This is a genomic window from Paenibacillus sp. UNC499MF, assembly GCF_900107975.1.
Classification (GTDB): domain Bacteria; phylum Bacillota; class Bacilli; order Paenibacillales; family NBRC-103111; genus Paenibacillus_F.
Genome location: NZ_FNVF01000017.1, coordinates 57,672 through 105,089, shown reverse-complemented (window position 1 = coordinate 105,089; position 47,418 = coordinate 57,672). Strand labels below are relative to the sequence as shown.

Sequence of the window (47,418 nt, the reverse complement as noted above, 5' to 3'; positions counted from 1 at the left end):
TTTTCCAATGTCCATTCTAAGGGGTGCACTTCAGAGCTTATGTTCGGGATGACAGGCTTTTTTTAAGATAAGGACCGCTTGAAATGGAGACAGCGTCCAATAAAAATCCGCACAAGGAACCGTTCAAAGTTCCTTGATGAAGCTTTGATGTAGTGCGGGTGAGCCGCCGATCAAATACAAATCGGCTACGAACGAATCGTGAATCCACCAGAAAGCGCCGTGGACCACGAATCGAACCCCACAAACCACGCCAGATCACGAACCTTCCCCACCAAAACTGTTAAGTCTAATCAAACCTGCAAGCAAGGCTATTCCCGCATTTCCGCCCTCGATCAGTTTGCCGTCTGATCGCGGTCCGCCGTGACCGCAAACTCACGGACCATGACCCACTCGGTCTGGGGCGCCCTGCTTTTCAGCCGGATAAAGTGAGCGCGTAAGGGGGCTGCTGGAACGAAATCAATCTCCCGCTGCTCTGAGAACTCCGCCAGCTTCGTCCAGCTGAGGCCATTCAGCGAAGCTTCCAGAGAAGCGCTGCGGATGAGGTCGCCTGCCTGCGGAGCGGCGGGGTCGGGGTGGCCCAGACTGATGCGGACCTGTCGTACCTCCGCCGTCTGTCCCAGGTTTACGCCCACGTAATCTCCGGATTGCGGAGCTCTCCCGCTCCAGAAATACGTGTCCCCTCTGCCGTCCGTCATGTTAGCGAGCACGTTGCCCTCCCAGGCCGGAAGTGTGCTGATCGGATCGGTGAATCCGCGGTTCTCACGCCACCGGACATACATCTCGTAGGCCGCCGTGACCCGCTGCAGGAACGGCTCCATAACTCCGTCGGCCGAAACCTTTTTGTTGGGGACCGGGTAGATTCCCTTTTCGACCGAGATGGTTACGCTCCCGTCACGGATGTCCACTTTCGCGCCTACTATCGTCATGTTTTTCAGCCATTCTCTGTCTTGACCCGAGTGAAGGCTGAGTACATAGCCGTCGGCGGGGATGACCGAGTTGTTGCCGCCCTCCCGGACGATGCGTCCGTTCACGACCGTCACCTCGTAACCCCACTCGTTCGTCCCGGTTGTCGCCCCATAGTCCGCTGTATACCGGATAAGCTCGGATTCACCCCGCTCGCGATTCTCACCGTCGATACGGCGCGAGCCTGTTCTTGGCTCCGCCACCTCGATGTCGACGGTATCCTGCGTGAGAACGGCGGCGTAGGCGGAGTACCGGGCATCAGCTTCTTCATCGCTGCCCCGCATCATCGCTAGGAGAAGGGAGAGAGCGGATTCTCCGGCTTTACCGTAAAAGCCGGTCTTTTTCAGCCAGTCCGCCGTTTCCCTTACGAAATCGGGATTGGGCAACTGACTCAAACGTACCGCTGCCCTGCGCATAGAGCCGAAGTATGCGGCCAAACGGGCTGCGGCTTTCTCCGGTGTGCCCTTCTCGAAATTTTCCCAGAAGTCCGCAAGAAGAGCTGTGAGCTTCGGAGATTCACCGGTATGAACGGCGGAGGATAGATGATTTTCCGCAAAAATCCGCAGTTCCTTATAGAGCGGACCTCCGAATTCCTTAAGCGATCTTTCCCAGGATTCCCAGGGCTGATAAGCTTCGGGCTTCCAGGCATATTCGGCTGATGTAAACAAAGCGAGCAGAGAGGCCTGCAAGTGTTCCATCGGATTGGATAAGTAACCGAACTGGCCGTGCTTGTGCAAGTCGGCGGCCCGGCCCTCCAGAGGCCCGAGAAAGAGCTTCTCACGGACATAATCCGTCACCGGGTAGTTATCCCACAAGAGCATATCATGATTGAACACCGCACGGATCCGCTCGGATTCTTCGGAAGTGACAACGGCCGGAGCGATGCCGATCCCCGTCCAGCAGACGAGTATGCCGGGATTTACCAATTCGGCGAAGCGTTTCCGGTAAGGGCTGATGCCGTCCTGGTAATATTCCGTCGGCGCCGTTATAAGCCTTGACGCTCCGGGATGCGCCCCTATGAACTCGCGGTTGAAGCGGTTCAGCAGATAAGCCTGGGCCGCGGCAGCGGGACTCTCGTCCCCGCCGAACTTCTGCACATCGTCCGCACAGTTGGGATTTTGGAAAATATCGTCCATCAACAGAGAAAAATGGCGGACTCCGAGCGTCCACATCTGGCTGGCTTTGGCAGTCAGCTTTTGAAATTCCTCGTTCGACGAGAAACAGATGTCGAGCCCGGGGGAGAGCGCGTAAACGAAGCGGACGCCGGCTTTCTCGGCAGCGTCCACGTACCTGCGGATATGACGGAGCTCCTCCTCCGGGTACGGCTCCCGCCAGCGGTCGCGTAGGTAAGGATCATCTTTCGGAGCGTAGAGGTACGTGTTCATTTTATGATCGCCAAGGAAAGCGATAAGATTAACCCGGTCGTCCGGAGTCCACGGGCCGCCGTAGAAGCCTTCCACAACGCCTCTGACGGGGAACGAGGGAAAGTCCCGGATCGTGACGGCCGGCACCGCGGCCATCATCGGGCCTTTGCGGATGAGCTGCTTGAGCGTGCGTACCGCATAGAGCGTGCCCGTATGATCCGCGCCCGCCAGCACGATCATGCTGCCGCCGCGTTTGCCGCGGCGTGCCGCAAGGGTGTAGCCCTCCTCGGGAATTCCTAGCGGATCGCCGCTGCGCCGGCTGCGAAATTCCCGCTGGACGGCCGGATCGGCCGGCAGCTTGCCGATATAGACGGCCAGAGGCATTTTGGCGGCGGAATGCCAGTCTTTGCAGGGAACGATGCGCTTGACGCCGGACCGGATAAGAAGACTCCGCAGCTCCAGCAGAGCTTCGGGGGACGTATCCGCGCCCGCCAGGATTCCGGCGGTGGAGTACAACGGAACCGTATACCCGCTGTATTCCATCTGCTGCGGAGGCGGGGTCGGAAGGGGAGTTTTCGGATGATGTGACATGCCATCTCACTCCTTTTTTGAAGGGGAAAAGGCTTTCCCCGGATCGTCTCTCTTTCTATCATAAGATATTCATAGAGACGGTAGAGATGACAACCTTGCGGATTATTCCGCTTTTATTTCGGAAATCTGGGCGGCTGCCCATACCGCAGCTGGGCGAATGCCATATGGTATTGCAGAGCGACACCATTACCGGTTACAAGGAGGAAGCGCATTGTACCCTGAAGTCCGCATGTACCACCCCTTCGTGGGGCCGTTTGATCCCTGTCCGCCGAAGCTTGTCAAAACGTACGTAACTCCGCCGAACCTGTTTATCCAGTTCCAGCCCATGTGCCTGCCGCAGTTCAGTCCTTATGAGGCTTTGAAGCTCGGTACCCTTTGGCCGGAGCTATACAGCAACTACGAACCCAAGTGCTAAGCCGGTCGGAAAGCGAAAGAGAGGGGAGCGACACCACTATGCAAAAACAGCTGGATGACAATTATTACCGGCTTCTGCACGATCTGCAGGCGGCCGATTTCGTACTGGTCGAACTGACCCTGTACCTGGACACTCATCCCGAAGATATAAACGCTTTGCAGCAGTTCAATGAATTTTCCCGAAAACGGAAGCAAATCGCGCTGGAATATGAGCGTTTGTATGGACCGCTTCTTCAATACGGGCAAAATGCCCTGCCGCAGCAAACCTGGGAATGGGCCGAAGCTCCGTGGCCGTGGCAAGTGTAACGTGTGCGGAGGGAACTGTCGGTATGGCCTGGCCGGAAGATCAAGCACGGATGTGCTCAAGGAGATGAGGGATTCCAATGTGGATTTACGAGAAGAAATTGCAGTATCCGGTTCGTGTAAGCAAATGCGATCCGCACATGGCCAAACTTCTGATCGAGCAGTACGGGGGTGCGGACGGGGAGCTTGCTGCCGCGCTGCGCTACTTGAACCAGCGTTACACCATTCCGGACAAAGTGATCGGAGTATTGAATGACATCGGGACCGAAGAATTCGCTCACCTTGAGATGATTGCCACGATGATTTACAAGCTGACGAAAGATGCGACTCCCGAACAGCTTAAAGCCGCAGGGCTGGGCGATTATTACGTTAATCACGACTCGGCTTTGTTTTATCAAAATGCGGCCGGCGTGCCGTGGACGGCGGCTTACATTCAAGCCAAAGGCGATCCTATCGCCGACCTGTACGAAGATATCGCGGCGGAAGAAAAGGCCCGCGCCACGTATCAGTGGCTCATTGATCTGACGGACGACGTTGATCTTCAGGATGGCCTTAAGTTCCTGCGCGAACGTGAAATCGTCCATTCGATGAGATTCCGCGAAGCGGTGGAAATACTTAAAGACGAAAGGGCCGCCCAGAAAATTTTCTAGCGGACCGGACAAAAAGACGGGGAAACCCGTCTTTTTTCAGGGATTTTAAGGGGGAGCGAAACGCAAGTTTTCGAGGGATATGGAAAAATTGAATAAGATTACTAAATTTACCGGAACATTTCCCCTTCTGAAGGTGTCTTACTTATATATAAGTGACATGTAAATCGAACTTTTTTAAACGCGAGACTATACAGAGCTAGTTATTAGAAGAAGAATATAGGCAAGAATTATGTCGTACTTATGAAAAATCGTAAAAAAATCGTCTGTTTTGCCGAATAAAATACCACATTTTACCTATAAGTATGATAAACTGGAATAAGTTTCTTAGTAATTAGGGATCAAACCTATATTTTGGAATTAAAAGGAGGCTGCTATTATGGGGATCACTTTAAGTCTGCTGATCGGCATGTTAGTTCTATTAGCGGCATCATTAGGACTGCGAAAACCGAAAGAATTCGACCGCTCCGACAATGTCCCGTTTCGTCCTTTCGATGATATTTACGAAGGGAAGAGGAGTCCGACTGTGGAATCGGCACAGAGCAAAGCAGTCATAAAAATAGAAGAAAAACCGAGAGAAAACAAACGGATCGCCAAATAAAGGTTTCCTCCCGTGGGATGAATTACCTGTCAATATGGTGAATAAACGTAGTCTTTTCTGAGAAACAAATGAGAATTACATAAGGGTATAGTGAGTGATACGTTAATTTTGCTCTCTTCGTTGTTAGGCGTACAAAAGGAAAAAAGTTACCGATAGGCTTGCTAGACCAGCTTATTGCTCCCGATTCATCGACGGATTAAAAAAATGAAAAGCATGTTTATTGCCAATTTGTGTGTGTTTGTTTCTAAAGATGTATGTGATAGCTTGTGTAGAGAGCCGAAACTTCTTCCTTTTCCCGGATTTTCCAGGAGGGGGATGAGGTGCGGGGGATGATTCATTTCGGAACCGTACTTGTATGGCGGCGTCCGATAGGGGTGAATCGCTGGCAGCAGCGTGGGCGACTTCTCAGTCCAAACCCGACAACTAACCTCGTAGGCAATACCGAGAAGGAGCGTACATCAACTATGGCTTTAAAGCATCATTGGAAAAAAACCTGCGCCACTCTGCTGTTGGGTGCAGTGGTGGCGGCCTCTTCCGCATTCCAGTCCCAGGCGGCTGAAACGGAAGCGGCTAAAAACGATGGCCTGGTTTATTGGAAACTGGCCAAATCTTATCAGGAGATCGCAATCGGTCTTACCGATACCGGCGGACAAGCAGCCGATCAGGAGCTTGCCCAATCCTTCCTGACACCGGAAAATCAAATTCTTGTATTATCCGAGCCGAATTCCATGTGGAATTTCGCTTCCCAAATGAGTATGGACGTTCTTGATCTGTTATCGTTGAATCCTGATGCGGACCCCCTGAGTCTGCCGGCAGGCAGCGAGCTGAAAATTGCGGGAGAAGCCGCGCCCGAGCAGCTTAAAGCTCTAAAAGCGACGGTAAAAATCCCGGTTCGAGCTCAGCTTGCATTGGCCGCGCCAAGCCAGACGGACGCCATAAAACCTTCGGAGGCACTTCAGAAGAACGGCAAGCCGCAGGCTTCCGAGCCGAAGAAAACCACGGAGAAGAAGGCCGTTAAGAAACCGGCCGCCAAACCCGCATCGGCTGCCGCAAAGTCCGGCCAGAAGCTGACAACGGCCGCGGGCAAACAGGTTCAATACAAAAAAGTGCTGAATATCAAGGCATCCGCTTATTCCGCGGACCCGAGCGAGAACGGCGGATATGCCGGAATCGATTACTACGGCAACAAACTGACCGTCGGTACGATCGCGGTCGATCCGAAAGTGATTCCGCTGGGCTCCACCGTCTATGTGACGGGTTACGCTTTCCCGGGTCTTCCGGCCAAGGGAATGATCGCCAAAGCGACGGACATCGGCGGCGCGATCAAAGGCAACCGGATCGATATTTTCGTTCCGGGCTCCAAAGAGAAAGTAAACAACTTTGGATACCAAAGTGTGAAAGTATACATTCTTAAATAATTGAGCCGAAAAGAAGGCGGGAGCGGATGCTCCCGTCTTTTGCGCGTTAAAGACCTTTCGATATTCCCATCAGCTCCGGAACCGTGACCAGTTTATAGCCGCTTGATTTCAAGGAACGGATCAGATCGGGGAGGGCGGAGACCGTACCGCTGAGATCGTGCTTGTCGTTCCCTCCCGCGCTGTGCTGCAGAATGATCGAACCGGCCCGGGCATTATCTATGATGTTATGGTACACCTGCTTGCCCGACAATCCCTTCCAGTCCAGGGAATCCACGTCCCAGTTTATTACCAGCAGGCGGTGGTCGGACATCCAGCGCACCTGCTCTTCATTGATGGCTCCGTAAGGAGGCCGCACCAGCCGCGGCGTATATCCGGCCAGCTGTTTGATAATGTCTTGGGTGCGCATAATTTGCGAAGAGAACTCCGATGCGGACAGTTTGGGCATAAAAGGGTGACTGTACGAGTGGTTTCCCACAACATGTCCTTCTCGTACCATCCGTCCGATCATCTCGGGGTGTGCCCGGGCACGGCTCCCGATTACAAAGAAGGTAGCTTTTACTTGATGCTTTTTCAAAATATCGAGCACTTGCGGCGTATATTTGAGATCGGGCCCGTCATCGAACGTGAGCGCGATTTTTTTTCCTTTGGAAGTTCCTCTCATCCGGAAAACCGCCGGGTATTTATGATGAATGTCGGCTAAACTCAGCTTGCGCTGCTCCGATTTCTGTAGAGCGTTGGCCTGATGATGTTTTTGGACGGGTACGTCTTTCTTTTTCGGCTCCGGTTTGGGAGCGGCTGTTTTTTTAGCTTTTTTAGCCGGCAAAGAAGGTAAAGGGGGCGGAACGGCAGGTAAGGCCGATGGTGTGGCAGCGCTTTTTCCCTTGATCGCCGGAGCTTTAACAGACGGGATTTTGGCAGATCGGGGTATGGATGAGGCCGCCGGTTCTTCGCTTAGAGAGTGCGGGATAAAACGGTTCTCGTCCAGCCGTGAAGAGGCGGAGCCCTCGCTGGGCACCTTTTCCGGAGAGCATGCGGAGACGAAGGCCAGCAAAATGGCGGCTGAGGCAGCCAAGGCAGCACGTTTCATGGGAACCCTCCTCTAATGGCGTTTTTCATTAGTTTTGTTTAGAGGGAGGAATTTTATCCGGGATTTGTTACAAAATAGACACAACAAAAAGGGTTGTCCGATTATGTAAATTATGTTAACCTTTCTAGGAGTGTCTTTGACACAATTTATACAAAAGCCGAATCCGGTGAATCAAAGCACCTGTACGGGGGACTTATTTCTGGGGTGAATGCCTGTCGTTTTGCAAGCTAGGGAACCTCTTTCCCGAACCCGTCAACTAACCTCGGAGGCCCAAGGAGGAAAATCGTTTTGAAGATTTGGGTACAAAGCGTTGTCGTTTCATGCGCCGTACTGACGGCCGGTTTATTCGCGGCTTCTGATGCTCATGCCAATGCCGCTCGTTCCGCTAAAGTGCAGGTCAACGATCAACTGGTGAATACCGAAGGTACCGCACCTTTTATCGATTCCAGCAATAACCTGATGATTCCGCTTCGTCCTGTTGCAGAGAAATTGGGAACACAAATCGGATGGGAACGTGCAGGGGCTCAAATGAGTATCTCGGTGACCGGGAACGGCCACAAGATTACGTTTACTACGGGGGAGAATCAAGCTCTCGTGGACGGCAAGAAGATCGACTTGCCAAGCAAAGCGCAGTTTTTGAACAATACGGTCTATGTTCCGATGAGATTTCTGGCAGATTCACTGGCTATCCGTGTACAATGGGATAATGTGAATACGATTGCAATTTTCGATGCCGACGGACAGTATCATTCCCCGGCTTGGTATGCAACCGTGCCTCAGAAATCGCAGAAGGAAAATACGATTGTAGCCACGGCCAACAAATATAAAGGCGTTCGTTACGTGTATGGCGGTACTACGCCATCTGGATTTGACTGCTCCGGGTTTGTGCAATACGTGTACGATAAGAACGGGGTAGACCTGCCTAGATCTTCTGCAAGTATGTATGCCAGCGCAGGGGTTAAAGTTTCCAACCCTCAGCCGGGCGATCTTGTATTCTTCGCAAGCAATTCCAAAATGCAGCATGTGGGTATTTACGTAGGGGCTGACAAATTCATTTCCGCGACAGATGATGGAGTGAAAGTGGACAGCTTGGGCAGCGCTTACTGGGGCTCTCGTTATGTTGGAGCCAAACGCGTCATGTAATCATACAAATGTAAATTTTTTGCCGTCCGGGTGCCACCGGGCGGTTTTTATTTATTTGTAAGCACTAGCCAAGTGTCGTTCCTTTCTACTGCCCGTTTCATAGAATGGTAGAGAAAGGAGGGATTAAGATGAACCAAACGATTCTTGGAAGCTTGACGGCTTTCGGCGCCACGCTCGTTACGTATGCGTTTGGAGGGTGGTCTGAATTGCTGGGCTTTTTCCTCGTAGCTGTCGCAATCGATTATGTAACCGGGGTTGCGGCCTCTTTGAAAGAAAAGTCCGGGTTGAACAGCAATATCGGCTTCTGGGGCCTCGCCAAGAAAGGGCTTATGCTGCTCATCATTTTGTTGGGTCACCGGATGGACATGCTCATTGGGGGCAGCGTTGTGATGAACGCCGCTATTTATTTCTATCTGGTCAATGAGTTGATTTCCATTACGGAAAATTATGGCCGGCTCGGTCTTCCCCTTCCCGAGAAAATCAAGGAAGTTATCACCCAACTGAAAAATTCGAAGCATGATAAGAATTAATACCCGCTCCACAGAGCTGTGAAACTCTTCCATTAGAAAAAGTTTCCGTTTTTTTATATCAATTAATCGGACAAGGCTCTCGCTCAGGCGGGAGTTTTTTTTATGACTTGGTCCTAATTCCCATTGTATGCGTTCATGAGGAAAGAAGGGTAACAAATTGATGACAAAATGAAACATTTGTAATTTTATCGAAATATATAGTAACTTGAAATTAGTAAGTTATTTGTGTATGATACATGTAGAATAAAGAATGTATGCAAGAATGTATGCAAGGATAAGATCAGACTTTCGTAATCTGGCGAAATAGGACTCTCCACACAGGAATTCCCGACAGCCGTATCCCCGAGGCTTGGAAATCCCAAAGCCGGCTTAGCTATCATTTTGAAAGGTTGTGTTAATCATGATAAAAGTTTTTCCCGCATCATCCCGGTATTCTACGGATCACGGCTGGCTGGTCAGCCACTTCAGTTTCTCGTTCGCGGATTACTATGATCCGGACAATACCCGTTTCGGTCCCATGAGAGTGCTCAATGACGACACGGTGCAGGGCGGACGGGGATTCGGGGCGCATCCTCACCGTGAGATGGAAATCGTGACTATCGTTCTGGAAGGGCGGCTTCAGCATGAAGACAGCTCCGGCCACCGGGCCGTCACGACCTACGGAGGCGTTCAGCGGATGACCGCGGGTACCGGCATTATTCATTCGGAAATGAATCCGGGACAAGAGGATGTTACGCTTTTGCAGATGTGGTTCGATCCTGAAGAGCGCGGTCTGGAGCCTTCCTATGAAACGACCGAGTTCCGGGTGGAAGCGCTGAAAAATAGCCTGCTGCCGGTTGTGTCCAAATCAAAGGCCGGTCCCGGGGTCGCCGGCATCCATCAGGATATGAGTATCTACTTATCCGAATTGGACGAAGGGAAAGCGGTCACGTTCGAACAACCGGAGGGCAGACGGATTTTCTTCATGGTCCTGGACGGCGAGGCTGCGCTTAACAGCGGGACGATTTTGGGTAAAAGAGATTCGGCGCGGATTACGGAAACTCCGTCGCTCACGATCAGCAGCGCGGCAGGCGCGCGCTTTATGCTGATTGATCTGCCTTGATACGCGGCAAAGAGGGGGAATACCTATGAGTGAGGCTCACCGTTTATACGTGAAGCACGCAGTTGGCAGCAGGATGCTGCTGGATACGAAAGAACTTGACGGTTTTCTGCATCTGTCCGAAGTTCCGGGAGGCTGGCGTTTTGAGATAAGCGCAGTCGATCTGGACGCGGCACGTGAAATCGCGGATTTCAGGGAGGAGCTTAACCTCTTTTACCTGGAGGAAGGCGAAGGGGAAGAGCGCCAAAAATGGTGGTATTACGGGCAAACAACTCCGGAGATCGAGTACGAGGCCAACGGCCGGGTTCTCCATATTACCGTGGATACGCGAAAGGCTTACAGCAACCGGCACGTCTGAGGACGTCCGGTTTTTTGCTGTAAAATTTTCGGGATTGGCAAAAGAAGGGTGATTGCATTTTTGCTTTCCGGGAATTATAATAGGAACAAACGTTCTTATTTTTGTTCGGAAATATGCGATAACTCAGAAGGAGGCTGGCCGTTTATGTCCACGCTGGAGCGATACCTGGGAAGGAAAGTAGAGATTATTTATATGGACCGGAAGGGAGCGATCAGCCAGCGCGACATTCGGCCGCTAGCCATAACAGGCGATAAAGTCAAAGCTTATTGTTACGCGCAGCAGGCGCTCCGCTTTTTTCGCAGCGCCCATATTCTGGCATGGGTTCCGCAGCCCGAGGAAGAAGCTGGAGGCAGACCGGAATTTTATCCCCGCAGAAAAAAAACGCCGGGCAATCCTCTACTTTATGGTTGACATGACAAAAGAGACAGTTTAACATTTAAATCAAAGTGAATATGAATTCACTTTTTTGTTTGCTTAATTAGTTTTTCCGCTGGAATAATTAATTCTCAGGAGGACTTACTCATGAAAGTATCAGTAGGCGGATTTTCTTTTAACCAGGCTTTTCTGAACGGAACGATGGATGTATTCGGCTATCTGGAAACCGTCCGGTACCGTTACGGGCTTACCACAGTCGACTTATGGAACGGACAATTTGCGGACCGCTCGCATCCGCTGCTTAAGCTGCCGGACCGGGACTATTTAAAGAAGATTCGTCAGGCGATGGATGAGAAAGAAATGACGCTCGTGAATATTGCCATTGACGGAGCTCATTTGTGGGACCCCGATGCCGATAAAAGGGAAGCGCTTCACAAAAACGCGCTGGAATACCTGGACGCCTCCATTTTGCTGGGAGCGAAAACGGTCCGGATCGATACGGGCGGCCGCGGTCAATCGGCTTTCTCCGAGGAGGAGCTGGATTATGTGGCGGGACGCTACCGCGAATATTGTCAAATCGCGCAGGAAAACGGATTTACGATAGGTCCCGAGAATCATATGGGCCCGTCTCTCGTGCCGGGTGAAATGAAACGCCTTGCCGAAGCCGTGAATCATCGTTCCTACGGATTTTTGCTTCATATGCACCGCTGGGATCAAGACCGGGAGCAGGGGGACGCTATCGTGGCTCCGTGGACCGTACATACTCATTTCGACCCTCAGACGGCCGAGGCGGACGACGCGGTTGAAACTATCCGCATGCTCAAAAAGAGCGGCTACGACGGCTACTGGGGCGTTGAGCACCATGCTCACAAACAGCCATATCTGGAAGTCGAATGGCTTCTGACCACGGTCAAGCACCTGCTGCTTATGAGCGAAGACGACAACAACGGGGAGGAACAGGCTTAACATGAACCCAATTCGGATCGGCATTATCGGAGTCGGACAAATCGGCAAAATTCATCTCGATCAATATAAATTAATTCCGGACGCGGAAATCGTGGCCGTCTGTGACGTGAACGAGGCGGAAGCGCGCCGTGTGGCGGAGATCTATGGTATTCCCGACGTATACACGGACTACAACGAGCTGTTAAAGCGTGACGACGTGGATGCAGTGGATGTCTGCCTGCATAACAACTTCCACGCCCCTATTTCGATTGCCGCTATGAAGGCAGGCAAGCACGTGTACTGCGAGAAACCGATCGCGGGTACCTACGCGGACGGCAAAGCGATGGTAGACGCTTCCCGCGAATTCGGGAAGATGCTGCACATCCAGCTCGGGACGCTCTACCGCAAGGAAACCAAAGCGGCGAAAGCGCTGATCGAAGGCGGCGAGCTGGGCCGTGTATTCCACGCGCGTTCCACAGGCTACCGCAGACGGAACCGCCCTTTCGTGGACGGCTACGGCACCCCGGCTTTCACGCGTAAAGAGACGGCTGCGGGCGGCGCGCTTTTCGATATGGGCGTGTATCACATTTCGCAGATGCTGTACCTGCTGGATTTGCCTAAAGTCGAGCGGATTTCCGGGAAGCTCTACCAGGAGACAGACATGGACCCGGGCCGCCGGGAATCCAGCGGTTTCGATGTGGAAGAGCTGGCGATCGGTCTGGTGCGTTTCGAGAAAGGCATCACGATGGATATCATCGAATCCTGGGCCGTGCATATGAATCCGTTCGAAGGAAGCTCCGTTCTTGGGTCCAAAGGCGGATTGCGCCTGCCGGTCGGAGGGCCGGACGGCAATAAGCTGACGCATTACTCGACAAGATGCGACATGGATATGGACACGACAATCGACCTGGATGCGGCGGATTTGCGCTGGCACCGGCTGCGCGCCGACGAAGAAGCCTACGACTCTTCCCAGCATCACTGGATCGCCGCTCTTCAGGGCAGAGTCAAACTGCTTCCGACGGCGGAAATCGCTCTGCAGACGATGCTGATCAGCGAAGGCATGTACCTTTCCGACGCTCAGGGCCGCGAGGTTTCCGCAGAGGAAGTGGAGAACGGGCTTAAAGCTTAAGCGAAGCGGGAAGCGTACTTTCCGGCCTGTCACATAACGGCCGGCCGCATTAGAACGGCGCCGTCTGGAAACCGGCGTACGCCGCTTCCAAGACGGAAAGCCGAAGCTTGCGGGTGAGGGGATACGGCGGTAGCCATAGGGAAGCAACCGCGCTTCCGCATATCGCCGTTATCTGCCGCCTGGCGGAAGGCATGCCTGTTCGCCTGCAACCGAATCGCAAAGGAGTTAGCCCATCATGACAACCGGAGCCGCCGAACGGCGCTCATTTACGATGTTTAAGCTGTATATTCTTTTTTTGTACGGTGCTTTTTCGCTTTTGTTCACCTATGTGCCGCTCCTGTTTCTGGAACACGGCTTAACCCGGTTTCAGATCGGCATGCTCATGGCCGGAGGCCCTTTCGTCTCCATTCTGGCCAACCCGTTCTGGGGTTATTGGAGCGACCGGATGCAGAATGTGCGGCGTACGCTGATTATTTTGGTCATTTGCAACCTTATCGTGGTTCAGCCTGTTTTTCACCTGCATTCGTTCACTTGGCTTTACCTGGTTCTGCTGCTTTACTTTTTCTTTCAAAGCCCTACCTTTTCCCAGAGCAACAGTCTCATTCTCAGCACAATTGAAAATACTCCTTACAAGTTCGGCACGTTCCGTCTTTGGGGTTCGCTCGGCTGGGCTATTGCCGCCGTTGCGGCGGGACCCGTTCTGACTGCGGTTGGCATAGAACAGCTTTGGTGGCTGTACAGCGGTATTCTGATGATCTCGCTTTTGTTCGTTTTCAGCATTCCCCAGCCGAAACCCGCTGCGGCGGCCGATACGCTGCCGGGAGGGGGATTGAGGCAGCTTCTGGGCAACCGCCCGTTTTTGATGCTGCTTTTGCTGGGGGTCCTGATTTCGGTCCCGAATTCCATTAACTCGACCTTCGTGTCCATTTACCTTACGGATATGGGGGGATCCGCGACGTGGATCGGATGGGCCGCTTTTCTTTCTTCCGTTTTTGAAGCACCCGTATTTCTTCTGCTGGACCGCTATCTGAAACGGGATTCCAGAACGATGTTTATTTGTCTGGCTCTCGTCAGCCTGCTGTTCAGCATCCGCTGGCTGCTCATGATGCTGGTGAACAGCCCCATGCAGCTGATCTTTATTCAGCTTCTGCACTGTATCACGTATGGAGGCTACTACTACATCGGAACGAACCTGACGGGTCATTTGATTCCGGCCCGTATGCGGGCGTCCGGCCAAGCGGCATTTGCGCTTACGTGGGGCGGGGTTTCCGGTATTTTCGCGGGATTCGCGGGAGGCTGGATGTACGATACGCTCGGAGCCGCTAAAATGTACGGTATCGGAGCGGGGGTATCTTTGATCGGAATGATAGGATTTCTGCTGATCTGGCGCGGTATGCGGCAAACGGCGGCTGGACGTGGAACGGATACGGCTGCAGGCGTTTGACAGATCCGGAAGCATTTTGACATGAGTGAGCCTGACCGGCATTCTTTAAGGGTAACGGCGGGGTTCCGGCATTGCGGGAAATCTGATGCCCGTGGCACAATGATAGTGGATGAAATAAGGCTTGCAGGGAGTAGAGGAATATGAATCAGATTGGGAATCAACAAATGCTGCGGGAGATTAACAAATCTCTGCTGCTGAACAATATTTATGAGCAGGGACCGATCTCCAGAGTGGATTTGGCCCGGAAAACAAGACTAAGCCCCACGACGGTTTCCGTTCTGATGGAAGAAGCGATCCGGGAAGGGCTGGTGCGCGAAACAGGCACGGCCGGCTCGGGTGTCGGCAGGCGCATGACGCTTCTGGACATCAACGCGGCCGGCGGCTGCGTGCTTGGCGTAGACCTGTCCAACGCCCCGGCCCGCTGCGTTCTGCTCGACCTGCGGGGCAATTTGCTAGCTTCGCAGCCTCTGCAGCCCGCACAGCCCCTTTTCGGGCCGATCGCGATGCGCAGCGAGCTTCCCCAGCTCATCCGGGCCTTCCTGGAGGAGCAGGAGACGCCGCTTTCCACCATCCGGTGGATGGGCGTATCGATTCCGGGGCGGATTGACGAGAAGCGCGAGAACGTGGTCAATTCGACTGTGCTGGGCCTGGAGAACTTCCCGCTGAGAACGCAGCTTTACGAGGAGTTCAACATTCCGATGCATCTGGTGAACGATCTGGACGCGGCGGGCTTCGCGGAGCGTTTTAACGGAACGGCCAAAGGTCTCCAGACGATCGTCTACATCCTCATCGATTACGGAATCGGGGCGGGCCTTGTGCTGAACAACCAGATCTACCGCGGCCGCCATGATCGTGCGGGACGTATCCGTGAGTTCAGCCGGTTCAGCACGGCGAATCTGTCCAAGCGTCTGCTGGAGACGTATCCGGACACTTTCGGGGATGTGAAAGACGAAGAACCGCTTGTCGTCCGCCGTTTCGTGGACCTGGGCATGCAGGGAGCGGAGCCCTTCGCGGGAGAGCTGGAGGAGATCATCGAGACGATCGCCTCTTACTGCGGGCATGTCCTTCAGCTGCTCAGTCCCGAGCAGCTTATTCTGGGCGGCTGGATAGGCGAGAGCGAGCCGTTCTTCGCACGTCTTGCGGAGCGCATCCAAAGCCGCGAACAGGCGATCGTGCCGACGCCGGTCCATTCGCCCCGGTGGAAGGAGTACGGCGCCTCGATCGGCGCCGCTACGATCGGCCTCCACCGGATGTTCAAATCGCGGACCATGAGCTGACCGCGACGGGCATAAAAAAACCTCGTACGGAACGTTACAGTAACGTTCATGTACGAGGTTTTTTTGCCGTTTAAAGGACGGAAGGCTTAGCCTTAAGCTTCCGTCACGAGGGAAAGCTCGCGTCCGAGCACCCAGGCGCGTTCGAGATCCAGCGAAGGGCTGACGAGCAGGAAGTCCGCCTGCTTGCCGCGTGCGAGGGACCCCATCCGGTCCGCAACGCCCATCTGCCGTGCGGGGTTGCCGCTGGCGTATTCGCTGGCCTGCTGCACGCTGACGCCGATCTTGTTGACCATGAATTTGAAGGCGTCGATCATGGTCAGCGTGCTTCCGGCGAGACTTCCGCCTTCTTTCAAACGGCAGATGCCGTCCTTCATGATCACGTCGAGTCCGCCCAGCTTATAATCGCCGTCTTCCAGACCCGCGGCGGAAATCGCATCGGTGATCATGATCAGGTTGTGCTGCTTCTTCGTCTGCGTCAGAAGCTGGACGCCGGCCGGATGCACATGAACGCCGTCGGCGATGATTTCGGCATGAATCCGCGGGTCGGTCAGTACCGCGCCGACCGTGCCGGGATTCCGGTGATGCAGGGGAGTCATGGCGTTAAACGTATGAACGGCATGACTTAACCCATGTTCAACCGCGCGTTCGATCGTCTCGTAGTCGGCATCCGTATGCCCTGCGGCCGCGACGATTCCGTGATCGCTGAGCCACTGGATGACCTCCATCGCGCCTTCCCGTTCCGGCGCGAGCGTCATCATTTTGACCAGGCCGGGGAAGCGGGCATGCCAGTCTTCAAGCCATTCGGATGTCGGCAGGGAGATGAATTCCGGGTTCTGGGCGCCGCTCCATTTCGGAGAAATGAACGGGCCTTCCAGATGCACCCCGATCAGCTGGGCATACGGCATTCCGCCGCGGATGTAAGCGTCTGTGGCGGTGATAACCGCATCCAGCGCTTCGCGGGACGCCGTAACGGACGTGGCCAGCATGGCCGTCGTGCCTTTGGTGCCGTGGAAACGGGTGATCGTCTCCAGAGAATCGGCGGAAGCGTCCATAAAGTCGGCTCCGAAGCCCCCGTGCACGTGAACGTCGATAAAACCGGGCAGCAGCCAGCTGCCCTGCGCGTCCACGGCTCCGGCCAAATCAAGCTCCCCGAGTTCGTGAGCCTTGTAGATGCGTTCGATGCGGCCGTCCACGGCAAGCAGCGCGCCGTTTTCGACGATCGTATTTTCCGTCACGATCTTGGCGTTAACGATTAAAATGCGCTCCTGCGCGGAAGCGGAGGTACTCATACGAAGTTCCTCCCTGCTTCGGAATCGAGAAGAACGATCAGATGCGGGTGCGTCTGCAGCAGGCTTGCCGGACATTGGGTCGTAATCGGTCCGGTCAGGGCACGGTGCACGATATCCGCTTTATCGGCGCCGCGGACGACGAGAAGAATCGTTTTTGCTTTAAGAATCGTTCCTACGCCCATTGTCAGAGCATGTGTCGGAACGTCATTAATGGAAGGGAAGAAGCGCGCGTTGGCTTCACGCGTTTTGTGGTCGAGCTCGACCAGGTGAGTGCCGCCATGAAGCTCGTCCGCCGGCTCGTTAAAGCCGATGTGACCGTTGTGGCCGAGACCGAGAATCTGCAGGTCCACTTGCTTGATCTCATCCAGCTCGCGGTTATAGCGTGCGCATTCCTCCTGAAGGTCGGCAGCGTTTCCGTCCGGAATGCGGGTGCTCTCCGATTGCACATCGATATGACGGAACAGATGCCCGTTCATGTAAGTGCGGTAGCTTTCGGCATGTCCGTCAGGAAGTCCCACATACTCGTCGAGATTGTACGTGCGCACGTTTTTAAAGCTCACGCGTCCTTTGTTGTACGCTTTTACGATTTCTTCGTAAATGCCGATCGGCGTGCTTCCCGTTGCCAGACCGAGAACCGCGTCGGGCTTCGTCTGTACAAGCGCGGTAATAATCCCTGCGCCCGCCTCGTTTAATTCCTGCTGATTGTCAAACTTGTGAATAATCATCGTTTACTCTCTCCCTTTGCTCCGGTATTTGCGGACCATCTGATAGGTCCGTTCCAAACGGGTGACATGCTCGTCGAACCGGTCGCTGACCAGGCTCGTAAACAAAATGTCTATCACATGAAGCTGTGCGATCCGGGACGCCATATCTCCGCGGCGCATGCCTTCCTCCAGCGTAGAGGCGAACAGCTTGATGTCCGAAAGATCCGCCAGGGGGTTGGAGCCGTATTTGGTAAGGCTGATCGTCGTGGCCCCCCGTTCCTTGGCGCAAAGCAGAGCCTGAATCGTTTCAGGCGTATCGCCGGAGTAGGAAACCGCGAAGGCGACGTCACCCGGCTGCAGGTTGGAAGCCGACGTAATCTGCATGTGGGGATCCGACCATGCGGTCGCATACCTTCCGATCCGCACCAGCTTCTGGTGAAAATCGAGCGCTACGACTCCCGAAGTGGCAACGCCGTAGAGATCGATCTGCCTGGCGCTCTGAAGCGCGTCGACCGCGGCCTGTACCTGCTTAAGATCAAGCAGACGCGTCGTATCCGCGATAGAGCGCATATGATTGGCTTCCATGGCGGACACGATTTTCTCCAGCGGATTCCCGGCGACGATATCCTGATAAGACTGGCCGGCCGGCTGCGTAGCGAGCTCCGCGCCGAGCTGGAATTTGAAATCGGTGTATCCCTGGAAATGAAACGTTTTGCAAAAGCGGGAAATCGTAGCGGGACTCGTCTTCGACTGTTCCGCCAATTCCGTAATTCCCATGCGTACCACTTGACTGGAATGCTCGAGAATATAAGTGGCGAGAACCTGTTCCTGGCGGTTCAGCCCGTGCTTCCGTTCTTCAATGGCCCGAAGAATGCTGGACATAAGAATCCGCACCTTTTTTGAAAAAAATTTTAGCGAAACAGTAGTTTAACAAGAAAAACATTTTCATATTCATTCTAAAATATTTCGTCCTTAACATCAATAGGAAGTCCTTCGGAAAAGCGGACGGGCCGCGGTAAAATATTCTGTGGGCCAAGTTGACAAGCCGGGTACGGTTTGCCATTCTTAAAAGAAAACCATTAGGATGTGGAGTCCAGCTATGAATCAGTCCCGTATACCGCAAGCGATGCTTTTTGATTTGGATGGAACGCTCTTCAAAACGGAAACGCTTCTTCTGCCGGCCTATCATGCGGCTTTTGACGCTCTTCGCCGGGAAGGAGTCTACGAAGGACCGACGCCGTCTGACGAACGTATACTCGGAGGACTCGGCATGCTTCTCGAAGAGATCTGGGAGCGGGTTCTGCCCGATGTTCCGGCTGCGGTCCGCAGCCGTGCGGACGAGCTTCTGCTTGCCGAACAGATGGACCGGCTGCTTCGGGGAGAAGGCATGCTTTACGATGGGGTCGAGGAGACGCTGCAGGCGCTTCATGCGCGCGGAATCCGCCTTTTCGTCGCCAGCAACGGTCTGGAGGACTATGTCCGCGGAGTGATCCGGATGAAGGGGCTGTCGCCTCTCTTTACCGGGCTGTACAGCGCGGGCGAATACGCAACGAAATCCAAGGTGGATCTTGTGAAACTGCTCCTGGAGCAGCACGGCTTACAGAGCGCCTGGATGGTCGGGGACCGTTCTTCCGATGTGGAAGCGGGACACCGGAACGGGCTTAAGGTGATCGGCTGCGATTATGCGGGGTTCCGTTCCGAGGGCGAACTCGACGAAGCCGATGTCCGGATAACGGCGTTTCCGGAGCTGCTGGGTCTTCTTCCCGGCGAGGAAAACTGATCGTACGCCGTCTTTTATACGCAATCAAATAAAGGAAATCCCCGGCGGGACAAGTATTTATCCACCCGCCGGGGATTTTTGTTTCTAGGCGGAAATTAATCGGTATATATAGGGTAGGCCGTACGTCGGGACGATATGATTTTTACGTACAATTGACCGGATGCCGCATGGCCGTTGACGTTTCCCGGGTATGCTTGTACAGCGGGGAGCGCAGCGGCGCTTTAAGCTCAATTCTTATGATTACTTAAGAAATGAAACCTTTTGAATCTCATCCGCGTTAAAGGGGCAGGAAGAATAAGGGAAAAGAAGGGGGAGAAGAGCGTGGCTGCATCCCGGTTGTGGAAAAAAATGCTGATCGTGCTCATTCTGGCTTTAGCGCTCGGCCTGCGGCTTGTCTATGTGCTGGGAGAACAATACGAGCCCGTGGAGTACGATCAGAAGAACTATACGGCCATGGCGGTACAAATGCTTGAAAAAGGGATCTACGGCTATAACGAAGCCCAATCCAATACGTTAGTGACCCCGGGCTTTCCGGTGTTTCTGGCTGCGATACTGGCCGTATTCGGATACGCGGATATAGAGCGTACGTTTATGGTCGTTCGCGTGCTCCAGGTTTTTATATCGCTCGGCGCCATCTGGTATATTTACCGGATCGGGATGAGGCTTTTCAACCGGACGACCGGGCTGGTCGCGGCATTTTTCGCATCGGTTTACGGAACCTTCATTGTAATCAATTCCCTGATCCTGACGGAGGTCATATTTCTTACCTCGTTTATGGCGCTCATTTATTATCAGGTCAAAATCGTACAGGAAAACCGTGTCAAGGATCATCTCATTGCCGGTCTTCTGCTTGCCTTGGCGGTTCTGATCCGGCCGAACACGCTGGTAGTCGCGCCGGTTCCTTATATTTTTCTGTGGATTCAGCACAAAAAACCTTATTTTAAAGAAATCGGCTTCGGGGTCCTCGCTTTTGCGCTGGGGATGCTTCCCTGGTGGCTACGCAATGCGATCACCTTTCACGAATTGATTTTCATTTCCAAAGGGGGAGCGGGAAATCCGCTGCTTGGCGGAACCGATCCTTATTACCGGGGAACGCTGGACTGGAGCAAAGTCGATTTCAGCAACCAGCAGGGAGAGGCGATTAAACGAATAAAAGAAGGGCTCCAGACCGACCCGGCACTCTGGATCCGCTGGTTTACGGTGGGCAAAATGAAAGAAATGTTTCTGAACAAGCTGTACATAGGAGATTACGGCACCTCGGTGCCTGCCTGGTATGCGCCCTGGATTCCAAGGTTTCACAAGCTTCTCGTTTATGCGGGAATGGGTGGATCCCTGATCGCCTTCTTTATCCATAAAAGCTACCGGTACCTGATTACCGTATTTCTTATACTGCTGGGGACACAGCTTCTGTTTATCCCGGAAGCACGGTATACGATCGGCATGATGCCGTTTCTTATGCTGATTATATCCGCGCTGCTGGTTCAGGCGGTTTCCTGGGCGGCGGGGCTTATCCGCAGCCGTAACCAGGTTGAAAGCGGGGTCCGGACAGAGATCCGTTCGGAATCCGAAGGAAGCAAAGCCGTCTAAAGCCTTCACGCTTCAGGAATATACTTTGTCTTGCGAAAAAGACCGGTGTACGGGGTCAGGGGCATTGCGGACCGCGCCGTCTGCCTGAAAAAAAGAAAAAGCACCCGCGTGGGAGTGCTTCTCTTTTCCTGGCAGGGAGGCTGTGCTCCTCCCATCGGATTGCTTGCGGCCGGTCAGCCGATCGAGGCGATCAGGCGGTTCCGGGTTCGTCTTCCTTGGCGGCGGCGATGGCCCCTGCTGCGGATGCGGGCTCCAGCTCCGCGGTAAGGGGAGCCGGCTTCGCTGCCGGCTTGGCGCTTCTTGTCGTCAAGCCTTTGATAAGCCCCTCGACGTCGATTCCGGAGACGTTCTTGAGCATCTCCGGCGCAGTGGCCATCAGCGAGGTCACGTAATTGCTGATGCGCGCGGCGCCTTCGCCGTGGCCCGTATCGACAACAGTCAGCTTGTCGATGCCTTTGATCGGCTCGGCCACCTTGCCGGCCAGCTCCGGAAGCATCTTGACGATGATGTCCAGCACGGCCGCTTCGCCGAACTTCTCGAACGCTTCGGCGAGCCGCTGCTTCGCCTCGGCCTCGGCGAGACCGCGCAGCCGGATGACGTCGGCTTCGGCCGTACCGCGGGCCCGGTCGGCGTCGGCAATGGCCAGACCGTCAAGCCGCTTCTGCTCGGCCATCGCCTTGGCCTCCGCTTCGATGCGGAACTGAAGCGCTTCCGCTTCGAGCATTTTGCGCGACTTCTCGGCTTCGGCTGCTTGAACGACCGAATACCGGTCCGCGTCGGCTTTCTTCTTCACCTCGGCGTCGTACTGCTTCTCGCGGCGCAAAATCTCTTTGGATTCGAGGTCAATTTCGCGCTCTTTACGGACGAGTTCCACGCGCATCTGCTCCTCGACTACGCTTTGCTTGGAGCGCGCTTCCTGGATGTGATAAGCCTGGTCGGCTTCGGCCTTGGCCATATCCTGGTCTTTCTTGAAGGCAGCGATCTTCAATTCCTTCTCCTTGCCGGCCTCGGCGATGTTCGTATCCCGTAGAAGCTCGGCTTTCTGCCCTTCTTCCTCGGCCTTCGCCTTCTGGATACGGGAGTCCCGTATAGCTTCGGCTTCGGCGATGTCCGCATCGCGCTTCACGGCCGCGATTCTCGGTTTGCCGAGCGCATCGAGGTAGCCGTGCTTGTCGCGGACGTCCTTGATCGTGAAGGAGACGATCTGCAGGCCCATTTTTTTGAGGTCACGCGCTGCTACGCCTTGAACTTCCTGGGCAAAACGGTCCCGGTTGCGGTATACTTCCTCGACAGTCATGGAACCGAGAATCGCCCGCAGGTGCCCTTCGAGAACTTCCTGGGCTTCGCTTTTCAGCGCTTCGGTCGGCTTGCCGAGAAATTGCTCGGCCGCGGTCGCCACATCTTCGACGGAGCCGCCGATTTTAATGATGGCAACGGCATCCGTCATAACCGGCACTCCCTGCTCGGTGTATACTTCCGGCGTCATGACGTCCAGCTTGTGGGAAAGCAGGGAAAGGAACTGGGACTGCTGGAAAATCGGCAGAATAAACGCGCCGCCGCCGCGCACGATTTTCATTTTGCGTCCGGAATCGTCGATGCTGACGTTTTTGCTTCCCAGAAATGAGCCTGTAACGATCATTGCCTCATCGGGACTGACCGTTTTGTAGCGGGCCCAGAAGGCGATACCGAGAATGAGAATAACGCCGACTACGATACCGGGGATGAGAAGTACATCTGTGTTCATCATGGGCAAAACTCCTTTGCTTGTTTAATTAAGAGGATCGGAATCCAGCGGGGAGACGAGCAGTACGCTGTTCTTTACCTCCACGACGACGACACGAAGGTGGCTTGGAATGCTCCGTCCGTCGAAGCTTTCCGCGATCTGGTTAGTCACTCCGCCGCCGGTCCGCACCATGACTTCGCCGAAACCCGAGGCGGGCACGGGCACGGTGACTTCACCGATTTTGCCGACCAGCTCCTGCAGCGAGAAAGCGACCGAATTTTCGCTGTTCTCCATCGGCTTGACGTAGACGAGATACACCAGGACGGATAATACGGCGGCGATCAGCAGAGAAAGCCCTCCGCTCTGCCAGTCAGTCAGTTCCGTGTACCTGGAGAGCAGAATTCCGGCTCCGCCGAAGGTGGTAATTCCCCCGACGAGAACAGCCGGCTGCAGGAATGGCAGATGGTGTCCGTAAGCGGAGTCAAGCATACCTGAGAGATGGCCGAGAATTTCGCCGAAAATGAGGGTAGCCAAGGCGAAAAGAATGCCGGCTGTAAAAAGGCCCCAATACCAGACTTCCATGTGGTCCCTCCCTTATCAAATACTGGATATTGGTATGGGATACTATACGGGCAAGGCTTAGAAGGGTTTCGGCATGGAATTAACGGGGGTAATGATTCGGGAGTTGTCCTTTCCAGCGCGAGGGATATCCTATATACTAGTTAAAGCTGATTTGAAACAAGTAATACAAAGTTCTTACTAAAGAATAAAGAGAGTTGCCGCCAAGCGCCTGTACAACTTGATTGACACAACCGGACAAGGTGATTGAAAAGCAATGAAGGAGGAAGGACGAAGTAATGTCCAGACAAAGTGATGTACTCATTATTATTCCGGCTTATAATGAAGAAGACGCCATCGAACAGACCGTCGATCATTTGCGGAAACACGTTGAGTACGATTATCTGATCGTGGATGACGGCTCCAAAGACCGCACGGCGGCGATCATCCGCGAACGGGGTTATAACGGAGTGCGTCTGCCCGTCAATCTCGGCATCGGCGGAGCCATGCAGACCGGCTATCGCTATGCCGCGAGACACGGCTATAAATATGCGATCCAGCTCGACGCGGACGGTCAGCATGACGCCCGGGACATCGATAAGCTGGTGCGGGAAATCCGGGAGTCCGGCGCCGATATGGTGATCGGTTCACGCTTTGTCGAGAAGAGTTCCTACAAAAGCAGCCTACCCAGACGGATAGGCATCTATTATTTCTACATGCTGATCCGCCTTCTTACGGGAAACCGGATCTTCGACCCTACTTCGGGATACCGGATCGTCAACAGTAAGATCATCGGGGAGTTTGCGACCTATTATCCGGTTGATTATCCGGAAGTGGAAATTCTCGTTTCCATGGCCCGCAGCAAATACCGGATCAAAGAAATCAGCGTGGAGATGAAAAAACGGCAGGGCGGAGTTTCGTCCATTAATCCCATCCGGTCGGTGTATTACATGCTGAAAGTAACCATGTTTTCGATCATCCGGAGAAGCTTCTAGGGAGGGCACTTATTTTGATTCAGGCTATTACGATCGGAGTTACGGTCATTTTCTTGTTTCAGATTCTTTTCTACACCAGCAAGCACAAATTAAGAGACCGCCACGCGTTCACCTGGATTATGATCGCGCTGGCGGGACTTGTCACGGGCATTTGTATCCCGTTGCTCAACCGCTTCGCTCTCTGGATCGGCGTGTCGTATATGCCGTCGCTGATCTTCCTGATCGTGATCGTGGTTACGCTGAGCCTGCTCGTCCACCAGACGATCCTGCTGTCCAAGCAGCAGGAACAGATCAAGACGCTCGCTCAGGAGCACGCGTATCTGGAGAACGAAGTCATGCGGCTTAAGGAACAAAGCCGAAATCAAGAAAGCTACACAGGAGCGGGGAGACGGGAAGCGCCATGAATCCGTTACATATCGGACTGATTTTACTGAACACGCTTATGCTCGTAAGCGGCCAATTTTTGTGGAAATACGGGCTCTCACGCAAAGCGGACCCTTTCGAAAGCTTGCAGAGCATCATTCATCTTATGTTTTCCCCGTTTATTCTGGGGGGCCTCTTCATTTACGGGCTTGCGACGGTATTGTGGCTGTTTATCCTGAATAAAGTGGATATAAGCATCGCCTACCCGATGCAGAGCATCGCGTATCTGATTACCGTCATCGGCGCGTATTATATGTTCAACGAACAGCTGTCGCTCCTTAAAATCGCCGGTTGTGTCGTGATTCTGATCGGCGTGGGAATGATCGGTTTATCGGCGCGTTATTCGTAACGCGCTTTTATTTTTTTAGGGAAAGCGGAGGAATGCATCATGATGTACAGGCTTCGATCTGTACCGGTCCGGGGCTGGCTCTGGATCGTTGTGCTGCTCACGACACTGCTGAAGCTGGCGGTGGTATTCACATACGGTTCCTCCTACAACCTGGGATCGGATGACCAGTCTTATCTGGAAACCGCGCGGATTTGGCTGGAAACAGGAATGTTTACCTACAATGACCCGTCCAAGCCGACGGTATTTATCACTCCCGCGCTTCCGGCGTTTATCGCCCTGTTTATGAGCGGAATCGGAACCGGGCACGTGCTGGAGCAGACGATTCGGGTAGTTCAGGTCGTGATGGTTTCTTTTTCGATGATTCTTTTGTTCAAAATCGGAAAGAGACTTTTCAACGAGAAAACCGCGCTTATCGCTGTCGTGTTGACGGCCGTTTATCCGCCGATGTGGAACATCTCCTTTTATATTTTGACGGAAGCCCTGTTTGTGCTTGCCTTGATGCTTCTGGTGCACGGCGCCTTGAGAGCGATGGACAAGCCGAACGCGGGGAATGCCGTCTGGTTCGGACTGGTATGGGCGTTTGCCGTTTACGTCAGGCCTACAATCGCGCTTTGGCCGGGATTTTTCCTGCTGCTTCTCATTTACTGGCGCACGATTCCGTGGAAAAGGCTGGCCGCTTGTCTGACGGTTTCGGCCGTGGTATTTGTCCTCTGCCTCATGCCGTGGTGGGTCCGCAATTACGAAGTATCCGGAGGGCAGTTTATTCCGCTGACGAAATCGAGCGGAAACCCGCTGCTTCTCGGCACGTTCCCATACGGGCCTCCGCCCTTGGCCGAACAGCGGACGTGGCACTCCTCCGACGATCTGTGGGTCAATGACGCGTTCGATACGCAGTGGGCCAAGGAACGGATCCGAACGGGTTTTGCGGAGCAGCCGCTGTACTATCTCCAGTGGTATACGATCGGGAAGTTCGTGACGTTCTGGGGGGACGTGTATTATTGGAACGCCGCGAATTGGGTGAGTCTCATTCTGCCCGTTGGGATTCACTATACGATCCTCGGGTTCGGAATCCGGGGAATTTGGCTGGCGAGGGAGAAGCGGCTGACTTACCTGCTGACGGTGATGTTCGTCTATATGTCCATGCTGCATATGATATATTTGGCGCATTCGCGGTACTCGGCTCCGCTCATGCCGTTTATGGCTCTTTTTGCCGGTTATGCGATTCTCCAAGCCTGGAATTCCAGGAGAAGAGCGGGCGCGGGCGACAGCCGCAAACATCAAAAACCATCCCTTCCGTAAATCGGGGGATGGTTTTTTTATGGGTTCATTTGCTCTTTTTGTTTGCCAGATGCAGGCTGTAGCCGATAATGCGGGCCAGCGATTTTTTGCGGATGTGGGGTTCGTCGAATTTCATCGGTTTGGAATTGGCTTCGAAAAACCAGATGCGGCCGTCGAGATCGACGCCCAGATCCATCGACATCTCTCCGAGCTTCTGCTTCGAGGTTTGTTCCACGCTGCTCGCCATTAGGAGAGCGGCGCTCCGGGTCCGCTGGAGAATACCTTTGGCCTTGGCCGGGCCAAACGATTTTTCCAGCAGACGTGCGGGATCGTCGATGGAGCCTCCCCGAGGCACATGGGTTGTAATGCTCCGCCTGCCGGCCACTCTGGCTCCGATCCCGGTTACGCTCCACGTGCCTTTCGATGTTTTCTGAAGAAGCGCGCGAAGATCGAAAGGACGTTTGTTAAAGCTCGACAGCCGGATTCCCTGCTGGATAATGTAGCTTTCGTCCTTTTTGTTCTCGGCAATGCGGTTCCACACATCGGTCAAGTTCGTAAAGAGCTCGTAGTGGGAGTTCATATTTTCCTGCATGGTCAGCTTGTAGGTCTGGGCTCCGCTTTTTTTCGTGATTCGCTCCAGGCGCATGATTCCCTTGCCGGCCTTTCCTTCAACGGGTTTGAGGTAGATGAAAGGGAACCGTTTGAGCATCGTCTCCAGGACGGCCTGATTGTTCAGCTGCTTCGTTACGGGCACGTATTTGCGCGTTTCAGGAGACTGATCGAGCCATTCGAAGAGCGTCCATTTGTCGAAAAAAAACGGGTTGAACAAGTGCACCTGTTTGCTGCGGATGCAGGCTTGGATTGTCCGCTGCACGTCGCTTTGAATTTCGAGACGGCGCGTCGGAATCCGGTTATAAATGACGTCGGGAAGAGGCATCAGCTGTTTGTTCCATTTCTTCGTAGCCAGCTGGTAGCAGTAGGACTGAACCTGCTTGCCGCTCAGTTTCAAATCGGATGTAGTGACGACATAAACGAGAGCACCCTGTTCGTAGCCGGCTTTGATCAAATCAATAAAGTTTTCGCGGTTTCCCGAAAATCGGCGCTTTGGATCCGGTGTGGTCAAAATTCCGATGCACAGAGGCTGCTGCTTTTTATGGGCGCTAACGTCCACTAACCATCCCTCCTCGCACGAAAGCGGCTTAAAAAGACGCAGTGCTCATAGATATAGTTGAGGGAGGCTTTATCCTGGGCTTTCAAACCGGGGTGCTTGAAAATGGAACGTCCGGGCTTCGCGTTGGCTTCGAACATCCATGTTTTCTCGTTCTGATCGATGCCGAGGTCAAAGCCCAGCTCGCCCAAACGGTGATTGTAATTTTTTTCGATCGCTTCCGCAAGCTCGATGGACGTCTCTTTCATCCGGGACAAAACGGCGTCGCTTCTGCTGCCGTACACCTGCCTCAGCGCCTGCTCCGCCGTCATCAGTTGACCGCCGTTGCGCAGATGGGTCGTGACGCTTCCCTTGCCCGCTTTTTTGGCGCCGATGGCGGCGACGACCCACTGGTTGCTGCCGTTCTTGGTCAGATGGAAGCGGAAGTCGATGGGGCAGCCGTCGATCTCGATCAGCCGGATTCCCTGCTGGGTCACATAGCTGGTCAGCTTTCCGCGGTTGATGCCGAGCATTTTGACGAGACCTTCGAATTTGTTGAAGCGAAGCAGCACATTCTTGCCGTTGCGGCGGTAACGGACGAAATATCCGCGGTCCGTCGAATACGTAATGCGGTAAATACCGATGCCGAGGCTTCCGGCCGTCGGCTTCAGATAAATAAATTTGTGACGGGTGAGAAGGTCCTTCAACTGCTCCGCCGAAGGGCCCAGAACCGATTCCGGCACGTATTTAAAAGCCGGATCGTCTTCAAGCAGCCGGTACACATCCCATTTGTCAAAGAAAGCCCAGTTAAAAAGTGGGATATTCCGTTTCACGAAGCGCTGCTTGAAGTCCTCCATGGAGATCAATTTCTCCGCCTTGCGGCTGGGAAGCCGGTTGTAAACGACATCCGGAAGCGGAACGGTTTTACGGACCCAGCCTCCCTGAGGCTGAAGCATATAGCCGTTTACGGTTCCCTGCTGCCAGTTTACATCTTTGGGCGAAAAGGCGATGTGGAACGATTTGCGTTCGCCCGGCTGCATCAGCGAGCGGATAAACGGGGTTCTCGTTCCGAAAGGACCGGACGCGGAGCTGGCCACATTCGTCAGAATCCCGATGACGGGACCGAGCCGGATATCTTTGCCGCTTCCGCTCGCTGCCAGGCACGGACCGATCCGCGGAAGTTTCACGGAAGTAATGACGGACTGGGGCAGATAGAGGTGGAGTCCGCTTTTTTTGATATACCGGGCCGGAAGTGTAACAGTTTTGGAGCCGACCTGGAGCTGCAGCGACTTGCTTTTCGACAAGCGCAGCGCCTTGGCCAGTTCACCGGATACCAAAATGCTTTTTTCTTGTTTGGAATTTACGTGAACCGTGCACGTCGTCAAACTCATTGGGTTACCCTCCTAAACTTGTTGCCCCTGCCGGTTCCCGCTGCGTTCTCAGCAAATAGGCGGCATACCGGACCGGATTAGAGGCGGCTGAGCGGGCGGTTTCTCCGCCGTCAATGCTCTGGAAGGCTGCTCTGCCGGGCTTGGAATTAACCTCCAGAATGTGGATGCGTCCATCCCGGCAAACGCCGAAATCGATGCCCAGCTCGGCCAGACGCCCATGCGACGATTCCAGAATAAGCGCAATTCGATGGGATAAAACGGACAGAGTTTTCATCAGCCTGCCGGACGCCCGGGCTGGAAACTGTTCCTTCAGAAAAGCTTCGGCCGCGCGGGCGGTGCCGCCGCCGTGGAGGTTCGATGTGACGCTCCCCGGACCGCCTGTGCGAACAACCATCCCGGTCAGCTTCCACAGGCCGCGTCCGTCTTTTTGCATAAGAGAACGGATATCGTAAGCCGTACCGTCCGTGGTAGTCAGCGGCAGATACTGCTGGAGCAAGTAACGGCGATTGCCTATGAAGCCGCGGACCCAGCCCAGCATCTCCTGCACCGTGCCGAAATCATGCCGCACCGGACGATTCGCCCGGTCGCGGCCGCGTACGCTCCAGGGATAATCCGAGCCGGGACTCCGGTAAACATGCAGGGCGCCTTTGCCGTGCATGCCCCCTTCGGGCTTTAGAAACGCGGCGCCGTAAAGCTCCAGCCACCGTTCAAGCCGGCGCATCGCAGTCAGGCGGCGGGTAAGCGGCAAATGCGGGGCAAGAGCCGGGTCGGCGGCCAGCAGGCGCTGGACGTCCCATTTGCCGCGGAGGCCTCCGCCCAGAAACCGGATGCCGGGCAGCCCGTGAAGCCGGTTCAGCTGCCGGCGGTAAAGCCGCTGCTCCGCGGCACTTGAGCAAAAGCAGCGGTCATAAAGGACGGCGGGAAGAGGGAAGGTGCCTTCTCTCCAGGCGGATTCCGCCGGATTGTACAGGAAGCCGTCCACCGTCTCGTACTCGAAAGAGATTCCATCGGGGCTGAACACGATGACCTCGATCCCTGCCGCCGCCCCATGCAGGCTCAGCCTCCGGAAAAAGGGCTCGGAATCTCCGGCGGGCGCTTCCTTGCCCGGTGAGGTCAAAACGCCAAGATACCGATTCGCTGCATGATCCACACGCCCCACCGCCTTCCTGGTTTACATAAAGCCGGCCAAATAAACGGCATATTCAAGGAGACGCCTGACGGAGGGCCGTGCAAGCGCTTCGTCGGACGCGGAGGGAAGAGAGAATTCCTCGCGGGAAGGCTTTGAGTTCACTTCCAGCAGTTTTACCCGGCCGGCCGCGTCCAGAGCCAGGTCCACGCCCAGCTCCCCGAACGTTCCCTTGACGTTGCTGCCGATAGCCTGAGCGACTGTCAGCGCCGTGCTTTTTAAAGTACGCTGGATGCTCCCTTTGCGTGAGGCCAAAGAAGACCCCGCCAGCGCTTCCTGCACGGCCGTCATCGTTCCGCCTCTCGCAAGGTTGGAGACGAAGTGCTGCTCGGCCGCGATCCGGGCCACGATGGAGCTCAGCACCCATTCTCCATCGCCGTCTCTTTGTACGAGGGCGCGGAAATCGACGGGGCGGCCGCCGATCGTCATCAGATCCAGACCTTCCTGGATCTGATAAGCCTGTGTCCGGATTTTTCCCGCCATATGGGAATAGGCTTCGAAAAGATCGGGATAGTGAAGCGCCACGGTTCCGCTGAGCGCGGAGAACCGGACTTCGCAGCTTCCGTCCTCCCGGACGTGCAGGCGGAAAATTCCTTTGCCGAGACTGCCTGAGGCCGGTTTTATAAAAAGGACAGGGTGCCGGCCTGACATGGCCTTCAGCATGTGATAGTTGGAGAAAGGATGAGACTCCGGCAGACAGTCCCGGAGAGAGGCTTCACCGCCCAGAGCGGAGAATACGGCGTTCTTATCCAGGTATTTATCGTTGAAAATGCGCGTCTGGTGACGCAGTTGAACGGCTTTGAGAAAATGCTGGACTTCGGGTTTGTTTTCGTATTTTCGTGAAGTCAGCCGGTTGTATATGACGTGCGGGACGGGGAAAACTCCTTTTCGCCATTCTCCGTCGAAATACAGGCCCGCCAGATCGGGAAAGGTGTGCATTTCTTCGGGAGAGAAAAAGAACAGGCTGACCCCGGCTTCCTCGCCCGCTTTGCCCAGTTCCCGGCAAAAAGCCGTCATGGAACCGAATGGCATTTCCTGAGACGGGTAAAGCCGGCTGAGCAGAACGCCGACGAGCGGACCCGCGTAAAGCGTGGCGGCGGAGGGCTGGTACACGAGCGAGAGCCTGCACCCGCCGCGGATGCCGAGCCGGCGCGCCAGCTCCGGATGCAGGCCAAGCTCTTCGCCGGGACTCGCGGCCGGCGCCGCAGCCGTCCGGACCAGCCCTTCGCAGGACGCGGAACCGAAGCGGAACTTGACGGTGCTGTCCGCGGCCAACCGGCACGCCCGGATCATCCCCGCGCTGAGCAGTACGGTCCGCTCGTCTTCGTAGAGGGCGGGATCGAGGCTGCGGACATGGACGATGCGGGTCATAGAAAAGCTCCTTCGCTTTGCGGTACCGGCGGTACCGTCGGCTGAAACTAAAGAATTACTCCATCATATGAGGACATATATCCCTTGGTGCAAGGGCGAATGTCAGGTTTCAGCCTGCTTTCGGAATGACTTGGCGGGGGAAGTACTAGGCGGAATGACCTGCGCGAAAGGGGGATTAGGGGAGAAGCTGAATTCCCTGCCGGCGGCTGGGAGAAGAAGCGGCACAGGATGACAAATATGGACAAAGTGTAAACAAAAGGATTGACGGGAGACTAAAGTCCTTGTAAGATGTAAGTAATTTCAAATTAGCTTCACCCCGACAACTACATACCCAAACTTTAACATGTTACCGAAAGGGCATTAGTTAAAGAAGTGATTTTGCTTCTTTGACTATGTCCTTTTTTTGTTGTTCCGGGGCCGCTAAGGAGGTGAGGAACTCCCGGTAAGAAGGCGTTGATTGACAAAGCATCAGGGGGACCGCTTCAGTTTGAAACCGATTACAAAAGAACCTTTAAGGAGTGTTTGTACACATGAAAAGAAACAAATGGCTCAACATGGGACTTTCTTTGATGATGGTATCCGCAATCGCGGCAGGATGCAGCAAGACAAGCACAACGACTACGCCGACAGCTACCCCGGGAGCGTCCTCTAACGCGGGCACGGGAGAAGCGGGCAAGAAACTGACCGGTGAGTTCGAAATCCAGTATTTTGTCGGCGGATACGGAGATACCTGGTGGAAAGCGGCAATCGACGAGTTTCAGAAAGCCAACCCGGATCTGAAAATCAAGCAGTCTGCGGGAGCCAAGATCAACGATCAGATGAAACCCCGCTGGATTCAAGGCAATCCGCCGGACGTGGTTTATATCGACGGCGCAGGCGCCAACGCGAGAACGATGTACCAGGACGGCCAGCTTATGGACATTACCGACTGGCTGAAAACCGCCAAGAACGCGGACGGCAAAAACATTATGGACCTGTTCATTTCCAAGCCGGAAGAATACGAAGCAGGCAAATACTACGACGTTCCGCTCGTATTCGGTTCTTGGGGAACGTTCTGGGACCGCGCCGAATTCAAGAAAAACAACTGGGAAGAGCCGAAGGACTGGGAAAGCTTCCTGGCTGTAGGCGACAAAATCAAAGCTTCCGGCAAGATGAGCGTCTACATTCACACCGGCGTGTACCCGTACTACATTAACGGCGCATTCCTGGATTCCGCAACCGTTGCGGCGAACAACTACGATACGTCCATCATCAAGAAAATCAACAACATGGAAGAAGGCGTATTCAAAAGCGAACCGGTTATGAAAGCGCTTGATAAGATCATTCAAATGCGTGATAAGGGCTTTATCGACAAGGGCTCCGTCGCTTTGAACCATACGGATTCCCAAACGCAGTTCCTGCAGCATAAAGCGGCCTTTATCCCGAACGGACTCTGGGTCGAGAACGAAATGAAGAAAGACGTCCCGCAGGGCTTCGAATTCGGATTTATTCCGTCCGTTACCCAGGAAAAAGGCGGCAAAAACGTAGCGATTCCGACTACGGCCACGATGGGTATCGCTAAAAAAGCGAAAAACCCGGAAGCGGCAAAAGCGTTCATCCAGTTTATTTTTACAGAGAAGCAGGCGGGAAAATGGGCGGAAGCGACAGGCGCTCTGCTTAACGTGAAAACGAACCTCGACAACACGTCCGCAAGCAACCTGGCCAAAACGGCCATCAAATCCTACAGCTCCCCGGAAACGGTCGTAGCACCGGAACCGGTTATTCCGGAAGACCTCAAAAAAGTGCGTAACGATTCCACGCTGGCTCTGACTCAAGGCACGATCACCAAAGAAGAGTGGGCGAAACGTATGGAAGACGAAGCAGCCAAGCAGCGCGCCAAATTGAAAAAATAAGCACCCATATCTCCGGAGTGATAATAAGGGAATGCGAATTCCCTTATTGTCGTTCCCAGGAAAGCGGAGGTTCACGCATGAAAGGAACACCTGTCACTAACCCGGCCGGAGCCATCGTGGCGAAAAAGCCGAAGAGCGGACGCTCCAAGGTAAGACGCAATCTGTTTATTGCATCTTTTATCCTTCCGACTCTGCTGCTCTATCTCGTATTCACCGTTTACCCGATGCTGAAAGGCATCTATCTCAGCTTGTTCGACTGGTCCGGCGGCTCCATGGATTACAATTTTATCGGGCTGGACAATTTTAAAGAAATGTTCAAGGACCCCATTATACCGAAGGCCCTGCTGAACGATTATTTTCTGGTTGCGGGCAAAGTGATCGGCTTTATGGTGCTTGCCCTGTTTTTTGCAGTCTCGCTTACCCGTCTCAAAATTAAAGGCTCCGGGTTCTACCGGGCTATTTTCTTCCTCCCGAACGTGATTTCCGTCGTAGTCGTCGGCGTGCTGTGGCGCTACGTCTACAACCCGAACCTGGGCTTTCTGAACTCTCTGATCGGTGCGATCAAAAAGGAGGATTTCATATTCCCTTGGCTGGGAGATGCGGCAACGGCGATGTGGGCGCTCCTTCCGCCTTCGATCTGGGCCGGCGTCGGTTTCTGTACCCTGCTTCTCATCGCGGGAATTTTGAGCATCCCGGACTCGCTGTACGAAGCCGCAGGGCTCGACGGCGCCACACAGTGGCAGCAGTTCTGGCACATTACGCTTCCGCTGACATGGGAGCAGATTCAAACCTCCGTCATCTGGATCGTGATGACTACGCTCAACGGCTCCTTTATCATCGTCTCGATTATGACAGAGGGCGGGCCGGACAATGCGACCCAGGTACTGGGCTCCTACTTGTACCAGCAGGGCTTCAGGCAGTATCACCTGAGCTATGCGGCCGCGATCGGCGTATTAACGCTCGTTGTATCTCTGGTAACGACGGTTGCCTTGCAGCGGATTATGAAAAGAGAACCGTTAGAAATTTCGTAGAGGGGTTATATGCATGAGTGATGGACTGAAAAACCCGTTTTGGCGCATAGTCGTCAACCTGCTTTTAATCGTGTGGGCGATCATGGTGCTTTACCCGCTCATCTGGACCGTACTCGGCTCCTTGAAGGATAACCAGCAGTTTTTCCAGGGTAAACCGTGGCATCTACCCACATTTCCGCTGTTGTTCTCCAACTTCAGTTACGTTTGGGATAAATACCAGTTCGGCGGCTATTTTATGAACTCGATCATTGTTACGGTTGTCAGTGTCTTGGCCGGTCTCGTGCTTTCCGCAATGACGGCGTACATACTGGCCAGGTTTGCTTTCAAGGGAAGCGGCGTCCTCTATTACGTGTATATCGCTTCGATGATGATCCCCATGTTCCTCGGGATGATTCCCTTGTTCTTCCTGATGAGCGATATGGGATTGACCAATTCCCTTCTTGGGCTTATCATCGTATACACAGTTTCTACCATTCCGTTCAGCGTGTTTGTCCTGGTCGGATTCTTCAAAACGCTGCCGTCTGAAATCGAGGAAGCGGCCATGATGGACGGCGCCTCTTACTACGGCATTTTCTTCCGCATTATGATGCCTCTCGCCAAGCCGGGACTCATTTCCGTCAGCATTATCAACGTGCTGAATACATGGAATGAATACATTCTCGGTGTCGTACTCAACAGCGAACCTTCCAAATACACTCTTCCTGTGGGCATTGCCGTTATGCAGGGGGAGATGCAGTACCGGACGGAATGGGGTCCGCTGTTTGCGGCGCTTCTCATTTCCATGGTGCCGGTCATGATTTTCTATCTCATTTTTCAGCGCCAAATTGCCAGCGGAATTACAGCGGGTGCGGTCAAATAACGGCCCGCCGCTTTTCTCCGCAACATGAAAAAAGGTGAGCAAACATGCTGCATACGCTTCAAAAAGTCGGCCGGTCTCTGATGATACCGATTGCCGTCCTGCCGGCCGCCGCAATTTTGCAGCGGCTCGGCGCTTTTACTTTCGAGGATCCTTTTCTGATCTTCATCTCCAAAATATTCAGCGCCGGCGGGCAGGCTATTGTGGATAACCTTCCTCTGCTGTTTGCGATCGGCATCGCGATCGGCATGACGTCCGGTCAAGGAGTGGCGGCGCTCGCCGCAACGGTGGGATACGTCGTATTTGTGAGAGCGCTTGCTATTTTTGAAAGCGTACCCGCGGAGCAGTCCATTCCCGGAGCCCATCTGGATATGGGCGTGCTCGGAGGAATGATGACGGGCCTTATCACCGTAATGCTGTTCAACCGGTTTCATAACATCAAGCTGCCGGATTATCTCATGTTTTTCGGAGGCCGGCGCTTTGTGCCGATCATTACCTCGCTCGTTATGGTCGTCATGGGCGGAATTATGGGACTGATCTGGCCGCCGGTTCAGGAGGTGATCCGGGATGCGGGTCTTTGGATCGTAGATGCCGGGGGAATCGGCGTATTTATGTACGGCTTTCTGAACCGGCTTCTCCTCGTTACGGGTCTTCACCATATTCTGAACAGTATTGTGTGGTTTCAGGTGGGGGAGTTCATGACGGCTCCCGGAACCTATGTTCATGGCGATATGACCCGTTACAACGCGGGCGATCCGAGCGCGGGCATGTTTATGAGCGGCTTTTTCCCGACGATGATATTCGGTCTGCCGGCGGCCGCCTTGGCCATGATCAAATGCGCGCTGCCGGAGAAACGGAACAAAGCGGCGGCCCTGCTTTACAGCGCCGCCCTTACCTCGATGCTCACCGGGGTGACGGAGCCGCTGGAATTTTCGTTTATGTTCGCGGCACCCCTACTTTACGGAGTCCATGCGGTACTGAACGGTCTGGCGATGCTGCTCATGCATCTGTTCAATATTAAGCTCGGTTTCAGTTTTTCAGGAGGAATTATCGATTTACTGTTGAATTGGAAATTAAAGGAATTTCCTTTTATGTTTCTGATCATCGGAGCGGTCTATTTTGTCGTCTATTACGGGTTGTTCCTGTTTCTCATTAAAGCCTTTAAACTGAAAACCCCGGGCAGGGAAGAAGATTTTCCCGGTCTGGCCGCGGCGATCGTCTCTTCGGCTCCGCCACCGGAGGAGGAACGGATTACGGCAATCGTAAACAGCGTAGGCGGCATCGACAATATCATCAAAGTGGATTCCTGCATTACCCGGCTGAGGCTGTGGCTTAAAGAAGCCGAGCATGTGGAGGAAGAAAAACTGAAGGAACTGGGTGCATTCGGAATTATGAACATGGGAAAGGGACACGTGCACGTTATTTTCGGAACGGACTCGGAACTGATTAAGGAATCCATTGCCAAACGCTTAGCTGCATAGATGGAGGAGAACCTTATGATTCAAAGAAAAATCATTCACGTGCTTTCCCATAATGTAGTCATGACGAAGCTTTCGACCGGCAAAAATTCAATTGCGTTCGGCAAAGGAATCGGATTCAAAAAGGTACCGGGCATGATTATACAGGACGCCGACATTTCGCAGGAATTTCTTCTGCATACCTCGGAAGTGCTGGAGCATTACGAGCATATTCTTCACGCCGTCGACGTCAAAATTATCGGGATTACGGAAGAAGTGATCGCTTACGCGCAGGGTCATCTGGAAGGGGAATTTTCCGAAACGATTCACGCCGCGCTTGTCGATCATATCAACTTTGCTGTGGAACGCTGCAAGCGGGGGGTTCATATTCTCAATCCGTTCGCATACGAGATCAAGCATTTGTATGAGGAAGAATACCGGATAGCCAGCAAGGCGATCGATTTCCTGAATCAGCATCTGGATGTAAAGCTGCCGGACGATGAAATCGCGTTTCTGGCGATGCATTTTCATACCGCCCGGACCAAGGTGGAGAAAGGCACGGCGCTTGCGGTGGTCAGGCTGGTCGCACAGGTAATCGAGAGAGCGAAGGAACTCGGCCTGGATTTCGATAATTCCTTCTCGACCGTCCGTTTTATTTCTCATTTAAAAGCGCTTATCGACCGGATTACGGAACAAAAAACGATACGGAATCCCCTGCTGGGTAAAATCTGCGAGGAATATCCTCTGGCGTTTCAAAAAGCGGTCCTTTTGGCGGAGCTGCTCAAAGCGAATCTGCAAAAACCGATTCCGATGGATGAGATCGGATTTCTGGCGCTTCACCTTGAACGGCAGATGCAGCGCTCGGGGATGGACTGAACGGTTCTCTGCTGCCGTAGGGAAAGCGGCGGGCTCCGGTCGGAAGCGGCACCCCGCATTTTCTCGACGGCAGCAATCGTGATAAGATCGGAATGAGGGGGGATGAATCATGACAGATTCCACATTCCGCGCTTTGCGGGTCGACAAGACCGGGCAGGGCTTTTCACTAGGGATACGTGAAATGACGACGGAGGAGCTGCCCGAAGGCGAGCTGCTGGTAAAGGTTGCCTACTCCGGCGTCAACTTTAAGGACGGGCTTGCCTCCACGCCGGAGAGCAAGACCGTCCGTTCTTATCCGATGGTACTCGGCATCGACTTGTCGGGTACCGTCGTCTCTTCGGCCGATCCGCGGTACAAGGAAGGGGACGAAATTCTCGTCACCGGCTACGCGCTCGGTACCGGACATTTCGGCGGATACAGCGAGCTGGCCCGGGTTCCGGCGGATTGGGCGGTGCCCGTACCGGACGGCCTGACGATGAGGGACGTCATGGCACTCGGCACCGCCGGCTTCACGGCCGCTCTCTCCATCCAGCGGCTGGAAGACAACGGCCTGCGTCCGGGCCAAGGTCCCGTGCTTGTCACGGGGGCAACCGGCGGCGTGGGCAGCACCGCCGTTTCCATGCTGGCGGGTCTCGGTTACGAGGTCGCCGCCAGCACGGGCAAAAGCTCCGAGCACGCGTACCTGCGCGGACTCGGAGCAAGCGAAGTGCTGCCGCGCGAAGCGCTTGCGGCAGAAGACGGCAAGCCGCTCCGCCGCGAGCAGTGGAGCGCGGCGGTAGACCCTGTGGGCGGGGCGTCGCTTCCGTACGTGCTCGGCACGGTACGGTACGGCGGCTCCGTCGCCCTCAGCGGGCTTACCGGAGGCGGGACGTTCCCCGCCACCGTGTACCCGTTCATCCTGCGCGGCGTGAACCTTCTGGGCATAGACTCCGTCTACTGTCCAGAAGGTTTGCGCAGGAAGCTGTGGGAGCGGCTTGCCGGCGACCTTAAGCCGCGCAGCCTGGGAGACATGATCCAGCGGGAGATCGCGCTGGAGGAGGTGCCTGCGGCGCTGGAGGACATCCTGGCGGGCCGCATGCGCGGCCGCGTCGTCGTGCGCCTGTAGCGTAAGCCAGACAGCGAACGCCAAAAAAGCCGTCAAACGCGGATACCCGCGGCTGACGGCTTTTTGTCCTGTTCGATGGCGCGCCGATCCCGTGCGGTGCGCTTATAAGCTCCGTTCCCCAAACGTGTTACTAGTTCCCCTACCGTGAAATTCACTGTCAGGCGCCGCCGCTCTTTTAGAGCCGGGCGTCTTTTTTACTGCCTTTCGTCGTGGACTTCCCGCTGCTTCCGTCAGCGGAAAATTCATCTCCATCAAACGTTTTCGAAGCGGATCGTTCTCTTACGAAAAGATGGCGGTAATCGACCCAGCCCTGACGGTCTATGCGGACGCCTCCGATCGAGGAATGAACCGCGACCCGGAACGTTTTTTTTAATAAAAAAAGCAAGGCTGTGTCTGCCAGAAGCATTTCCTCAATATTCAGGAGCTCCTCCGCCTGCCGTTCGAAGGAAGCTTCGCGCTGAATCTGTCCCACTGCGCTCTGTATGCGGCTTTGCAGCCCGGAGCTCATATGCCTGTAAATAAAGCTGGACGTTTGGATAAGATGCCCCAGAAAACCGAGCGGAGAGTCGGAAAGGGGCATGAACAAGCAGAGGTCGGCCTGATGAACATACTCCCGGTCGGTAAAAGCGGCGGGCTGCATCGTTTCCACTTCCACGTTAAGGCCGGCTTCCGATAGCTTCCCCGCTACCCATCGGGCGTCTTCGCCATGCTGGGCGTACGCAACCAGCCGCAGCGTCTCGCCGGCGTAACCCGAAGCCCTGATCAGCTCTTCCGCGGTCAAAGAAGACTCGTGACAACTTGCATCCCGGTCAAAATGTTCATGACGGCGGGAACCGTGACGAAGCAGAAAATCCCGCGTGATGCCCCGCGAGGGGCCGACCCGGTTATTTCCGAGCTCCCGGACCATGGCCTTACGGTCGATAAGCCGGTCGATGGCCTGACGGAGCGGCAGGCTCCGGCATGGTCCCCGTCTGGTGTTGAATGTGAGCACGGTGCTTCCGTCGAATACATGCTCCTCTTTGGTTTGAAAGCCCTGCTGCTCATACTCGTCCTCAGGCATCGGGACATCCCCGTGGGAGATGATGAGCTTATCCTCCCCTTTAGGGCGGTAAGCGGCAAGCTGTTCGGGCAAAATCCACATCTCGATCACATCCAGATGCGGACGAACGCCGTAATACCCGTCAAAGGCATGAAGCCGGCAGATGTATTTGTCATAAAACTCCATCCGGAAAGGTCCTGTACCTATAGGGGAGCGTCCAAAGAGGGAAGGATTATCCCGGGCCACATCTTCGGGTACGATAGAAGCCGCCGGGAACGTCAGGAAGAAAGGCAGCAGATGGTTGGGCCGCTTGAGTCCGATCCGCAGTATGTGCGGGGTTACGGGAAGAAGGAATGCCACGTCCCGCATTAGCCAGGACCAGCTTGAGTCTGTAGCGGGCTCGACAAGCCGCTCCAGCGTATATTTTACGTCTTCCGCATCCATTTCCCGGCCGTGATGGAAGTAAACTTTTTTGCGCAGATAAAAAGTCCACTCCGTTCCGTCCGCACTGCTTTCCCAATAATAGGCAAGCTGGGGCAGCAGGTTTCCCGTCGCGGAGTCGAGTTCCAGCAGCGTAGAGAACACATGGCTGATGAGATGACAGTCTACGGCATAGATGGCGTGGGCGGGATCAAGCGAAACCGGGGGCCGGAACAAGGGTAGCCGCAAGGTATCCTGGACGGCTCCCCCGGAGGCTGCGGAGTTGAAGCCGAAATACCCGGACATCCATTCAAGAAAACTGTCCTTAAGGGCATAGATGCGTCCATAGGTGTGGATAAGCTCGACGGCGGCTTTGAAGTCGCCTTTCCGGGTCAAGTCCATCGCCGTCCGGGAGATAAGCTCCGGCGCCGGAATCACGAAAGTAAGCAGCGAAGAACGCCCGCGTCCGCAGCCCGGCTGCCACAGTATCCAGTCCAAATGAGCCATCTTCTTAAGCAGCAGCTTCACGTTCCGTACGGTGCAGAACCAATGGCCGGCCAGCAGATCGAGCGTGATCGGAACGGGCTCGCCTTCGCGCGCTTGCGGCTGGCTGACGCGCAGCTGCAGATAATAATCGTAAAGCTGCATAAAGTCCGGTCTCCTTTTAGGTGTAAAAAAGGGGAAAATATTAAAGGTAATTATACTCTTTTTGTTCCTCTTATTCCATCTATAATCAAAGGTAGCCGGCCGCTTAACACAAAGAAAGGGGTTTGACGCATGTATCCACAACCGTATTATCTGGAAAAAGAAATGGAACAGCACAACCGGGACCTGGATCGCAGACTCCGGGACTATACCAAATTCGGACGTTTTCTCTGCTCGAAGCTCATGGGCAGTAAACACGGAACGAAGAACGCCAGTACAACCGCTAAATCCGCCGTATAAAACGTAATCATAAAGACCCTGAGACTGTCATAGGATGTAGTACAGGCGGCATGTCCCGAAGCTGCCGCGGGCAGCGGTTATAAGGCGGGATGTCTGAATGCCGTCACTTCAGGGGGAGCGTGAACAGCCGTGAAAGGTTTCAAGAACGTGATTTTTATGAGCCTCGCGCTTGGTATGCTGCTGTACTCCGTACCGCAGCTTGATATTGGGGGAGGCTTTACCCTGCCGACGGTGTTCGGTGCGCTTTGGATCTGTTTCGCCCTGCTGATCATCGCGGCACATCTGCACGAGCTGCTCGGTGTCGACGAGGAGACCCGGCAGGAGATCGTCCGCATCAAGCGGATGAAACGCTGGCGGATGGAGCAGCGGCTGCAGGGCAAGAAAATGCTGGGCCTGCGCAAGTAAGTCCGGGGATCACGGCAGATGCAGGGGCTCACGGACGCCGCAGAGCAGGGGCGCCGCGAACTTCCCAAGTGCTGCGCATATCGTGAGTGCCCCGGGATATCGCGAACGCCGCAAGTGCTCCGTACATCCTGAGGAATCAGGATATCGCGAACGCCGCAAGTGCTCCGTACATCCTGAGGAATCAGGATATCGCGAACGTCGCAAGTGCTCTGTACATCCTGAGGAATCAGGATATCGCGAACGTCGCAAGTGCTCTGTACATCCTGAGGAATCAGGATATCGCGAACGTCGCAAGTGCTCCGTACATCCGAGGAATCAGGATATCGCGGACACCGCGCAAGTGCTCCGTACATCATGAGCGCCGCAGGTATCTGGGACATTGCGCACGCATCGCGGGCGCCACTGGCATCGCGAACGACGCAGTCCCTCGTGAACATGCGGAGATAATAGTGAAGAAAAACCAGACGGACAGCGCCTTCCGCGCTTTTCGTTTGGTTTTTCTTCGTCTATAATAAACTTAACAGACTAATACAGCGAATCGGACGGGGGTAGTACAGTTGGATGAAACGGGAACAGAATCGTTAACGAAGCACGAACAGATTCTCCGCTATATCGAGAGCTTGAAGATCGGAAGCAAGATCAGCGTCCGCAAAATCGCCGATCAGCTCGAAGTGAGCGAAGGCACCGCATACCGGGCCATTAAAGAAGCGGAAAACCAGGGCCTCGTTTCCACGAAGGAACGGGTCGGCACGGTCAGGGTCGGCAAGCGGGAACGCCGCAATATCGATAAGCTGACCTTCGAAGAAGTCGTGAATATCGTGGACGGCGAAGTGCTTGGCGGAATGAACGGACTGGAGAAGACGCTGCACAAATTCGTGATCGGAGCGATGGAACTCGACGCGATGATGCGTTACGTGGAGGCGGGGTCCCTGCTTATCGTGGGCAACCGCGAGGAAGTGCACAGGCTGGCTTTGGAGCAGGGGTCCGGGGTCCTCATAACGGGCGGCTTCCATACAAGTCCGGAGATGACGAAGCTGGCGGATAAGCTGGAGCTTCCCATCATATCGAGCAGCTACGATTCCTTCACGGTGGCTTCGATGATTAACCGCGCCATCTATGACCGTCTCATCAAGAAAAAAATTCTTCTTGTCGAGGATATTTTGACGACGAATCCGCATGTCTTCGCCTTGAAAGCGAACAGCACGGTCAAGGAATGGAGCGCGCTGGTCGAAGAGACGGGGCACAGCCGGTTTCCCGTCACGGACGAGTGGAACCGCGTTATCGGGCTTGTGGCCCCGAAAGATATGCTGGGGGCCGATGCCGGCCAGACTGTCGACCGCCTGATGACGCGGAATCCGCTGACGGTCAGCCCGCAGACTTCCGTCGCTTCCGCCGCCCATATGATGGTGTGGGAAGGGATCGAGCTGCTGCCGGTAGTGGACGGTAACCGCAAAATGCTCGGCGTGATCAACCGCAACGATGTGCTCAAGGCGATGCAGTATATCCAGAAGCAGCCGCAGAACGGGGAGACGTTCGAGGATCTTATCTGGGGGAGATTCGAGGAGTTCCGGGACGAACAGGGGAACGTGGTGTTCCGCGGAACGATAACGCCCCAGATGACGAATCATCTGGGGACGGTTTCGGAAGGGGTCCTGACCACTCTCATGACGGAAGCGGCGTACCGCGTCGTACAGACCGTCAAGAAGGGGGACCTCGTGATGGATAACATGTCGACGTACTTTATCAAACCCGTGCAGATCGAAAGCGAGATCCAGATCCGGCCCAACATTCTGGAAGTGAGCCGCAAATTCGGCAAAATCGACGTGCAGATCTACCATGCGGGCACGCTGGTTTGCCGGGCGATGCTGACGGCCCAGTTTATCGACGGCGTCTGATCAGCGGGACATGCGGGAGAAGTACGAATAATTGCGGATTCCCGCAAACAGGTTAAACAGCCCGAGCAGCAGGCAGACGGTCCCGAATATACGGCGCACCGGCGTATCCGAGAGGAAGAACAGCTGCGTCACGGCAATAAGAATAAGCATCAGCCCCATGCAGATGTTCATCAGCGCGGCGTTGGTGCCTCTTTGTTTGGGATCGGTTTTCCGGCGGGAGCGGAAGCTGAAGACGACCGAGAACAGCAGGGTAATAAAAATAAGCACGGATAGTACGATTTGAACCGTTTCTAACATGTACGGAAAGCCCCCTACAGATGTTTTGCTTTAACTGTACCGATTTTCCCCGGAAAAAGCAACGAAGCCGGGGCCTCTGGGGCAACCGGCTGTCATGGGTAAAGAAGGAGTTCGGTTCTTTCTGTCGAATACAAATTTTAATTTAGCCTGAAGGCGCAAAACGGGTCAGTTGCTTATCTCTAGTTTCTGCTGCAGTTTCTCCCAGGAGGATTCCAGCTGCAGCCGTGGTACTTCCACAGTTTCGAACTTTTCGATCAGCGTATCTTTGAGAAGATCTTCAAAAAAGTTATCGAATTGGTACTGGGTCATAAATAACACTCCTAAGTTCTGGTCTATGGATAAAAATGTATACTTTTATATTATCTTTAAAACCTTACATTATCAGCGCAATTTTGTTTCGCAAGGATGCAAAATTATTTTCACTGATGCGCAACTAAAGAAGGATAATAATGGAAGAAATACAGTTTGATTTAAAGACACATATAGGAACTTATGTCTTAAAATAAATTCTGCTATGGCAGTTCGGTCTTTACCCGTGAACAACTGCGCAAACGGGTTTGCGCAGTTGTGCAGTCTAGTGCAGATGGACCATAAAAAAAGATTGCATATCAGCAGTGGGCTGATATGCAATCTTTTTGTTTTTTGCTATGATGTGGATAGGTTTACCACATCATATATCTAACTTCCGGTTTCTCGCTGGAAACCGCTTTTTGCAGTGATTCTACTTCAAGTTTGGACAAAGATGCGGAGGATACGGGAGCCGCTTTGGAACTTACAGCTTCTTTAACAGCTTGCTTCAGTTCACGGGACCATAGTACTGCCGTTTGCATGACAGACACCTCACTTTGAAATTAATATAAAACTTATTTCCTATATTACCTTAAAAACTTGAACTCGAAAAGGTGGATTTTATGAATTCCAAAAAAAAATGGATGATATTGTTTTTTATAGGCATCATCTTCCTTCAGTTTTGGTGTTTAAGGGTAGCTTACCGGTATCCGTACCTGGGTATTATCGTGGATCAGAACCCCAAGCAGGAATGGGTCATCACACAGCTGGAGCGGGTCAGCATCGGTTCCAAGATCGGCTTTAAGCCGGACGACAAGATCGTAAGCATAGACGGGAAAAGGCCGGAGGAGCATCTGACGGTCAAGAAATATTACAGTATCGAGCAGGCGGACGTCATTACCGTCCTTCGCGGTGATAAAGAACTGACCTTTACGACGCGAGATCATGCCACGTCCATGACGGTCGATATTTTGTCCCTGCTGGGCGAGATCATTGCTTTTGTTTTCGCGTTTCTGATTTACAGCCGGCTTTCCAAATCCCGGTCGGCCCTTATGCTGTCCGCCGTCTTTCTGAATATCGGGCTGATCTTTATGTGTCTGGGCGCATCGACCCGGACCGATATTCTGGCCAAGGGAATGACGACAAGTCTGGTAGCGTGCCTGCCCTTTCTGTTTCTGCAGTTTCTGATTATGTTCTTCCGGGAACGATCCAATTTCACATTCTCGACGCGCTACATGAAATACGTGTACGCCGCCATCGGATTCTCTTCTCTGCTGCAGCTCAGCATGTTTTTCCCGGAGGCGAACTTCAAGTTCTACAAAATCATTTATTACGGCACGATGAGTTTCTTCATAGCCGGCTTTATTATGAATATTTATTTGCTGGTCCATTTATACAAGAAATACAGAAAATCGAACGATTATTTATTTACCATTATTAAAACGATTATATTTTGCCTGGGCCTGTCTTTCTGTCCGCTGGCGTTCCTGAACTTTATCCCGAGGATTCTGTTTCAGACGGAACTGGCATTTTCTTATTACAGCGGCTGGTTCATTCTCTTCTTCCCCGTCACCTTCGGCTATCTCATTATGTCCAAGCAGCTTTACGACCTGGATATCATTTTGCGGCGGGTTTTCTACACAGCTGTGATCTCCGTACTGCCGAGCGCCGTGCTTGTAGCCGTCAATTATTTTATTTTCCAGAAAGACGCGACACTGAAGCATATGGTGATCAGTTTTACGACCACGATGGTCGTGCTGACGTTCGTCACCTACTCTCTGGAGTATTTCGCGACCCGGCTGGAGAAGATTATGTTTCCCAGGAAATATTACCTCCAGCAGGCACTCAAAAAAATCGCCGGAGCCCTCGGCAGCATTACGAATTTCCGCGAGCTCAGAGATATCGTATTGGTGGATATCGTGGACATTTTGCAAGTATACGGAGGGGCCATCGTCATTCAGTATGCGTCCGGAACCCTCGAAATCATCAGTGAGGGGAATATCGACGAGCAGGATGTGAAAAGGCGGTTCCTTACCGGCGACTGGTTCGACTCCGAATATACGCGAACGCTGATCAAAGGGCACGAGGAATATGTGAGCTATCTGGTTATGGCCAAAAAGAAGACCAATACGTTTATGAACCGGGAAGAAACCCAGTGGCTGAGTCTCATTATTTCGTACCTGTCGGTCAGCCTGGAGAACCTGTATCTGATCCGCAAGCTGAACATGAAACTTCTGGAGCTGGCCTCGGAGCTTCCCAACCAGGAAGGCAGCGAGGAATACGTCTGGTTCCGCAAGACCATGTTCGATCTGCAGGAGAAGGAGCGGACACGGATCGCGACCGATTTGCACGATACGACCATGCAGGATATTTTCTTCGTCCAACGGAAATTGAAAAATCTTCAGAAGCAGCTGCTTAATCCCGACGACCACCGGCAGCTTAAAGATATTTTGAACCACCTGGAACTGATCAATATGAATTTGCGGCAGTGCTGCTTCGAGCTGAATCCTTATCTGCTTAAAAATATCGGGCTTGTCCGTGCCCTGCAGAACCTCGTGGATACCGAATCGAGTCTCGGCGATTACGAAATTCAGTTCGTGACGGAAGGAAAGACGACGGCGATGGAGAATCTCGATTATGAGGCGAAACGCCATATTTTCCGCGTCATTCAGGAATTGATTACAAATGCGAAGAAACATTCGCAGGCCAGCCGGCTTTTCATCCGGCTTGTCGCAAGCGGAAGCGAGGTTAGCATTCACTACGAGGACGATGGAATCGGCTTTAAACCCAATTCGTCGTCGGGCAAGACAGTCGGCCGTTCCGGTATGGGCCTGGAGCAGATGAAAGGCCGGGTCCTGCATTTAAACGGGCAGTTTACGATGGAGTCCATGACGGGTAAAGGCGTTGAAGTGAGAATTCAGATCCCTATAAAGGAAGGCATACCGACATGAATAAAATACAACATATCCTAATAGTTGACGACCACCCCGCCATGGCATACGGCACGAAGTTTATTCTGGAGCAGGAGGAGAATATTCAAGTGGTCGGCGTCGCGACGACCGGGGAAATGGGCGTGGAAATGATGGTGAAGCTGAATCCGTCCATCATCTTTCTCGATTTTCATCTTCCCGATTTAACGGGCATGGAAGTCGCCGTCAAAATGAAGGAACTGAACAAGGACGTCCAGATCGTGATTTTCACAGGCATTGATTATATGCCGATTCTGAACAACCTTCTTGAGCTCGGCGTATGCGGCATCATGTCCAAAGACTCGAGCGAAGACCAGATCCGCAACATGATGCGGGCTCTGAAAGAGGGCCAGTCCGTCATTCCGATCTCCCTGCTGCACCAGATGAGGCTCAGCCATCCGGACGATGATTTGTCGAGCTTGACCGACGAGGAAATCAACATCATGAACCAGATCGTCAAAGGCGCCACCAATG

The 47,418-nt window shown here is 53.9% G+C and carries 45 protein-coding genes and 2 riboswitches (1 of these 47 cut by a window edge); of the genes, 31 read left to right on the top strand and 14 right to left on the bottom strand.

The annotated features are described in order from the left end of the window. Positions 1 to 332: 332 nt before the first annotated feature. Entirely contained in the window at positions 333 to 2,918 is a 2,586-nt protein-coding gene (locus C4S74_RS23535) for a beta-N-acetylglucosaminidase domain-containing protein (protein ID WP_103997771.1), read from the bottom strand. A gap of 229 nt (positions 2,919 to 3,147) precedes the next feature. Here C4S74_RS23535 and C4S74_RS23530 point away from each other — a divergent pair, with 229 nt between their 5' ends. The 5 genes from C4S74_RS23530 (at position 3,148) to C4S74_RS23510 (ending at position 6,301) form a co-directional block, all read left to right on the top strand. After that, complete coding sequence (locus C4S74_RS23530; RefSeq protein WP_181024524.1) at positions 3,148 to 3,333, top strand: spore coat associated protein CotJA; 186 nt, start codon at positions 3,148 to 3,150, stop codon at positions 3,331 to 3,333. A 38-nt stretch (positions 3,334 to 3,371) separates the two neighbouring features. Continuing rightward, positions 3,372 to 3,638 carry a spore coat protein CotJB gene (locus C4S74_RS23525; RefSeq protein WP_103997769.1) on the top strand — a complete coding sequence of 89 codons (267 nt, stop codon included), beginning with the start codon at positions 3,372 to 3,374 and terminating at the stop codon, positions 3,636 to 3,638. Positions 3,639 to 3,715: 77 nt separating this feature from the next. Beyond that, positions 3,716 to 4,285, top strand: coding sequence for a manganese catalase family protein (locus C4S74_RS23520; RefSeq protein ID WP_103997768.1), 570 nt, complete (start codon positions 3,716 to 3,718; stop codon positions 4,283 to 4,285). Positions 4,286 to 4,661: 376 nt separating this feature from the next. Then, the gene (locus C4S74_RS23515; protein WP_103997767.1) at positions 4,662 to 4,883 is read left to right on the top strand and encodes a hypothetical protein; all 222 of its coding nucleotides are present in this window, start codon (positions 4,662 to 4,664) and stop codon (positions 4,881 to 4,883) included. A gap of 264 nt (positions 4,884 to 5,147) precedes the next feature. Beyond that, positions 5,148 to 5,336, top strand: a riboswitch (cyclic di-AMP (ydaO/yuaA leader). An 11-nt stretch (positions 5,337 to 5,347) separates the two neighbouring features. Then, positions 5,348 to 6,301, top strand: coding sequence for a 3D domain-containing protein (locus C4S74_RS23510; RefSeq protein WP_103997766.1), 954 nt, complete (start codon positions 5,348 to 5,350; stop codon positions 6,299 to 6,301). Between the two features lie 46 nt (positions 6,302 to 6,347). Here the strand turns inward: C4S74_RS23510 and C4S74_RS23505 are convergent, their stop codons facing one another. Beyond that, positions 6,348 to 7,388: a polysaccharide deacetylase family protein gene (locus tag C4S74_RS23505; protein ID WP_103997765.1), complete on the bottom strand. Its 1,041-nt coding sequence runs from the start codon at positions 7,386 to 7,388 to the stop codon at positions 6,348 to 6,350. A 145-nt stretch (positions 7,389 to 7,533) separates the two neighbouring features. Then, positions 7,534 to 7,673, top strand: a riboswitch (cyclic di-AMP (ydaO/yuaA leader). Positions 7,674 to 7,676: 3 nt separating this feature from the next. Between C4S74_RS23505 and C4S74_RS23500 the strand changes: the two genes are divergently transcribed. The 9 genes from C4S74_RS23500 (at position 7,677) to C4S74_RS23460 (ending at position 15,688) form a co-directional block, all read left to right on the top strand. Next, positions 7,677 to 8,531 carry an NlpC/P60 family protein gene (locus C4S74_RS23500; protein ID WP_103997764.1) on the top strand — a complete coding sequence of 285 codons (855 nt, stop codon included), beginning with the start codon at positions 7,677 to 7,679 and terminating at the stop codon, positions 8,529 to 8,531. A gap of 128 nt (positions 8,532 to 8,659) precedes the next feature. Further along, positions 8,660 to 9,061 carry a holin family protein gene (locus C4S74_RS23495; protein WP_103997763.1) on the top strand — a complete coding sequence of 134 codons (402 nt, stop codon included), beginning with the start codon at positions 8,660 to 8,662 and terminating at the stop codon, positions 9,059 to 9,061. A 400-nt stretch (positions 9,062 to 9,461) separates the two neighbouring features. Then, on the top strand, positions 9,462 to 10,163 hold the full coding sequence (locus tag C4S74_RS23490) for a pirin family protein (protein ID WP_103997762.1): 702 nt from the start codon (positions 9,462 to 9,464) through the stop codon (positions 10,161 to 10,163). Positions 10,164 to 10,188: 25 nt separating this feature from the next. Then, the gene (locus C4S74_RS23485; RefSeq protein ID WP_103997761.1) at positions 10,189 to 10,518 is read left to right on the top strand and encodes a hypothetical protein; all 330 of its coding nucleotides are present in this window, start codon (positions 10,189 to 10,191) and stop codon (positions 10,516 to 10,518) included. 144 nt (positions 10,519 to 10,662) lie between these two features. Beyond that, positions 10,663 to 10,929, top strand: coding sequence for a hypothetical protein (locus C4S74_RS23480; RefSeq protein ID WP_103997760.1), 267 nt, complete (start codon positions 10,663 to 10,665; stop codon positions 10,927 to 10,929). 111 nt (positions 10,930 to 11,040) lie between these two features. Next, complete coding sequence (locus C4S74_RS23475) at positions 11,041 to 11,859, top strand: sugar phosphate isomerase/epimerase (RefSeq protein WP_103997759.1); 819 nt, start codon at positions 11,041 to 11,043, stop codon at positions 11,857 to 11,859. A 1-nt stretch (position 11,860) separates the two neighbouring features. Further along, positions 11,861 to 12,967: a Gfo/Idh/MocA family protein gene (locus tag C4S74_RS23470; protein WP_103997758.1), complete on the top strand. Its 1,107-nt coding sequence runs from the start codon at positions 11,861 to 11,863 to the stop codon at positions 12,965 to 12,967. A gap of 235 nt (positions 12,968 to 13,202) precedes the next feature. Then, positions 13,203 to 14,411 carry an MFS transporter gene (locus C4S74_RS23465; protein WP_103997757.1) on the top strand — a complete coding sequence of 403 codons (1,209 nt, stop codon included), beginning with the start codon at positions 13,203 to 13,205 and terminating at the stop codon, positions 14,409 to 14,411. A 140-nt stretch (positions 14,412 to 14,551) separates the two neighbouring features. Continuing rightward, positions 14,552 to 15,688, top strand: a complete 1,137-nt coding sequence (locus C4S74_RS23460; protein ID WP_103997756.1) for an ROK family transcriptional regulator — start codon at positions 14,552 to 14,554, stop codon at positions 15,686 to 15,688. Positions 15,689 to 15,780: 92 nt separating this feature from the next. Here C4S74_RS23460 and nagA read toward each other — a convergent pair whose 3' ends face one another. The 3 genes from nagA to C4S74_RS23445 are packed head-to-tail and all read right to left on the bottom strand — an operon-like array spanning position 15,781 to position 18,563. Next, on the bottom strand, positions 15,781 to 16,977 hold the full coding sequence (nagA, locus tag C4S74_RS23455) for an N-acetylglucosamine-6-phosphate deacetylase (RefSeq protein ID WP_103997755.1): 1,197 nt from the start codon (positions 16,975 to 16,977) through the stop codon (positions 15,781 to 15,783). Continuing rightward, positions 16,974 to 17,702: a glucosamine-6-phosphate deaminase gene (gene nagB / locus C4S74_RS23450; RefSeq protein WP_103997754.1), complete on the bottom strand. Its 729-nt coding sequence runs from the start codon at positions 17,700 to 17,702 to the stop codon at positions 16,974 to 16,976. Before nagB ends, nagA begins: the two co-directional genes overlap by 4 nt. A 3-nt stretch (positions 17,703 to 17,705) precedes the next feature. Continuing rightward, the gene (locus C4S74_RS23445; protein WP_103997753.1) at positions 17,706 to 18,563 is read right to left on the bottom strand and encodes a MurR/RpiR family transcriptional regulator; all 858 of its coding nucleotides are present in this window, start codon (positions 18,561 to 18,563) and stop codon (positions 17,706 to 17,708) included. A 217-nt stretch (positions 18,564 to 18,780) separates the two neighbouring features. Between C4S74_RS23445 and C4S74_RS23440 the strand changes: the two genes are divergently transcribed. Beyond that, positions 18,781 to 19,461 (top strand): HAD family hydrolase, encoded by a 681-nt coding sequence (locus C4S74_RS23440; RefSeq protein ID WP_103997752.1) that lies wholly within the window; start codon positions 18,781 to 18,783, stop codon positions 19,459 to 19,461. 321 nt (positions 19,462 to 19,782) lie between these two features. After that, a complete protein-coding gene (locus tag C4S74_RS23435) occupies positions 19,783 to 21,048 on the top strand; it encodes a glycosyltransferase family 39 protein (protein ID WP_103997751.1) in 1,266 nt (421 codons plus the stop codon). 190 nt (positions 21,049 to 21,238) lie between these two features. On the opposite strand, the gene C4S74_RS23430 is transcribed toward C4S74_RS23435, so the two are convergent. Then, entirely contained in the window at positions 21,239 to 22,792 is a 1,554-nt protein-coding gene (locus C4S74_RS23430; protein ID WP_258042589.1) for a flotillin family protein, read from the bottom strand. 24 nt (positions 22,793 to 22,816) lie between these two features. Continuing rightward, positions 22,817 to 23,353, bottom strand: coding sequence for an NfeD family protein (locus C4S74_RS23425; RefSeq protein ID WP_103997749.1), 537 nt, complete (start codon positions 23,351 to 23,353; stop codon positions 22,817 to 22,819). Between the two features lie 275 nt (positions 23,354 to 23,628). Between C4S74_RS23425 and C4S74_RS23420 the strand changes: the two genes are divergently transcribed. The 4 genes from C4S74_RS23420 to C4S74_RS23405 are packed head-to-tail and all read left to right on the top strand — an operon-like array spanning position 23,629 to position 26,395. Then, positions 23,629 to 24,324 carry a glycosyltransferase family 2 protein gene (locus C4S74_RS23420; protein ID WP_103997748.1) on the top strand — a complete coding sequence of 232 codons (696 nt, stop codon included), beginning with the start codon at positions 23,629 to 23,631 and terminating at the stop codon, positions 24,322 to 24,324. 14 nt (positions 24,325 to 24,338) lie between these two features. Further along, positions 24,339 to 24,728, top strand: a complete 390-nt coding sequence (locus C4S74_RS23415; protein WP_103997747.1) for a DUF2304 domain-containing protein — start codon at positions 24,339 to 24,341, stop codon at positions 24,726 to 24,728. Continuing rightward, positions 24,725 to 25,096 carry an EamA family transporter gene (locus C4S74_RS23410; RefSeq protein WP_103997746.1) on the top strand — a complete coding sequence of 124 codons (372 nt, stop codon included), beginning with the start codon at positions 24,725 to 24,727 and terminating at the stop codon, positions 25,094 to 25,096. The genes C4S74_RS23415 and C4S74_RS23410 overlap by 4 nt, the downstream gene beginning before the upstream one ends. 39 nt (positions 25,097 to 25,135) lie before the next feature. Then, positions 25,136 to 26,395 carry a glycosyltransferase family 39 protein gene (locus C4S74_RS23405; protein WP_103997745.1) on the top strand — a complete coding sequence of 420 codons (1,260 nt, stop codon included), beginning with the start codon at positions 25,136 to 25,138 and terminating at the stop codon, positions 26,393 to 26,395. 25 nt (positions 26,396 to 26,420) lie between these two features. On the opposite strand, the gene C4S74_RS23400 is transcribed toward C4S74_RS23405, so the two are convergent. From C4S74_RS23400 to C4S74_RS23385, 4 genes are read right to left on the bottom strand one after another with little or no spacing between them, the layout of a single operon-like run. After that, complete coding sequence (locus C4S74_RS23400) at positions 26,421 to 27,545, bottom strand: YheC/YheD family protein (protein ID WP_103997744.1); 1,125 nt, start codon at positions 27,543 to 27,545, stop codon at positions 26,421 to 26,423. Further along, entirely contained in the window at positions 27,545 to 28,912 is a 1,368-nt protein-coding gene (locus C4S74_RS23395; protein ID WP_103997743.1) for a YheC/YheD family protein, read from the bottom strand. The genes C4S74_RS23400 and C4S74_RS23395 overlap by 1 nt, the downstream gene beginning before the upstream one ends. A gap of 4 nt (positions 28,913 to 28,916) precedes the next feature. Continuing rightward, positions 28,917 to 30,062, bottom strand: coding sequence for a YheC/YheD family protein (locus tag C4S74_RS23390; RefSeq protein ID WP_103997742.1), 1,146 nt, complete (start codon positions 30,060 to 30,062; stop codon positions 28,917 to 28,919). A gap of 21 nt (positions 30,063 to 30,083) precedes the next feature. Beyond that, a complete protein-coding gene (locus tag C4S74_RS23385; RefSeq protein ID WP_103997741.1) occupies positions 30,084 to 31,469 on the bottom strand; it encodes a YheC/YheD family protein in 1,386 nt (461 codons plus the stop codon). Positions 31,470 to 31,999: 530 nt separating this feature from the next. Between C4S74_RS23385 and C4S74_RS23380 the strand changes: the two genes are divergently transcribed. From C4S74_RS23380 to C4S74_RS23355, 6 genes are all read left to right on the top strand, one after another. Beyond that, complete coding sequence (locus C4S74_RS23380) at positions 32,000 to 33,361, top strand: ABC transporter substrate-binding protein (protein WP_103997740.1); 1,362 nt, start codon at positions 32,000 to 32,002, stop codon at positions 33,359 to 33,361. Positions 33,362 to 33,438: 77 nt separating this feature from the next. Continuing rightward, positions 33,439 to 34,392, top strand: a complete 954-nt coding sequence (locus C4S74_RS23375) for a carbohydrate ABC transporter permease (RefSeq protein WP_103997739.1) — start codon at positions 33,439 to 33,441, stop codon at positions 34,390 to 34,392. 13 nt (positions 34,393 to 34,405) lie between these two features. Continuing rightward, positions 34,406 to 35,251 carry a carbohydrate ABC transporter permease gene (locus C4S74_RS23370; protein ID WP_103997738.1) on the top strand — a complete coding sequence of 282 codons (846 nt, stop codon included), beginning with the start codon at positions 34,406 to 34,408 and terminating at the stop codon, positions 35,249 to 35,251. Positions 35,252 to 35,295: 44 nt separating this feature from the next. Then, on the top strand, positions 35,296 to 36,729 hold the full coding sequence (locus C4S74_RS23365) for a PTS transporter subunit EIIC (protein WP_103997737.1): 1,434 nt from the start codon (positions 35,296 to 35,298) through the stop codon (positions 36,727 to 36,729). A 15-nt stretch (positions 36,730 to 36,744) separates the two neighbouring features. Next, a complete protein-coding gene (locus tag C4S74_RS23360; RefSeq protein ID WP_103997736.1) occupies positions 36,745 to 37,581 on the top strand; it encodes a PRD domain-containing protein in 837 nt (278 codons plus the stop codon). 109 nt (positions 37,582 to 37,690) lie between these two features. Beyond that, complete coding sequence (locus tag C4S74_RS23355) at positions 37,691 to 38,686, top strand: acryloyl-CoA reductase (RefSeq protein WP_103997735.1); 996 nt, start codon at positions 37,691 to 37,693, stop codon at positions 38,684 to 38,686. A 175-nt stretch (positions 38,687 to 38,861) separates the two neighbouring features. On the opposite strand, the gene C4S74_RS23350 is transcribed toward C4S74_RS23355, so the two are convergent. After that, complete coding sequence (locus C4S74_RS23350) at positions 38,862 to 40,793, bottom strand: ABC transporter substrate-binding protein (protein ID WP_103997734.1); 1,932 nt, start codon at positions 40,791 to 40,793, stop codon at positions 38,862 to 38,864. Between the two features lie 129 nt (positions 40,794 to 40,922). On the opposite strand from C4S74_RS23350, the gene C4S74_RS26730 reads away from it, so the two are divergent. The 3 genes from C4S74_RS26730 (at position 40,923) to C4S74_RS23335 (ending at position 43,390) form a co-directional block, all read left to right on the top strand. Further along, on the top strand, positions 40,923 to 41,090 hold the full coding sequence (locus tag C4S74_RS26730) for a hypothetical protein (protein ID WP_181024522.1): 168 nt from the start codon (positions 40,923 to 40,925) through the stop codon (positions 41,088 to 41,090). A gap of 129 nt (positions 41,091 to 41,219) precedes the next feature. Further along, positions 41,220 to 41,495, top strand: a complete 276-nt coding sequence (locus C4S74_RS23345; protein WP_103997733.1) for a hypothetical protein — start codon at positions 41,220 to 41,222, stop codon at positions 41,493 to 41,495. Positions 41,496 to 42,052: 557 nt separating this feature from the next. After that, entirely contained in the window at positions 42,053 to 43,390 is a 1,338-nt protein-coding gene (locus C4S74_RS23335; RefSeq protein WP_103997731.1) for a DRTGG domain-containing protein, read from the top strand. On the opposite strand, the gene C4S74_RS23330 is transcribed toward C4S74_RS23335, so the two are convergent. Both C4S74_RS23330 and C4S74_RS26725 read right to left on the bottom strand, forming a co-directional pair. After that, the gene (locus C4S74_RS23330) at positions 43,391 to 43,687 is read right to left on the bottom strand and encodes a YtpI family protein (protein WP_103997730.1); all 297 of its coding nucleotides are present in this window, start codon (positions 43,685 to 43,687) and stop codon (positions 43,391 to 43,393) included. 165 nt (positions 43,688 to 43,852) lie between these two features. Then, positions 43,853 to 43,996, bottom strand: coding sequence for a hypothetical protein (locus C4S74_RS26725; protein WP_009674608.1), 144 nt, complete (start codon positions 43,994 to 43,996; stop codon positions 43,853 to 43,855). A gap of 602 nt (positions 43,997 to 44,598) precedes the next feature. Here C4S74_RS26725 and C4S74_RS23325 point away from each other — a divergent pair. Continuing rightward, positions 44,599 to 46,926: an ATP-binding protein gene (locus C4S74_RS23325; RefSeq protein WP_103997729.1), complete on the top strand. Its 2,328-nt coding sequence runs from the start codon at positions 44,599 to 44,601 to the stop codon at positions 46,924 to 46,926. Beyond that, on the top strand, positions 46,923 to 47,418 hold the 5' portion of the coding sequence (locus C4S74_RS23320; protein ID WP_103997728.1) for a response regulator transcription factor. The gene runs 128 nt beyond the window's last position; 496 of the gene's 624 nt are visible here — the first part of the coding sequence; the start codon lies at positions 46,923 to 46,925; its stop codon lies beyond the right edge, outside the window. The genes C4S74_RS23325 and C4S74_RS23320 overlap by 4 nt, the downstream gene beginning before the upstream one ends.

Excerpts from the sequence above, each read along its gene's own strand:
- C4S74_RS23535 (WP_103997771.1), bottom strand. The coding sequence starts at position 2,918 with ATGTCACATCATCCGAAAACTCCCCTTCCGACCCCGCCTCCGCAGCAG.
- C4S74_RS23530 (WP_181024524.1), top strand. The coding sequence starts at position 3,148 with ATGTACCACCCCTTCGTGGGGCCGTTTGATCCCTGTCCGCCGAAGCTT.
- C4S74_RS23525 (WP_103997769.1), top strand. The coding sequence starts at position 3,372 with ATGCAAAAACAGCTGGATGACAATTATTACCGGCTTCTGCACGATCTG.
- C4S74_RS23520 (WP_103997768.1), top strand. The coding sequence starts at position 3,716 with ATGTGGATTTACGAGAAGAAATTGCAGTATCCGGTTCGTGTAAGCAAA.
- C4S74_RS23515 (WP_103997767.1), top strand. The coding sequence starts at position 4,662 with ATGGGGATCACTTTAAGTCTGCTGATCGGCATGTTAGTTCTATTAGCG.
- C4S74_RS23510 (WP_103997766.1), top strand. The coding sequence starts at position 5,348 with ATGGCTTTAAAGCATCATTGGAAAAAAACCTGCGCCACTCTGCTGTTG.
- C4S74_RS23505 (WP_103997765.1), bottom strand. The coding sequence starts at position 7,388 with ATGAAACGTGCTGCCTTGGCTGCCTCAGCCGCCATTTTGCTGGCCTTC.
- C4S74_RS23495 (WP_103997763.1), top strand. The coding sequence starts at position 8,660 with ATGAACCAAACGATTCTTGGAAGCTTGACGGCTTTCGGCGCCACGCTC.
- C4S74_RS23490 (WP_103997762.1), top strand. The coding sequence starts at position 9,462 with ATGATAAAAGTTTTTCCCGCATCATCCCGGTATTCTACGGATCACGGC.
- C4S74_RS23485 (WP_103997761.1), top strand. The coding sequence starts at position 10,189 with ATGAGTGAGGCTCACCGTTTATACGTGAAGCACGCAGTTGGCAGCAGG.
- C4S74_RS23480 (WP_103997760.1), top strand. The coding sequence starts at position 10,663 with ATGTCCACGCTGGAGCGATACCTGGGAAGGAAAGTAGAGATTATTTAT.
- C4S74_RS23475 (WP_103997759.1), top strand. The coding sequence starts at position 11,041 with ATGAAAGTATCAGTAGGCGGATTTTCTTTTAACCAGGCTTTTCTGAAC.
- C4S74_RS23470 (WP_103997758.1), top strand. The coding sequence starts at position 11,861 with ATGAACCCAATTCGGATCGGCATTATCGGAGTCGGACAAATCGGCAAA.
- C4S74_RS23465 (WP_103997757.1), top strand. The coding sequence starts at position 13,203 with ATGACAACCGGAGCCGCCGAACGGCGCTCATTTACGATGTTTAAGCTG.
- C4S74_RS23460 (WP_103997756.1), top strand. The coding sequence starts at position 14,552 with ATGAATCAGATTGGGAATCAACAAATGCTGCGGGAGATTAACAAATCT.
- nagA (WP_103997755.1), bottom strand. The coding sequence starts at position 16,977 with ATGAGTACCTCCGCTTCCGCGCAGGAGCGCATTTTAATCGTTAACGCC.
- nagB (WP_103997754.1), bottom strand. The coding sequence starts at position 17,702 with ATGATTATTCACAAGTTTGACAATCAGCAGGAATTAAACGAGGCGGGC.
- C4S74_RS23445 (WP_103997753.1), bottom strand. The coding sequence starts at position 18,563 with ATGTCCAGCATTCTTCGGGCCATTGAAGAACGGAAGCACGGGCTGAAC.
- C4S74_RS23440 (WP_103997752.1), top strand. The coding sequence starts at position 18,781 with ATGAATCAGTCCCGTATACCGCAAGCGATGCTTTTTGATTTGGATGGA.
- C4S74_RS23430 (WP_258042589.1), bottom strand. The coding sequence starts at position 22,792 with ATGAACACAGATGTACTTCTCATCCCCGGTATCGTAGTCGGCGTTATT.
- C4S74_RS23425 (WP_103997749.1), bottom strand. The coding sequence starts at position 23,353 with ATGGAAGTCTGGTATTGGGGCCTTTTTACAGCCGGCATTCTTTTCGCC.
- C4S74_RS23420 (WP_103997748.1), top strand. The coding sequence starts at position 23,629 with ATGTCCAGACAAAGTGATGTACTCATTATTATTCCGGCTTATAATGAA.
- C4S74_RS23410 (WP_103997746.1), top strand. The coding sequence starts at position 24,725 with ATGAATCCGTTACATATCGGACTGATTTTACTGAACACGCTTATGCTC.
- C4S74_RS23405 (WP_103997745.1), top strand. The coding sequence starts at position 25,136 with ATGATGTACAGGCTTCGATCTGTACCGGTCCGGGGCTGGCTCTGGATC.
- C4S74_RS23395 (WP_103997743.1), bottom strand. The coding sequence starts at position 28,912 with ATGAGTTTGACGACGTGCACGGTTCACGTAAATTCCAAACAAGAAAAA.
- C4S74_RS23385 (WP_103997741.1), bottom strand. The coding sequence starts at position 31,469 with ATGACCCGCATCGTCCATGTCCGCAGCCTCGATCCCGCCCTCTACGAA.
- C4S74_RS23380 (WP_103997740.1), top strand. The coding sequence starts at position 32,000 with ATGAAAAGAAACAAATGGCTCAACATGGGACTTTCTTTGATGATGGTA.
- C4S74_RS23375 (WP_103997739.1), top strand. The coding sequence starts at position 33,439 with ATGAAAGGAACACCTGTCACTAACCCGGCCGGAGCCATCGTGGCGAAA.
- C4S74_RS23370 (WP_103997738.1), top strand. The coding sequence starts at position 34,406 with ATGAGTGATGGACTGAAAAACCCGTTTTGGCGCATAGTCGTCAACCTG.
- C4S74_RS23365 (WP_103997737.1), top strand. The coding sequence starts at position 35,296 with ATGCTGCATACGCTTCAAAAAGTCGGCCGGTCTCTGATGATACCGATT.
- C4S74_RS23360 (WP_103997736.1), top strand. The coding sequence starts at position 36,745 with ATGATTCAAAGAAAAATCATTCACGTGCTTTCCCATAATGTAGTCATG.
- C4S74_RS23355 (WP_103997735.1), top strand. The coding sequence starts at position 37,691 with ATGACAGATTCCACATTCCGCGCTTTGCGGGTCGACAAGACCGGGCAG.
- C4S74_RS23350 (WP_103997734.1), bottom strand. The coding sequence starts at position 40,793 with ATGCAGCTTTACGATTATTATCTGCAGCTGCGCGTCAGCCAGCCGCAA.
- C4S74_RS26730 (WP_181024522.1), top strand. The coding sequence starts at position 40,923 with ATGTATCCACAACCGTATTATCTGGAAAAAGAAATGGAACAGCACAAC.
- C4S74_RS23330 (WP_103997730.1), bottom strand. The coding sequence starts at position 43,687 with ATGTTAGAAACGGTTCAAATCGTACTATCCGTGCTTATTTTTATTACC.
- C4S74_RS26725 (WP_009674608.1), bottom strand. The coding sequence starts at position 43,996 with ATGACCCAGTACCAATTCGATAACTTTTTTGAAGATCTTCTCAAAGAT.
- C4S74_RS23325 (WP_103997729.1), top strand. The coding sequence starts at position 44,599 with ATGAATTCCAAAAAAAAATGGATGATATTGTTTTTTATAGGCATCATC.